The sequence below is a fragment of the Paraburkholderia agricolaris genome (assembly GCF_009455635.1).
Lineage (GTDB): Bacteria > Pseudomonadota > Gammaproteobacteria > Burkholderiales > Burkholderiaceae > Paraburkholderia > Paraburkholderia agricolaris.
Genome location: NZ_QPER01000002.1, coordinates 3,673,837 through 3,731,507, shown reverse-complemented (window position 1 = coordinate 3,731,507; position 57,671 = coordinate 3,673,837). Strand labels below are relative to the sequence as shown.

Annotated in this window: 49 protein-coding genes and 1 pseudogene (2 of these 50 only partly in view); 22 read left to right on the top strand and 28 right to left on the bottom strand. The window is 62.9% G+C overall.

Translation table 11 applies throughout. From position 1 onward, the window contains the following. The 9 genes from trpB to GH665_RS37860 all read left to right on the top strand — a co-directional run. Nucleotides 1-1,071 carry the 3' portion of a tryptophan synthase subunit beta gene (gene trpB, locus GH665_RS37900; RefSeq protein WP_153142107.1) on the top strand. Its footprint begins 123 nt before the window's first position, so 1,071 of the gene's 1,194 nt are visible here — the last part of the coding sequence; the start codon falls outside the window, past its left edge; the stop codon is at nucleotides 1,069-1,071. Between the two features lie 11 nt (nucleotides 1,072-1,082). Further along, complete coding sequence (locus GH665_RS37895) at nucleotides 1,083-2,003, top strand: DNA-methyltransferase (RefSeq protein WP_153142106.1); 921 nt, start codon at nucleotides 1,083-1,085, stop codon at nucleotides 2,001-2,003. Nucleotides 2,004-2,036: 33 nt separating this feature from the next. Then, the gene (gene trpA, locus GH665_RS37890; RefSeq protein ID WP_153142105.1) at nucleotides 2,037-2,849 is read left to right on the top strand and encodes a tryptophan synthase subunit alpha; all 813 of its coding nucleotides are present in this window, start codon (nucleotides 2,037-2,039) and stop codon (nucleotides 2,847-2,849) included. An 80-nt stretch (nucleotides 2,850-2,929) separates the two neighbouring features. Then, nucleotides 2,930-3,802: an acetyl-CoA carboxylase, carboxyltransferase subunit beta gene (gene accD, locus GH665_RS37885; protein ID WP_153142104.1), complete on the top strand. Its 873-nt coding sequence runs from the start codon at nucleotides 2,930-2,932 to the stop codon at nucleotides 3,800-3,802. 147 nt (nucleotides 3,803-3,949) lie between these two features. Next, nucleotides 3,950-5,260, top strand: coding sequence for a bifunctional tetrahydrofolate synthase/dihydrofolate synthase (folC, locus tag GH665_RS37880; protein ID WP_153142103.1), 1,311 nt, complete (start codon nucleotides 3,950-3,952; stop codon nucleotides 5,258-5,260). 29 nt (nucleotides 5,261-5,289) lie between these two features. Continuing rightward, a complete protein-coding gene (locus GH665_RS37875; protein WP_153142102.1) occupies nucleotides 5,290-6,189 on the top strand; it encodes an SPOR domain-containing protein in 900 nt (299 codons plus the stop codon). A 7-nt stretch (nucleotides 6,190-6,196) separates the two neighbouring features. Continuing rightward, the gene (locus GH665_RS37870; protein ID WP_028196127.1) at nucleotides 6,197-6,691 is read left to right on the top strand and encodes a CvpA family protein; all 495 of its coding nucleotides are present in this window, start codon (nucleotides 6,197-6,199) and stop codon (nucleotides 6,689-6,691) included. A gap of 136 nt (nucleotides 6,692-6,827) precedes the next feature. Beyond that, a complete protein-coding gene (gene purF, locus GH665_RS37865) occupies nucleotides 6,828-8,375 on the top strand; it encodes an amidophosphoribosyltransferase (protein ID WP_153142101.1) in 1,548 nt (515 codons plus the stop codon). Nucleotides 8,376-8,668: 293 nt separating this feature from the next. After that, nucleotides 8,669-9,859, top strand: coding sequence for an O-succinylhomoserine sulfhydrylase (locus GH665_RS37860; protein ID WP_153142100.1), 1,191 nt, complete (start codon nucleotides 8,669-8,671; stop codon nucleotides 9,857-9,859). A gap of 94 nt (nucleotides 9,860-9,953) precedes the next feature. Here the strand turns inward: GH665_RS37860 and GH665_RS37855 are convergent, their stop codons facing one another. Beyond that, a complete protein-coding gene (locus tag GH665_RS37855) occupies nucleotides 9,954-10,733 on the bottom strand; it encodes an AraC family transcriptional regulator (RefSeq protein WP_153142099.1) in 780 nt (259 codons plus the stop codon). A gap of 34 nt (nucleotides 10,734-10,767) precedes the next feature. Further along, nucleotides 10,768-11,109 carry an FKBP-type peptidyl-prolyl cis-trans isomerase gene (locus tag GH665_RS37850; RefSeq protein ID WP_006047612.1) on the bottom strand — a complete coding sequence of 114 codons (342 nt, stop codon included), beginning with the start codon at nucleotides 11,107-11,109 and terminating at the stop codon, nucleotides 10,768-10,770. A gap of 188 nt (nucleotides 11,110-11,297) precedes the next feature. Here GH665_RS37850 and GH665_RS37845 point away from each other — a divergent pair, with 188 nt between their 5' ends. The 3 genes and pseudogenes from GH665_RS37845 to GH665_RS37835 all read left to right on the top strand — a co-directional run bounded on the left by GH665_RS37845 (nucleotide 11,298) and on the right by GH665_RS37835 (nucleotide 14,045). Then, nucleotides 11,298-12,104, top strand: coding sequence for a sensor histidine kinase (locus GH665_RS37845; RefSeq protein WP_153142098.1), 807 nt, complete (start codon nucleotides 11,298-11,300; stop codon nucleotides 12,102-12,104). A 95-nt stretch (nucleotides 12,105-12,199) separates the two neighbouring features. Then, nucleotides 12,200-13,543: a hemolysin family protein gene (locus GH665_RS37840; protein WP_153142097.1), complete on the top strand. Its 1,344-nt coding sequence runs from the start codon at nucleotides 12,200-12,202 to the stop codon at nucleotides 13,541-13,543. A gap of 89 nt (nucleotides 13,544-13,632) precedes the next feature. Continuing rightward, nucleotides 13,633-14,045, top strand: a pseudogene (locus tag GH665_RS37835) (TSUP family transporter). 38 nt (nucleotides 14,046-14,083) lie between these two features. Here the strand turns inward: GH665_RS37835 and GH665_RS37830 are convergent. After that, nucleotides 14,084-15,571 carry a dipeptidase gene (locus tag GH665_RS37830; protein WP_153142096.1) on the bottom strand — a complete coding sequence of 496 codons (1,488 nt, stop codon included), beginning with the start codon at nucleotides 15,569-15,571 and terminating at the stop codon, nucleotides 14,084-14,086. A gap of 22 nt (nucleotides 15,572-15,593) precedes the next feature. Next, entirely contained in the window at nucleotides 15,594-16,253 is a 660-nt protein-coding gene (locus GH665_RS37825) for a TetR/AcrR family transcriptional regulator (protein WP_153142095.1), read from the bottom strand. Nucleotides 16,254-16,383: 130 nt separating this feature from the next. Here GH665_RS37825 and GH665_RS37820 point away from each other — a divergent pair, with 130 nt between their 5' ends. Continuing rightward, nucleotides 16,384-16,833: a nuclear transport factor 2 family protein gene (locus tag GH665_RS37820; protein ID WP_153142094.1), complete on the top strand. Its 450-nt coding sequence runs from the start codon at nucleotides 16,384-16,386 to the stop codon at nucleotides 16,831-16,833. Nucleotides 16,834-16,947: 114 nt separating this feature from the next. Here GH665_RS37820 and treY read toward each other — a convergent pair whose 3' ends face one another. From treY to GH665_RS37780, 8 genes are all read right to left on the bottom strand, one after another. Further along, nucleotides 16,948-19,830, bottom strand: coding sequence for a malto-oligosyltrehalose synthase (gene treY / locus GH665_RS37815; RefSeq protein WP_153142093.1), 2,883 nt, complete (start codon nucleotides 19,828-19,830; stop codon nucleotides 16,948-16,950). Further along, nucleotides 19,827-22,043: a 4-alpha-glucanotransferase gene (gene malQ / locus GH665_RS37810; protein ID WP_153142092.1), complete on the bottom strand. Its 2,217-nt coding sequence runs from the start codon at nucleotides 22,041-22,043 to the stop codon at nucleotides 19,827-19,829. Before malQ ends, treY begins: the two co-directional genes overlap by 4 nt. Beyond that, nucleotides 22,040-23,959 (bottom strand): malto-oligosyltrehalose trehalohydrolase, encoded by a 1,920-nt coding sequence (treZ, locus tag GH665_RS37805; RefSeq protein ID WP_153142091.1) that lies wholly within the window; start codon nucleotides 23,957-23,959, stop codon nucleotides 22,040-22,042. The genes malQ and treZ overlap by 4 nt, the downstream gene beginning before the upstream one ends. 30 nt (nucleotides 23,960-23,989) lie before the next feature. Then, a complete protein-coding gene (gene glgX, locus GH665_RS37800) occupies nucleotides 23,990-26,209 on the bottom strand; it encodes a glycogen debranching protein GlgX (RefSeq protein ID WP_153142090.1) in 2,220 nt (739 codons plus the stop codon). 98 nt (nucleotides 26,210-26,307) lie between these two features. Further along, nucleotides 26,308-28,518: a 1,4-alpha-glucan branching protein GlgB gene (gene glgB / locus GH665_RS37795; RefSeq protein WP_153142089.1), complete on the bottom strand. Its 2,211-nt coding sequence runs from the start codon at nucleotides 28,516-28,518 to the stop codon at nucleotides 26,308-26,310. Then, complete coding sequence (gene treS, locus GH665_RS37790; RefSeq protein ID WP_153142088.1) at nucleotides 28,511-31,969, bottom strand: maltose alpha-D-glucosyltransferase; 3,459 nt, start codon at nucleotides 31,967-31,969, stop codon at nucleotides 28,511-28,513. Before treS ends, glgB begins: the two co-directional genes overlap by 8 nt. Then, nucleotides 31,966-35,409 carry a maltotransferase domain-containing protein gene (locus tag GH665_RS37785; RefSeq protein ID WP_153142087.1) on the bottom strand — a complete coding sequence of 1,148 codons (3,444 nt, stop codon included), beginning with the start codon at nucleotides 35,407-35,409 and terminating at the stop codon, nucleotides 31,966-31,968. The genes treS and GH665_RS37785 overlap by 4 nt, the downstream gene beginning before the upstream one ends. Before the next feature lie 382 nt (nucleotides 35,410-35,791). Further along, on the bottom strand, nucleotides 35,792-36,457 hold the full coding sequence (locus GH665_RS37780; protein ID WP_153142086.1) for a DUF1345 domain-containing protein: 666 nt from the start codon (nucleotides 36,455-36,457) through the stop codon (nucleotides 35,792-35,794). 375 nt (nucleotides 36,458-36,832) lie between these two features. Here GH665_RS37780 and GH665_RS37775 point away from each other — a divergent pair, with 375 nt between their 5' ends. The 4 genes from GH665_RS37775 (at nucleotide 36,833) to GH665_RS37760 (ending at nucleotide 41,524) form a co-directional block, all read left to right on the top strand. Next, nucleotides 36,833-37,465 carry a sugar dehydrogenase complex small subunit gene (locus GH665_RS37775; protein ID WP_153142085.1) on the top strand — a complete coding sequence of 211 codons (633 nt, stop codon included), beginning with the start codon at nucleotides 36,833-36,835 and terminating at the stop codon, nucleotides 37,463-37,465. Between the two features lie 124 nt (nucleotides 37,466-37,589). Then, nucleotides 37,590-39,191: a GMC family oxidoreductase gene (locus GH665_RS37770; RefSeq protein WP_153142084.1), complete on the top strand. Its 1,602-nt coding sequence runs from the start codon at nucleotides 37,590-37,592 to the stop codon at nucleotides 39,189-39,191. Nucleotides 39,192-39,210: 19 nt separating this feature from the next. Next, nucleotides 39,211-40,638: a cytochrome c gene (locus GH665_RS37765; RefSeq protein WP_153142083.1), complete on the top strand. Its 1,428-nt coding sequence runs from the start codon at nucleotides 39,211-39,213 to the stop codon at nucleotides 40,636-40,638. Between the two features lie 148 nt (nucleotides 40,639-40,786). Beyond that, nucleotides 40,787-41,524 carry a metallophosphoesterase gene (locus GH665_RS37760; protein WP_343038789.1) on the top strand — a complete coding sequence of 246 codons (738 nt, stop codon included), beginning with the start codon at nucleotides 40,787-40,789 and terminating at the stop codon, nucleotides 41,522-41,524. A 9-nt stretch (nucleotides 41,525-41,533) separates the two neighbouring features. Here GH665_RS37760 and GH665_RS37755 read toward each other — a convergent pair whose 3' ends face one another. After that, entirely contained in the window at nucleotides 41,534-42,235 is a 702-nt protein-coding gene (locus GH665_RS37755) for an RES family NAD+ phosphorylase (protein ID WP_153142081.1), read from the bottom strand. Then, nucleotides 42,232-42,669, bottom strand: a complete 438-nt coding sequence (locus tag GH665_RS37750) for an MbcA/ParS/Xre antitoxin family protein (protein ID WP_153142080.1) — start codon at nucleotides 42,667-42,669, stop codon at nucleotides 42,232-42,234. Before GH665_RS37750 ends, GH665_RS37755 begins: the two co-directional genes overlap by 4 nt. A 112-nt stretch (nucleotides 42,670-42,781) precedes the next feature. On the opposite strand from GH665_RS37750, the gene GH665_RS37745 reads away from it, so the two are divergent. After that, nucleotides 42,782-43,399: a hypothetical protein gene (locus tag GH665_RS37745; protein WP_153142079.1), complete on the top strand. Its 618-nt coding sequence runs from the start codon at nucleotides 42,782-42,784 to the stop codon at nucleotides 43,397-43,399. Between the two features lie 12 nt (nucleotides 43,400-43,411). Here the strand turns inward: GH665_RS37745 and GH665_RS37740 are convergent, their stop codons facing one another. The 4 genes from GH665_RS37740 to GH665_RS37725 are packed head-to-tail and all read right to left on the bottom strand — an operon-like array spanning nucleotide 43,412 to nucleotide 45,918. Beyond that, nucleotides 43,412-44,335, bottom strand: coding sequence for an HTH-type transcriptional regulator ArgP (locus GH665_RS37740; RefSeq protein ID WP_028196148.1), 924 nt, complete (start codon nucleotides 44,333-44,335; stop codon nucleotides 43,412-43,414). Between the two features lie 34 nt (nucleotides 44,336-44,369). Further along, complete coding sequence (locus GH665_RS37735; protein ID WP_167531065.1) at nucleotides 44,370-44,771, bottom strand: DUF2442 domain-containing protein; 402 nt, start codon at nucleotides 44,769-44,771, stop codon at nucleotides 44,370-44,372. Beyond that, nucleotides 44,768-45,010: a DUF4160 domain-containing protein gene (locus tag GH665_RS39760; protein WP_153142077.1), complete on the bottom strand. Its 243-nt coding sequence runs from the start codon at nucleotides 45,008-45,010 to the stop codon at nucleotides 44,768-44,770. Before GH665_RS39760 ends, GH665_RS37735 begins: the two co-directional genes overlap by 4 nt. Nucleotides 45,011-45,066: 56 nt before the next feature. Continuing rightward, the gene (locus GH665_RS37725) at nucleotides 45,067-45,918 is read right to left on the bottom strand and encodes a LysR substrate-binding domain-containing protein (RefSeq protein WP_153142076.1); all 852 of its coding nucleotides are present in this window, start codon (nucleotides 45,916-45,918) and stop codon (nucleotides 45,067-45,069) included. 100 nt (nucleotides 45,919-46,018) lie between these two features. Here GH665_RS37725 and GH665_RS37720 point away from each other — a divergent pair, with 100 nt between their 5' ends. Next, nucleotides 46,019-46,402, top strand: a complete 384-nt coding sequence (locus GH665_RS37720; RefSeq protein WP_153142075.1) for a tautomerase family protein — start codon at nucleotides 46,019-46,021, stop codon at nucleotides 46,400-46,402. Nucleotides 46,403-46,513: 111 nt separating this feature from the next. Continuing rightward, entirely contained in the window at nucleotides 46,514-47,350 is an 837-nt protein-coding gene (locus GH665_RS37715; protein WP_153142074.1) for a TOBE domain-containing protein, read from the top strand. 35 nt (nucleotides 47,351-47,385) lie between these two features. Here the strand turns inward: GH665_RS37715 and GH665_RS37710 are convergent, their stop codons facing one another. From GH665_RS37710 to GH665_RS37695, 4 genes are all read right to left on the bottom strand, one after another. Then, nucleotides 47,386-48,087: a sulfate/molybdate ABC transporter ATP-binding protein gene (locus GH665_RS37710; protein WP_153142073.1), complete on the bottom strand. Its 702-nt coding sequence runs from the start codon at nucleotides 48,085-48,087 to the stop codon at nucleotides 47,386-47,388. Between the two features lies 1 nt (nucleotide 48,088). Then, a complete protein-coding gene (gene modB / locus GH665_RS37705) occupies nucleotides 48,089-48,763 on the bottom strand; it encodes a molybdate ABC transporter permease subunit (protein ID WP_153142072.1) in 675 nt (224 codons plus the stop codon). 16 nt (nucleotides 48,764-48,779) lie between these two features. Further along, entirely contained in the window at nucleotides 48,780-49,553 is a 774-nt protein-coding gene (modA, locus tag GH665_RS37700) for a molybdate ABC transporter substrate-binding protein (protein ID WP_153142071.1), read from the bottom strand. A 170-nt stretch (nucleotides 49,554-49,723) separates the two neighbouring features. Beyond that, nucleotides 49,724-50,425: a phosphatase PAP2 family protein gene (locus GH665_RS37695; protein WP_153142070.1), complete on the bottom strand. Its 702-nt coding sequence runs from the start codon at nucleotides 50,423-50,425 to the stop codon at nucleotides 49,724-49,726. A 359-nt stretch (nucleotides 50,426-50,784) separates the two neighbouring features. Between GH665_RS37695 and GH665_RS37690 the strand changes: the two genes are divergently transcribed. Continuing rightward, nucleotides 50,785-51,981 (top strand): extracellular catalytic domain type 1 short-chain-length polyhydroxyalkanoate depolymerase, encoded by a 1,197-nt coding sequence (locus GH665_RS37690; protein ID WP_153142069.1) that lies wholly within the window; start codon nucleotides 50,785-50,787, stop codon nucleotides 51,979-51,981. A 107-nt stretch (nucleotides 51,982-52,088) separates the two neighbouring features. Beyond that, complete coding sequence (locus GH665_RS37685; RefSeq protein ID WP_081833034.1) at nucleotides 52,089-52,265, top strand: DUF3563 family protein; 177 nt, start codon at nucleotides 52,089-52,091, stop codon at nucleotides 52,263-52,265. A 153-nt stretch (nucleotides 52,266-52,418) separates the two neighbouring features. On the opposite strand, the gene GH665_RS37680 is transcribed toward GH665_RS37685, so the two are convergent. From GH665_RS37680 to GH665_RS37655, 6 genes are all read right to left on the bottom strand, one after another. Continuing rightward, complete coding sequence (locus GH665_RS37680) at nucleotides 52,419-53,918, bottom strand: cryptochrome/photolyase family protein (protein ID WP_153142068.1); 1,500 nt, start codon at nucleotides 53,916-53,918, stop codon at nucleotides 52,419-52,421. Nucleotides 53,919-54,186: 268 nt separating this feature from the next. Beyond that, nucleotides 54,187-54,606 carry an organic hydroperoxide resistance protein gene (locus tag GH665_RS37675; protein ID WP_153142067.1) on the bottom strand — a complete coding sequence of 140 codons (420 nt, stop codon included), beginning with the start codon at nucleotides 54,604-54,606 and terminating at the stop codon, nucleotides 54,187-54,189. Between the two features lie 173 nt (nucleotides 54,607-54,779). After that, entirely contained in the window at nucleotides 54,780-55,232 is a 453-nt protein-coding gene (locus GH665_RS37670; RefSeq protein WP_153142066.1) for a MarR family winged helix-turn-helix transcriptional regulator, read from the bottom strand. Between the two features lie 171 nt (nucleotides 55,233-55,403). After that, the gene (locus GH665_RS37665) at nucleotides 55,404-56,210 is read right to left on the bottom strand and encodes a BPSS1780 family membrane protein (RefSeq protein ID WP_153142065.1); all 807 of its coding nucleotides are present in this window, start codon (nucleotides 56,208-56,210) and stop codon (nucleotides 55,404-55,406) included. Further along, a complete protein-coding gene (locus tag GH665_RS37660) occupies nucleotides 56,201-57,196 on the bottom strand; it encodes a homoserine kinase (protein WP_153142064.1) in 996 nt (331 codons plus the stop codon). The genes GH665_RS37665 and GH665_RS37660 overlap by 10 nt, the downstream gene beginning before the upstream one ends. Nucleotides 57,197-57,357: 161 nt before the next feature. Beyond that, nucleotides 57,358-57,671, bottom strand: the 3' portion of a protein-coding gene (locus GH665_RS37655) for a hypothetical protein (RefSeq protein WP_028196163.1). The gene runs 82 nt beyond the window's last position; the window shows 314 of its 396 coding nt (coding positions 83-396); its start codon lies off the right edge, out of view; the stop codon is at nucleotides 57,358-57,360.

The following is a 57,671-nucleotide window of genomic DNA, read 5'->3' as shown; positions in this document are numbered from 1 at the left end:
GAATTCGTCGCCGAATACCAGCGCGAACTGAAGCATTTCGTGGGTCGTCCGTCCCCGATTTATCACGCACAGCGCTGGAGCGAAATGCTCGGCGGCGCGCAGATCTTCCTTAAGCGTGAAGACCTGAATCACACCGGCGCGCACAAGATCAATAACGTGATCGGCCAGGCGCTGCTCGCAAAGCGCATGGGCAAACCGCGCGTGATCGCGGAAACCGGCGCGGGCCAGCACGGCGTAGCGACCGCGACCATCGCGGCGCGCTTCGGCATGGAATGCGTGGTCTACATGGGCGAGGAGGACGTGCGCCGCCAGGCCGCCAACGTGTACCGGATGAAGCTGCTCGGCGCGACCGTCGTTCCCGTGCAGTCAGGCTCGCGCACGCTGAAGGATGCGCTCAATGAAGCGATGCGCGACTGGGTGACCAACGTCGAAAACACCTTCTACATCATCGGCACAGTGGCGGGACCGCACCCGTATCCGATGATGGTGCGCGACTTCCAGCGCGTGATCGGCGATGAGTGCAAAGTGCAGATGCCCGAATTGGTGGGCCGTCAGCCGGATGCCGTGATTGCGTGCGTTGGCGGTGGTTCGAATGCAATGGGTATCTTTTACCCGTACATTGACGACACTTTGGTGCAGCTGATTGGCGTTGAGCCGGCGGGCGACGGGATCGAAACCGGCCGGCACGCGTCTTCGCTGATCGGCGGCAGTCCGGGTGTGCTGCATGGCAATCGCACTTATCTTCTGCAAGACGAGAACGGGCAGATCATCGAGACGCATTCGATCTCGGCCGGTCTGGATTATCCGGGCGTCGGTCCTGAGCATGCATGGCTAAAAGACAGCAAGCGCGCGCAATATGTCAGCATCACCGACGAAGAAGCGCTTAAGGGATTCCACGATTGCTGCCGCATCGAAGGCATTATTCCGGCATTGGAATCCAGCCACGCGCTGGCCTATGCCGCGAAGCTCGCGCCGACCCTGCCGAAGGACAAGGTCCTTCTGGTCAATCTGTCGGGCCGTGGCGACAAGGACATGCACACGGTCGCTGAGCGATCGGGCATTCAGTTCTGAGCGCCGCGACGATGCGCGACGAGTTCGACGAGCCGCAACCGGCACTTGAAACCACGACCCCGGTCGCCGAGGTCGTGGCGGCCGAGGCGCCTGCACCCTTGTTGCCGCAGGTGCCCGCCGGTATCCGGCTGTTGAACCGCGATTTTTTGTCCGATGTGTCGAACATTCCTGACGGGTCGATCGACCTGATCCTGTGCGATCCGCCTTATGGGCTCGGCAAGGACTATGGCAACGACTCCGACATGCGTTCCGGCGAGGATTTTCTCGCCTGGACGCGTGGCTGGCTCGAGCTGGCTATTCCGAAGCTCAAGCCGTCGGGTTCGCTCTATATTTTCTGCACATGGCAGTACGCGCCGGAAATCTTCAGCTTCCTGAAGACAAAACTCACGATGATCAACGAAATCATCTGGGACCGGCGTGTGCCGAGCATGGGCGGAACGGTGCGCCGTTTCACCTCGGTGCACGACAACATCGGCTTTTTCGCGGTGTCGAAAGATTACTTTTTCGATCTCGATCCCGTCCGCATCCCGTACGATGCCGTCACGAAGAAGGCGCGTTCGCGTAAATTGTTCGAAGGCAGCAAGTGGCTGGAGCTTGGCTATAATCCCAAGGATGTCTGGTCGGTATCGCGGCTGCATCGGCAACATGCCGAGCGCGTCGATCACCCGACCCAGAAGCCTCTGGAAATTGTCGAGCGGATGGTGCTGGCAAGTTGTCCGAAGGGCGGGCGCGTGCTCGACCCGTTCATGGGCAGCGGCACCACCGCAGTCGCTTGCACCCGGCAGCAGCGCGAATTCGTCGGCTATGAGATCAATGAAAGTTACTGCGCAATAGCGCGCGAACGCGTTAGCGCGGCCGCGTCGGCGCCCACTGCCGCCCGCAAAACCCGCAAGAATGCGGCCAAGGCCGAGCGGCAAACCGAGGCGCAATAAGCGCGCAGTAGCTTAAAAATCCGAGAATATTCCATGTCCCGTATTAAGAACACGTTTGCTGCGTTGTCCGCCCAGGGTAAGAAAGGCCTGATTCCGTTCATGACGGCCGGTGATCCGGATCCGGCTCGCACGGTCGAATTCATGCATGCGCTCGCTGCCGGCGGCGCCGATGTGATCGAACTTGGCGTGCCGTTTTCCGACCCGATGGCCGACGGGCCGGTGATCCAGCAGTCGTCCGAACGCGCGCTGGCGCATGGCGTGTCGCTGCGCCACGTACTGGCCGACGTGAAGCGCTTCCGCGAAACCGACGACAAGACGCCGGTGGTGCTGATGGGCTACGCCAATCCGATCGAACGCATGGGAGCCGAGGTCTTCGCCAGGGCGGCGAAAGAAGCCGGGGTGGATGGCGTGCTAGTTGTCGATTACCCACCTGAAGAATGCGTTAACTTCGCTGAACAGATGCGATCTGCTGGCATCGATCCGATCTTTTTGCTTGCGCCCACGTCCACGGACGAGCGCATCGCGGAAGTCGGCAAAATTGCCAGTGGTTACGTCTATTATGTGTCGTTGAAGGGCGTGACCGGCGCGGCAAATCTGGACGTTTCCAGCATCGCGAGTAAAATCCCGGCCATCAAGTCGCGCGTCCCCCTGCCGGTGGGCGTCGGTTTCGGCATCCGTGACGCGCAAACAGCGCGTCTGGTGGCCGAAGTGTCCGATGCCGTCGTGATCGGCAGCCGTATCGTGCAGTTGCTCGAACAAGCGGCCCCTGAAGCTGCCGCCGAGACACTCACGCGCTTCGTCGCCGAAGTGCGCGAGGCGATCGACAGCGTCGCGACTGCCCGATAACAGTTATTTTTGTCGTCTGTAGTGTGAACGGCGGGTTCGTCCCGCCGTTCGCGCAACCGCTGACCCCAGAAGGATTCAATATGAGCTGGCTCGATAAACTGCTGCCGCCGAAAATCAAACAAACCGACCCGAAGAGCCGCAAGGGGATTCCGGAGGGCCTGTGGATCAAGTGCCCGTCGTGCGAAGCCGTGCTGTACCGCAACGACGTCGAGGCCAATCTGCACGTTTGCCCGAAGTGCGACCATCACATGCGCATCGGCGCGCGTGAGCGGCTCGACGGCCTGCTCGATCCGGAAGGCCGTTACGAAATCGGCCAGGAAATCGTGCCGGTCGACGCGCTCAAGTTCAAAGATAGCCGCAAGTACCCGGACCGCCTGAAAGAGGCGATGGACGACACCGACGAGACCGATGCGATGGTCGTGATGGGCGGTGCCATCCACACCCTGCCGGTGGTGGTCGCATGCTTCGAGTTCTCGTTTATGGGCGGCTCGATGGGTTCGGTAGTTGGCGAGCGCTTCGTGCGCGGCGCCCAGAACGCGCTTGAACAGAAAGTGCCGTTTATCTGCTTCACCGCTTCGGGCGGCGCGCGGATGCAGGAAAGCCTGCTTTCGCTGATGCAAATGGCGAAGACCACGGCGATGCTGACCAAGCTCGCCGAAGCCAAGCTGCCGTTCATTTCCGTGCTGACCGATCCGACCATGGGCGGCGTGTCGGCGAGTTTCGCGTTCCTGGGCGACGTGGTGATTGCCGAGCCGAAGGCGCTGATCGGCTTCGCCGGCCCGCGCGTGATCGAGCAAACGGTGCGCGAAAAGCTGCCGGAAGGCTTCCAGCGTGCCGAGTTCCTGCTGACGAAGGGCGCGGTCGACATGATCGTCGACCGTCGCAAGCTGCGCGAAGAAATCGCGCAATTGATGGCGCTGTTGAGCCATCAGCCGGCTGACGCGGTCGCGTAACCTTCGCATCAATGCCGCGCCGTGTGCTTTCAGGCGCGGCTGCCGTCGGAAAAGCAGTAAAAAAATAGCGCGCCGCGAGAGTCATCAAGCGGCGCGTTGTCATTTCCGGGATAATCACGGTCTCGCAACGCAGCACAGATTCACTCGATGACCACATTCCCCACCCTCGACGCGTGGCTCACGCACCTTGAATCCGCGCATCCTGTCGGCATCGACATGGGATTGGGCCGTATCACGCAGGTACGCGACGCGATGAAGTTGTCGTTTGAGTGCCCGATCATCACGGTCGGCGGCACCAACGGCAAGGGCTCGACCTGCGCGATTCTCGAATCGATTTTGCTGCGCGCGGGTTTCACGGTCGGCTGCCACACGTCGCCGCATTTGCTGTCATTCAACGAGCGGGCGCGCGTGAATGGTGAAATGGCGAGCGACGCAGACCTGCTGCCGCATTTCGAAGCCGTCGAAGCCGCACGCCTGAGCCTCGCCGAACCGGTCACGCTGACCTACTTCGAATTCACGACGCTGGCGATCATGAGTCTGTTTGCCTCGCGTGGATTGGATGCGGTCATTTTCGAAGTCGGCCTGGGTGGCCGCCTCGACGCGGTCAATATCCTCGACGCGGATTGCGCGATCGTTACCAGCATCGATATCGACCACACCGAATATCTCGGCGACACGCGCGAGAAGATCGCCTTCGAAAAAGCCGGTATTTTCCGTCCGGGCAAGCCGGCGATCTGCGCCGATCCGGTGCCGCCGCAAACCCTGATCGATCATGCCGAGAAGATTGGCGCCGAACTGTGGCTATTTGGCCGCGATTTCCGCTACGAAGGGCAGGCGGGCAGCGAACGCCAGCAATGGAGCTACGTAGGACCGACTATGCGCCGTTCGGCGCTCGCCTACCCGGCGTTGCGCGGCGCGAATCAGCTAATCAACACATCGGCTGCGCTGGCCGCTCTTGAAGCGCTGCGCGACCGTTTGCCGGTGTCGGCGCAGGACATCCGGCTCGGCCTCGCCAACGTCGAATTGCCGGGGCGCTTCCAGGTCCTGCCCGGCAAACCCGCCGTGGTGCTCGACGTGGGCCACAATCCTCACGCTGCGGCGGTTTTGGCGCAGAACCTCGGCAATATGGGCTTTTTTCCGTACACCTACGCCGTGTTCGGCGCGATGCGCGATAAGGACATTGCCGGCGTACTGACACATCTGAAAGGCGAAATCGACCACTGGTGCGTGACCGATTTGCCGACCCCGCGTGCGGCTTCGGCGGAAGAACTCGAAGCGGCTTTGCGCGAGCAGGGCGCGAGCGACGGCAACGACAGCAGCGTGACGCGCTACGCAACACCGGCGGAGGCATTCCAAGACGCGCTAAAACGAGCGTCAGAGAATGATAGAATCGTGGTTTTCGGCAGTTTCTATACGGTAGCAGGCGTTATGGCCTACCGTAAATCGCAGCAACACTGAACGGGCGCCAGGCTCGAACCAAGCGATTCATGGGAATTTTCTCGTTCGGCAAGAAAGACGACGCGCCCACCCGGCGCGGCGCAAATACCAGTTCCACTCGGGCCGCTCGTGGCGAGCGCGTGGAGCGGCGAACCCGCCGCACGGAGCGCGCCGTGGATGCCGATGCGATGCTGCTCGACCCCACGTTGCCGGAAAAGCAGCGTGCGCGGCGCAGGCTCGTCGGCGCGATCGCACTGGTCGTCGCGGCGGTGGTAATCCTGCCGATGGTGCTGGACTCGCATCCGAAGCCCGTTACGGACGACATCTCCATCGACATTCCAAGCCGTCCTGCGCCGAAGGTCGCCAAGACCGACGAAGATACGCAGGCCGGCGTAGCCCCGGACAACCCGGCGCCTGATACGGCACTTGCCGCTTCCAGCCTGGCGCCGACAACGGCAGCCACGCAAGGCCAGTCCGGCGCGGCGAAACAGCAGAGCGCAGCTACCAGCGCCGCGCCTGCCGCCAAGCCGGCTGCGAAAACGCAGGCACCGGCCGTCGCCGCCAACGCGGCGCCCGCCAAGCCGGCTAAATCGACCAACACGCCCGCCGTGCAAAGCGTGGCGAACGCGCCAGCACCGGGCGCGGACAGCACGAATACCGCCGCCGCAAGCGCCGACGCCAATTCCGGCACGCCGGCCTCGCCGCCAGGCAGCCGTTTTGCCGTCCAGCTCGGCGCGTTTGCGAACGACGCTAACGCGCGTAGCTGGGCCGCCAAGTTGAAAGCGGCCGGCGTGCCCGCATATACCGAACATCGGAAACAGGCCGACGGCTCGACACTCACGCTATTGCGCGCCGGTCCGTTCGCCGATCGTGCAGCGGCTTCCGCTGCGATTGCGAAGGTTCGCGAGGCCGGCCTGACGTCGGGCGCGAACAGCGGCGCCGCACAGTAAGCGAGCGATGTTCACCGCCTTCGACTACGCTGTAATGGCGGTGATCGGTTTGTCAGCCTTGCGCGGCACCTGGCGCGGGTTTTTGTCCGAGATATTTGGGCTGATCGGCTGGATCGCGGCGTTTTTCATTGCGTGCCGCTTCGTCGGGTACGTCGTGCCGTTTATCCCTGCCACGTGGCCGGGGGGCGCGCTGACCCAGTGGCTTCTGGCGTTCGCGCTGGTGGTGATCGGCGTGGTGCTGGTGGCAAGCGTGCTGAACGCGTTGCTGAGCCGCATTGTGCAGGCAACCGGCTTGAGTGGCGTGGACCGCTCGCTCGGTTTGATGTTCGGCCTCGTGCGCGGGGTCATTCTGGTGCTGATTCTGGTCGCCCTGGCAGGCTTGACCGAACTGCCCCAACAGGAATTCTGGCGCAACGCCTTGCTTCGGCCCTATGCGGTCGAGGGCGTGCACATAATGAAACCGCTGCTTCCCGAGACGCTCGCTGCCTACGTCCACGTGTGACGATCAGGCGGGTGGCCACGGGAAGCTTGCAGGACTCCGGCGCAATCCGGTTGCCTGTACGCACCGTCGCGTACCCACGCGCAGCATTGCAGGCACCGGCCGCCGTTACGAATTTCGTACCTTTGAAGGACATGCCATGTGCGGCATCGTAGGCGTAGTTTCCCATTCTCCGGTCAATCAGCTGATCTATGACAGCCTGCTGCTTCTGCAGCACCGCGGTCAGGACGCCGCCGGCATCGCAACCGCGAACGGCAGCAATTTCCACATGCACAAGGCCAACGGCATGGTGCGCGACGTGTTCCGCACGCGCAACATGCGCAGCCTGCCCGGCACCACCGGGATCGGCCAGGTCCGTTACCCGACCGCCGGTTCTGCATCGAGCGAAGAAGAAGCCCAGCCGTTCTACGTGAACGCGCCGTTCGGCATCATCCTCGCGCACAACGGCAATCTGACCAACTGGCAGCAGCTGAAAGATGAGATGTTCCGCATCGATCGCCGCCATATCAACACCAACTCCGATACGGAAGTGATGCTCAACGTGCTCGCGCACGAATTGCAGCTTTCCAGTTCGAGCCTGCAACTCGATCCGGCCGCGCTGTTCAAGGCCGTGTCGGGCGTGCATCGCCGGGTGCGGGGTTCGTACGCGATCGTGTCGCTGATTGCCGGCTACGGCCTGCTCGGCTTCCGCGACCCGTTCGGGATTCGCCCGCTGTGCCTCGGCAAGCAGGAAACGCCGGAAGGCGTCGAGTGGATCCTGGCGTCGGAATCGGTCGCGATCGAAGGTATCGGTTTCGAATTCGTGCGTGATATTGCGCCGGGTGAAGCCATTTTCATCGACCTCGAGGGCAACCTGCACTCGCAGCAGTGCGCGACGAATCCGAGCCTGAACCCGTGCATTTTCGAACTCGTGTACCTCGCGCGTCCGGACTCGGTGCTCGACGGTGTGCCGGTCTACAACGTGCGTTTGCGCATGGGCGACTACCTCGCCGAGAAGATCAAGCGTGAATTGCCCGACGTCGCGATCGACGTGGTGATGCCGATTCCCGATTCGTCCCGTCCGGCCGCGATGCAGGTCGCCAAGAAGCTGGGCGTCGAGTACCGCGAAGGCTTCTTCAAGAACCGCTACGTGGGCCGCACCTTCATCATGCCGGGCCAGGCGATGCGCAAGAAGTCGGTGCGCCAGAAGCTCAACGCCATGGGCATCGAGTTCAAGGGCAAGAACGTGCTGATCGTCGACGATTCGATCGTGCGTGGCACCACCTCGCACGAAATCGTGCAGATGGCGCGCGATGCCGGCGCGAACAAGGTGATCTTCGCTTCGGCGGCGCCGCCGGTGAAGTACCCGAACGTCTACGGTATCGACATGCCCACGCGCGGCGAACTCGTCGCACATGGCCGCACGGACGACGAAGTCGCGCGCATGATCGGCGCGGACTACCTCGTTTATCAGGACGTCGACGCCCTGAAGCAGGCAGTGCGCGATATCAACCCGGCGCTGAAGGAATTCGAGGCCTCGTGCTTCGACGGCAATTACGTGACCGGCGATGTCACGACCGAGTACCTCGACCGCATCGAAACCGCGCGTCTCGCGCCGTCCTCGCAATCGGATCGCGACGCCGCAAGCGAAGCGGCCGAGGGCGGCCCGTCGCGTTCGCAACTGCATCTGCAATTGTCGGTCGGTTGAGTGATAACGCTTACGGTGTGGCTCGCTGCACGCCACGCCGCGAGCGTGTTAGCATGACGGCTTGCGTCGATTTGATCTCAGCTTGCGGACGCGGGGCAACCCAAAACAGCTAAAGCGAATGGTGGAAAAGCCGCAATCATCCGCCTCCGCTCCAGCTTTCCCCGCACATGAAGCCCGCTTATGCCGACGCAAAAGCGGGCTTTTTTGTTGCTGCCGTTTGGCGTTGTTGAACTCGTTTAACGCGAGCGGCAGACGCTGAACCCAGCCATGGAACATTGGAAACCAGAACTAACATGGACGACTCCCTGAACTTCGACACGCTGGCGATCCGCTCGGGCACAGCGCGCAGCGACTTCAACGAACATTCGGAAGCGATTTTCCTGACGTCGAGCTTCGTCTTCGCGAGTGCCGCGGACGCCGCCGAAAAATTCAAGAATTCCGAAGACAACTACACCTACTCGCGCTTCACGAACCCGACGGTCTCGATGTTCCAGGACCGTCTGGCCGCGCTCGAAGGTGGTGAAGCGTGCATGGCCACGGCTTCGGGGATGGCGGCGATCATGTCGGTGGTGATGTCCACGCTGCAGGCCGGCGACCATCTGGTCAGCTCGCAGGCGCTGTTCGGCTCAACGCTCGGCATGTTCTCGCAGATCTTCAGCAAGTTCGGTATCACGACAACCTTTGTCGATCCGACTAATCTGGATGCATGGAGAAACGCCGTGCGCCCGGAAACGAAGATGTTCTTCCTCGAAACGCCGTCGAACCCGCTGACCGAAGTCGCGGACATCGAAGCAATCAGCAAGATCGCGAAGGCGGCCAATGCGGTTTTCGTGGTCGACAATTGTTTCTGCAGCCCGGCATTGCAGCAGCCGTTGAAATTAGGCGCCGATGTCGTCATGCATTCGGCCACCAAGTTCCTTGATGGCCAGGGGCGTGTGCTCGGCGGCGCGCTGGTGGGCTCGAAGAAGTTCATCATGGAAAAGGTGTTTCCGTTCGTGCGGAGTGCCGGGCCGACTCTGTCCGCATTCAATGCATGGGTGCTGCTCAAGGGCATGGAAACGCTGTCGCTGCGGGTCGACAAGCAGTCGGCGAATGCGCTCGAAATCGCGCGCTGGCTGGAAACGCATCCCGCCGTGAACCGGGTGTTCTATCCGGGGCTCGAGTCGCACCCGCAGCACGCGCTGGCCATGCGTCAGCAAAAGTCGGGCGGCGCAATTCTGTCGTTCGAATTGAAGGGCGATACGCCTGAGCAGATGCGCGCGAATGCCTGGCGCGTGATCGACAGCACGAAGATCTGCTCGATCACCGGCAATCTCGGCGACACGCGTACCACCATCACGCATCCGGCAACGACCACGCACGGTCGCGTAACGCCGGAAGCGCGTGCCGCGGCGGGGATCAGCGAAGGTCTGATCCGTCTTGCAGTAGGTCTGGAAAACGCCGGCGATATCCGCGGCGATCTGGAACGCGGTCTGGCGGGTTAATCGCTCAGCGTGCGGGGCAGCGGTAGCAAGCAGCGGTAGCAAGAAATGCGAGCCGCCTTTTTCAGGTGGCTCGCGGATCACCCAAGCGCAATCATCAATGACGCAGCGAGCGCCATTGACCGGGCGCCAGCCCGAAGCGCCGCGTGAATGCGTGGGTGTAGGCGCTCTGATCGCCAAAGCCGATTTCCAGCGTGATATCGCTCAGCGACAAGCGTGGATCGGACAGCAAACCCAGTGACGTATCGAGCCGCAGACGCTGCAAATAGCGATGCGGCGTTTCGCCGAAGGCTTCGATAAAAAGCTGATGGAAGCGCCGCATGCCGAAGCCGCAATGCGCGGCAAGGTCGGCGATACGCAGCGGTTCCGAGAGATGGGCGCGCAGCCAGCGGTCGATGCGCGCGAAGTCGAGGCCGGCGCCGTATGCCTGCGCTCCGGCCATGGTGCCGGTATCGGCCACCAACGCAGCGCCCAATCGTGCGGCTGCATCCCATTGAAAACGCCGGGCGTCCAGATCGTTGGTCTGAGCGCCGCCTGTGGCGTGCCCCGCAATCCGATGCACGAGCTGCGTGAGCGAGGCATCCACTGTGACCGCCCGCGCGCGGTCGAACAGACGCTCCGGCACGGCCAGCGAGGCGGCCGGCAGATCCAGCACCAATTGCCGGTTCTCGCCGATGCCCGCGTAGTCGTGCCGCGCGCCGGCCGGAATAAGCCAGGCGGAACCGGCGTCGATCTGTTGCGCGACGCCGTCTACCGCCATCACCATCGCGCCGTCGAGCCCGAGCACGACCTGGTGAAAATCGTGCACGTCCGACGCTTCGACCGTGCCGTAACGGCGCAGCGAAACGCTAGGTGCGGTGATGGCGGCGTGACCCATTGGCTTAATGGCGCAATTACAAAACAGTGAAAACTTAGACGTCGAGCAGTTCGACTTCGAACACGAGCGTGGCATTCGGCGGAATCACGCCGCCCGCGCCACGTACGCCGTAGCCGAGTTGCGGCGGAATCGTCAGCTTGCGCGTGCCGCCGACCTTCATGCCTTGCACGCCTTCATCCCAGCCCTTGATGACCATGCCGCCGCCCAGCACGAACGCGAACGGGTCGTTGCGGTCCTTGCTCGAGTCGAACTTCTGACCGTCGGTCAGCCAGCCCGTGTAGTGCACGCTGACGGTTTTGCCGGCAACCGCTTCGGCGCCGGTGCCTTCAACGATGTCTTCATATTTCAGGCCGGATTCGGTAGTCACAGTCGACATATGTCGCTCCTTAGGTCAAAAACGTAAAACCGACATTGTAGGCGTGTTGAGGTCGTATCGCCGAGGATTGGCAGGTGGCATGCGGTTTGCGTCCACGTTAGCCGTCCGGCCAAGCTGGTTGCCCAGGACGGCATGCCTATAATGGGGTTTCGTTCAATATTCCATGTACTGCCTGAGAGGGCTCGATCGTGACAACGTCTTCCACCGGGACCACCGGCGCCAAGCCGGCTTCTTCCGGCCTCGTCGTCTCCGAACGCACCGCGCGTCTGCGCGCGGAGACTGCGCTGTTCATGCGCGATCACGTGCTGTCGCTTGTGTCACACGACCTGCGCGGTCCGCTGAACGCCATCCATAGCTGGGCGTACGTGCTCGAGCGCAAGCTCGATGCAAACGATCCCAATTCGCAGCGCGCCGTCACCGGAATTCGTAATGGCGTGGACCAGCAGGTGAAGCTGCTGGAGACGATTGTCGATGCCACGCGCGCTGAGACCCGATCACTGGCACTTGCTTTGGCGCCGTTTCCGCTGCATCCGCTACTCGATGAAACCGTGGAGGAAGTCCGCTCGGGGTTGGCTCGAGCGCGTGGCGTCGAGCTCACGGTCGAGTCGCAACTCGCTACCGAGCAGCTCAACGGCGACCGCGAGCGTCTCGCCGCCGCGCTGTGGGTGATGCTCACGTTTGCCGTCGAAGCGAGCCCAAAGGGTGCCGCAGTCACGCTGGCCGCGCGCGCGGACGCCTCCCGGTGGTACGCCACGGTCGCTTTCAATCAGAGCGCCGCCGCACTGGAGGATGCTTCGGTGCCCCATGTGCTTGAAGCTTTTGCCCTCAAACAGGCGCGTGAACCGCGCGAGGCCAAACGGATCGCGTGGGTGTTCGCGCTGTGTAAGCGCGTCGCGGAAGCACACGGCGGCAGTTTCGAGCAAAGCGACGCACCTGAGGGCGAAACTGTTACGCTCGCGCTGCATGTGCCACTGAGTGCATCGACCTCCACGTGAGCGGCGGGTAATCGGCACACTTCCCGGTGCACGATTAACTTTCATCTTGCTTTCACGTTTTATACTGACAACTTTTGTTGCCGGAGCCCCTCGCTTTGATCCAGGTTGTCGCCCTTATCGGTGCATTGTTTCTCGTCGCCCTCAACGGTTTCTTTGTCGCCGCCGAATTTGGCCTGGTGAAGCTGCGGCAGACGCGCGTGCAGAGCCTCGCGGCCAAACACGGCATGCGGGGGCGTTTGCTGGCGAAGGTGCATGGCCGGCTCGACGCCTATCTGTCGGCCTGTCAGCTCGGTATTACGCTGGCGTCGCTCGGGCTCGGCTGGATCGGCGAGCCGGCGTTCGCGGAACTGCTCACGCCGGTCTTTAGCCTGCTTGGCGTGGAGTCGGAAAAGCTGATTCACGGCATCTCGCTGTTCTTCGCGTTCTCGTGCATATCGTTCCTGCATATCGTGGTGGGCGAACTGGCGCCGAAATCGCTGGCCATTCGTGAAGCGGAAAAGGTTTCGCTGTGGGCCGCCACGCCGCTGTACGGTTTCTACTGGGCGATGTATCCGGCGATCTGGGTGCTCAACTCCAGTGCCAACGCGGTGTTGAAACTTGCGGGCCTCAACGGAGAGCACGGCCACGATTCGCATTACTCGACCGACGAACTCAAGCTGATCCTGCGTGGCCGCCGCGCCAACGTCGCGACTGAACTCGGTTCACCGGATGGCGCCTACAGCCAGGACGAATGGAACACGATCGCGCATTCGCTGGATTTTTCTCGCATGACGGTGTCGGATCTGATGCGTCCGTCCTATGAAATGGTCGGCCTGCGGCGCGATTTGCCGTTGCGCGAAAACATGCAGGTGGTGGCGCGGCATCGTTTCAGCCGCTATCCGTTGTTCGAAGACGCGTCCGGCGAGCGCGTGGCCGGCATGATCCATTTGAAGGACTTGCTGCTGGCGCGGCACGCGGGCAGCACGCTCGACGACCTGTCCAAATACGCGCGCCCCGTGCAGTACGTCAAACCGGACATGCCGGCGCTCGAACTGTTTCGCCGCTTCCGCAAGGGTGCGCCGCATTTCGCGCTGGTGGGCCATAAGAACTCGAAGCCGATCGGCTTTCTCACGCTGGACAATCTGCTCGGCGCGCTGGTTGGGCAGATCCACGATGAATTCCGCCAGGGCGACGCCGACTGGACGCGCATGGACGACGGCACCTTGATGGGCAAGGGCAGCTTGCCGGTGGTCTCACTGGAACGTGCGCTTGGAATCGACATCGACGAAGGCCGGGCTGAATCGGTCGGCGGCCTTGTGATTCAGGCGCTCAACGATCTGCCTACCGAAGGGCAGCGGATCGAATTCGATCGCTTCGACGTGGTGATCAAGAAGATGAAGGGACCGCGCATCGTGCTGGTGCGCGTTTATCCGAAAACGTTCGACGATGAAGGCGGCTAGCCGGCTTTAATCGGTTTCGGCGCTGCGCCCGTCGTAAGTCAACTGCAGCATTGCTCAAGTAAAATCGCCGTCCATACCACGGGGGCGACATGGGATATTTGCTGGTGCTATGCGTCGGTTTGCTGGCCGGCACGTTGAGCGGCGTGATCGGCACTGGTTCGTCGATGATGCTGATGCCCGTTCTCGTCATGCTGTTCGGTCCACAGCAGGCCGTGCCGATCATGGCGATCGCCGCGATCATGGGCAACTTCGGCAAGATCATTGCGTGGTGGCGTGAGATCGACTGGCTGTCTACGGCACCAAAGTCGCGGTGTTCAATCATTTCGGTGCATTGCCCTTGCATGTGGTGATCGACGGTTTGATCACCGGCTCGGCGCTCATGATCGGGTCCTTTTCCGCGCGGCTGATTGTGGTGCGGATGAGTCCCGCGGCTTTTAAACTGGTGGTTGACGGGTTGATGTTGTCGTCAGGGATTTCATTGCTGTGGGCGGCAGGGCGCTAGCTCGACGCCAAGGTCCCGCTCGCGAACGGCATGCAAGCTCACCCCACCGACACCTCGAATACCCGCCGGTAATTGCCACCCAGAATCGCCCCAACTTCCGCTTGCGAGAATCCGGCCAGCAACAGCGCACTGGCCAGATCGGGCAACTGCCTGTAGCTCGTGAATACCGGGGGTGAAATAAACCCGAGCATGTCGGTCCCCAAGCCGACGTGTTCCACGCCCACCACATCCGCCATGCGCCTGACGCCTTCGGCCATCGCATGCAAATCGTGAAACGTGCCTGAGCTCGGCCACACGCCAATTACGCCACCCGTGCCGGCGATTACTCGCGCATGGTCGGGCGTGATAAGCCGGCTTCGCGCACCCGGGTGCGTGGCCAGGGCCGAATGCGACAGCACCAGCGGTTTGGTCGATGTATCCGCCGCGCGCTTCACCAGATCGTAGGTGCCGTGTGCAACGTCGACCACGATCCCCAACGCGTTGCAACGCCGTATCACCTGGACGCCGGTATCCGTCAAGCCACCATGCACCGGAGGCTCGGTCTGGATATCACCCAGTTCATTCACGCGATAGTGCGTCAGTTGCAGATGCCGTAGCTGATGCTTCGTGTACGCCTCGTCGACACGATCCACCTGGCCTTCGAGAAAGTCCGCGCCTTCGGCCGAGATGATCGCGCAGGGGCCGAGCGGACCTTGGGCAGATAGCGATGCAGTGTCGGTCACCACCCGCAATTGCTGGCGTTCGATCAATTGATGCGCACGCTGGAATTCGGCCTGGCCGAGCGCATAGAGTTCGCCTGGCTGAGGCTCGCGCCACGCCTCGAAACGCTTGCGGTTGTCCGCTACGCGCGTGACCGTCGTATCGGTGACGATTGCAAGGCAGATGACGTTCATGCCGCCGGCGCGCATCGGCGCGGCCAACGGGAGGAATGGGCGGTTCGCACCGATCGCCGGATCGCGCGAGACGGTCACACGGCCGGCGTGGCTGTGCATGTCGATAGTGAGCGCGCCGGGAGGTACCTGCCATGCTGGAGCGGCGTCGGATTGCGCGGCTTGCGCCGGTGGCGGTGTCTGCGCCTGTTGTGTTGCCGGTGTCGTTTCGGCGTGCGCTTCCGTATAACCGGCAAAGGGCCCGGGCGCACAAGCGGTCAACCCCAGCGCCGCACCCGATGCCAGAAACGCGCGTCGACTAAATCGACGCGGTGGCGCTGCCGGACGCTCAACCGGCAACGCATCGACCAGGCGATAGCGCCAACCCGCAGGATCGTCGACCAGACGCATCAGGCGGCCACGCAGCGCCAGCGCGTCGGCTTGCGGCGCGAGTGGCACGGCCATCTGCACTTCGATCGATGTCAACGGATTGCGTGGCACGCAGCCCCCGCAACACGGTTCGTCGGCGCTCAGCAGGAAGTAATCAACCGTGTCCGCTTGCGGGTCCAGTGGAATCATCCAGCCCGATATGTCGACACGCGTGCCGTGCAAGGTATCGGCTTTTCCACTTTGGATGCCCGGCCAGTCGATCTGCATCGGTGTTCCTCTCGAGGACGGCTTACTTGCGGGTTGCTGTAACGCGGTTCTTGTCGGCCGTCAGCGCGCCGGCCATGCTTTCAACGAGCTTCAACGCGTCCGCTTTCATGGCGACGGGGTCGTCCGCGCCATCGAGTAATTGTGCCGCTTCGCACACCATGCTGCCGATCATGCGCGCAGCGAGATACGCCTTGGCTTTTTCCTTGCCGGAGGCCTGGTTCGTCAGCGCGCCGATCAGCAGACCATACACGTGCGCTTCTTCGATCTTGCGGCACCGTGCCGGACCGAGCACGGCGGGCGCGGTTTCAATGACGAGTTGCCGGTAGGCGGGCTCGATGCAGATCTCCAGGAATTCGCGAATGCCCGCGCTCATCCGTTTTGCCTGGGGAGCAGCCTCGGCGGCGGATTTGACTCTGGATGCAGCGTCCGCCTGCAGAGCCTCGACTAGGGCGTCGAACAGCTCGGCCTTGTCTGCAAAGTGATGATAGAAGGCGCCACGGGTCACGCGTGCGCTGCGCGCGATGGCTTCGATCCCGACTTGCTGATACCCCTGTGACGTGAATAGCTCGCCCGCGGCGGTGATGAGCGCTTGCCGGGTCGCGTCCGCATATTCCTCGCGACGGGATTTGGGGGTTGGACCTGCACTTGGCATGGGCTTCGTTTTTATCCCTTGATTTTTCACATTCTGATTGTAGTATACATACACGGTGTATGTGAAAATCTAGTTGTATGTTAAATCAGCCTTCTGGCTGCGGCCTGAACACCCGGGCAACAACACCGTAGGTAAGCAACCCATTCAGGAGCAAACCCACATGACGTCAGCAGAAAAATACCTTCCCCCGAGCGCGGAGCAGTTAGCCAACGCCAGGACCGCTGTGCAACGCTTCGCTTCGGAGTGGCAGCACCCCGTCGCCGATAATCTTGAAGCGCTCATGCACGAAGACACACAAAACCTGATCCCACCCATGACGGAGCCGGCCGACCGGAAAGGCGTCATCGAACATTTCCGTCAGGTCCTGACGCAACTGCCGGACTTGAAAGTCGACGTCCTTCAATGGGCGCCCACCGGCGACGCCGTCATGATCGAATGGCGGGCATCGGCCACGGTAGCCGGACAGGCGCTCAACTGGCAGGGTGTCGACCGCTTCAACCTGCGCGGCGACCGGATGTACAAAGGGCAGGTGTACTGGGACACAAGGCGCGTGGCGGAACAGGTGGCCGAAGCCGTCAAACGCGCGCAGCAAGGTGGTTCGTCGGCATGACGCATTGCGCTGAGCGCGCCAGTAAGTGAGTCAATGCGTGAGCCAACAGCCAGCAAAAAGGCGGTTAAAGCATGTCTGCTTTAACCGCCCCTGCACGCTTCCAGAAAACGCGCATCAACTGCGTGGCACACCGTCCTCCACCAACACCGCGATAGGCATTGCGCCTAACGCATCGCGCAGATACAGCAAGCCGTTTTCATCGACCTTGGGCGCCGCCGGGCTCAACCAGTCGAATAGCGCTCGTGCGGCCAGATCCGTTGGCATCTCGATGGCGGTATCGCCCCATTTACCCGGATCGACCATCGGCAGATCATCGGGTTCGCTCGTGTCGCCGAGCAATCCGGCAGCAAGCCGGCTTGCCACCACCACGGCCCACGCATTCCCATGACGCCGTGCAAACGCAATCACATTCGCCGCATGCGGACCGCGTACCTCCAGCGGCAGATACGTGCTTTGACTCAGCAACTCCGGCAAGTGAGCGCGCAAGGCCAGCACGCGTTGCACCACGGCGAGCTTCACCCGTCCATCGGGCCAGTCCGCGAGGAAATCCGAAGGGGGTGTCTGCGCCAGCAACGCTTCACGTTTGGCAAAATCGACGGGCCGGCGATTGTCCGGATCGACCAGGCTGAAGTCCCACAACTCCGTGCCCTGATAAAGGTCGGGAATCCCAGGCGACGCCAGCCGCAACACGGTTTGCTGCAAACTATTGAGCGCACCCGCGCGGCTGATCCGCGTGACGAACGTGGACAATTCGCGCAGGAATCCATCGCGCCGCTGCGGCGCCAGAATGTCGAACAGGAAAGCGCGGCAGCCGGCTTCAAAGGCTTCGTCGGGGGCGAGCCAGTTGGTCTGCAGCTTTGCTTCCCGGAGCGCCTTCAACTGCCATTGCGCGACCCGCTCGGCGAGTTCCTTGATGCCCGCTTCATCGTTCGCTTGCAAGCCGGGAGGCCAGCAACCCACCAGGGTTTGATACAGCATCGCTTCAGCGGCCGGCCCGGGTGCCCAGTCGTAGCTGATATCGTGGCTGACGCTACTGATCGGCGTACCGTCCAGAGCACGGCGATGTGGTGCGTTTAGCGTCGACCACGCGCGCAACTTCGCGCTCCATTCGTCGGCGATTTCGCTCAACACCGCAAGGCGCGCGCGCACGTCTTCGCCACGCTTGTGGTCGTGCGTTGCCGTGGCGAGCATCGCGTGAGGAAAGCGCTGCGAGCGCTCGAGATTCGCCGCATGAAACTGCTCGACCGACAACGCGAACTCGCCCGGGTCGGAACCCACTTCATTGCGCGACAGCAAACGGCCATAGCGATAACACGCGGTATCTTCAATCGCCTTTGCGGCGACCGGTGCGGTCAATTGCGCGAACAGCGTTTGCGCGGTGCGCCGTGCCGAACCTGCGTGACTCGGCGGCGCGCCACCTGGACCCTGCTGCTGCGATTGTGCATTGCCGCGTGCATTCGGATTCGGATTCGATACTTCTTCGGCGCTCTCGCCAAGCCACGCGTTCACACGGTCGAGCACTTCATGATCCGCGCGCGAAAGCGTCTGTTTCGCGCCTGCCAGCGCCTGATCGAAATACACGTTATCGGCGGCGCTGCGCAGCCCGTTTTGCGAATAGATCCGATACACCGGAAAATGCACGACCAGTTCGGTCAGCACGCGCCGCAACGCGGTGAAGGTGAAATCGCGGGTTGTCAGCGAGTCGCGGGCAATCCGATGCAACGCGCGCGCCGCGCGGTCCAGTTCGGCGGAGAGATTCTCCGCGAGAATCTTGCGGCGGGCGGGCAACGCTTCGTCGGCGAAGCGCGGGCTGCGGGCGGTGAGTTCGGTCCACGTCTGCGCGAGCGGCTCGGCGCCGGCCGGATCGTGCAAGAGGGCGCCCACGTCGTTCATGAAATCGTAGCCGGTCGTGCCGTCCACGGGCCAGTCGTCGCGCAACGGCTCGTCGCGGCCGAGAATTTTTTCGACGACCACATACGGCGCGGTGTCGCGCAATTCGGTGAGGCGCTGCCGCAGACGCTGACAGTACTCGCGCGGTTCAGCCAGACCGTCCACGTGATCGATCCGCAAACCGTCCACCACGCCTTCCTGATACAGACGGAAAACCAGCGCATGCACCGCCTCGAACACTTCGGGCCGCTCCACGCGCACGCCGGCCAATGTCGAGATGTCGAAGAAACGCCGCCAGTTCACTTCGTCTGAAGCGGTACGCCACCAGGCAAGACGGAAGTGTTGCCGTTCGATCAATCGATGCAAGCGGTCACGCGTCACCGGATCCGCGGGCGAATACGCTTCCAGCACCAGTTCGATCGCCGAGGCACCGTTTTGCGCGACGAACTCGCGCAGCATGTCGCGTCCTTCGGCGGCGCGCGGCTGATCGGTCGGCTGCGTCGTCAGGCCCTGGAAACGTTCGGCCAGCGCGTTGAGATCGGCGCGGTCGGCGCTTTGCAGCATCGCTGCGTAGTCGGTTGGGCACACGGGAAATACATGCGGGCCGTAGCCGATATAGAAGCGTCCACTATCGGCCGCGAAATGCAGTGCAATCCGGGCCGCGGCGAGTTCGTCGCCGTACGGTGCGCCGAGTGTCGGCGCCAACACCTTGCCGCGCAGGGCCGGATCGGGCGAATGCCAGTCGACGTCGAAATGGCGTGCGTACGCACTATGCCGGCCCCATTCGAGGATATCGAGCCACCACGCATTGCTCGAACCGCCGACGCCCATATGGTTCGGCACCACGTCGACGATCAGCCCCATGTTGTGCGCGCGCAGTTTTTCGACGAGGCGTTTCAAGCCCGCTTCGCCGCCATATTCGGCGTTGACCTGGGTGTAGTCGACGGTATCGTAGCCGTGCATCGAGCCCGGTTCGGCGGTGGTAATGGGCGACGCGTACAGGTGGCTGATGCCGAGCGCGGCGAAGTAGTCGATGTGCTTCGCGGCATCGTCGAAGGTGAAGCCTCGATGGAACTGGAGGCGAAGCGTGGAGCGCGGGACGGTCATGGCGTATCAGGCTCCGAAGAAACGTTGGTAGAGGCGGGAACGGTTGCGCCGCGGCGCGCGCGGTCGACGGCCAGCAGGCGATCGCTGAAGGCGTCGTCCTCGAACAATGCGTCGATGGGCAGGCTCACGCGGCGGCGCCAGTTCGGATGCTCGTCGATCGAGCCGGGCAGGTTCGGCTGCTCGACGAGGGCGAGCAAATCCTCGAGCGGGAATGTCACGAGCGGCCCGGGCGTGGCGGCGACGAAGGCGAGCGCCTCATCCAGGGGCGCTTCGTCGGGCGGCGGCGCTGCCACGTCCGGCGCGGCGACGCCGGCCTGCTGGAACGCGTGCCACAGCAGCGCGCGATCGGCGGCGCGTTCTTCCAGCGCCACCTGCTCCGCATCGCGGCCATCGGCGCGCGCCATGGTCTGACCGATCCGGTTGCGCCACGTGATGTCGCTGCCGCGCCACCAGCCCGCCACGGTCGGCAGGTCGTGGGTCGTGGTGGTGCCGACGGCATTGCGATCCCACGCGTGCGGCGGTTTGAAGCCCTTGCCGCCTTCCGCGCCTTCGAACCACAGCACGCGAATGCCGGCGAGTCCATGCTCTTCGAGCCGTTCGCGAAAACCGTGCGGCACGGTGCCGAGATCTTCGCCAATCACGATCGCGCGATGCCGCCACGATTCGAGCGCGATCAGCCGCAGCAGGTCTTCGAGCGGATAGCGCAGATAGGCGCCGTTGCGCGCGCTCTCGCCTTCGGGTACGAGCCACAGGCGCCGCAAACCGAGAATATGATCGATGCGGATGCCACCCGCATGCGCGAACGCCGCACGCAGCATGTCGATGAAGGCAGAGAAGCCCTGCGTGCGCATCGCGCGCGGCGAGAAGGTGGTGAGCCCCCAAGCCTGCCCGGCCTGGTTGAACAGATCGGGCGGTGCGCCCACTGAGATTCCTTGCAGCATGTCGTCGCGATACGACCATGCATGGCTGCCGGCACTATCGCAGCCAACGGCCAGATCGGCGATCAGGCCGACGGCCATCCCGGCGTCGGTCGCGGCCTGCTGCGCGTGCGACAGACCCTTGGTGGCGAGCCATTGCAGAAACAGATGAAAATCGACTTCATGCCGATGCGCTTCGGCAAAGGCTTCGACTTCCGCGCTGCGCGGATCGCGCAACGTTTCGGGCCAGTCGCGCCAGTGACCCTTACCGTCTCCTTGAGCCAACTGCACGGCCTGCAGCGCCTCGAAGCGCGCATGATCTTCAAGGGCGCGGCCGGCACGTTCACAGAAACCATGAAATTCGAGCGCGCGCGGCGTGTCGTGCGCGCGTTCCTGAGTGCAGAAGTTCTCGTACAGCGCGCGCAGAACCTTCAGCTTCAGCACCACCGCGTTCGGCCAATCGATCAGCGGCAAGTCTTCGAGCGCCGACCATGCGCCGGTGGCCTGCGCGGCCTCGAGCGCGGCGCGCGCGGCAGCCTCGCCGAACACCGCGGCAGGGTCGATATGCGTGACGTTCAGCCACAAACGCGACGACGGCGAATACGGGCTGAAACGATCCGGCTCGGCACTGAACATCGCGTGCGTGGGGCTGACGGCGAGCGCATGTGCGCCGCGCTTCGCGCTCTCAGTGGCCATTTGCGCGAGGGCCGTATAGTCGCCGATGCCGCCATCGCCCGTGCGGCGCAAACCATATAACTGCGCGGCAATGCCCCACAGCGGCGGCGTTTGTGCCGGTTGCGCTGTTTGCGCGGCGGTGCCGCCATGCAGCGTGCGCCATGCATCCGCGACGGTATAGCAGCGCGACGGCGCCACGGCCAACGTCACGCGTTGATCGTTAATCACCAGCGTGTGATAGCCAGGTTCGTCGATGGGCGTGAGCAACGCTTCCTCGCCCTTAGGCGCCGTGAAACGGCCGTCGATGATCGACCCGCTTTCGAGTTCGATCCGGTAGTGACTGGCGGATCTGATCGCCGCAGCCGGCAGCGCGATGCCGCGGTCGACCTCCGCAGTCATCAACGGCGGCAGTTTGCGGCCGGACAACTCGGCGTCGAGCGTGGCCGCGCTGTGCCGGATCTGCGTGGCGTTGGCGCACGGCAAGCCCATCCGGTCGAGCAGCACGGCGAGCGTGCTCTCCGGCACATGCTGCGTCGTATGGTGCGCATCGCGCCACTCGACCTCGAAGCCGGCGCGCATGGCAAGGGTAGTGATCGTATCGGTCGGGCGTCGGGTGCTCACGCGTGGCGCTCCTGTTGGCTCGCGATGCGCGCATCGTGGCCGATGGCGTAATCGCTGACGTCGCCGGTTACCCACGCGACAAACGCGTATGACGGCAACACCTTGGCGTCGACCTGCTCGCGCACGCGCGGCGGCGTTTCGAAAATTACCTTGCCGGCTGGCGGATCGGGAAACGCCACGTTTTCTTTCGAGAGATTCAACGCGATCGACAAGGTCTCGCCGTCGCCGAGTTTCCAGCGGGCGATCAGCGCATTGGCATCGCCGCCGTTTGCAGCGGTGAGCACGGTCGCGCCGAGCGCTTTCGAATGTTTCAGACGCGGCGTAATCAGCTTCGCCCGCACGGCGAGCGCGGATTTGTAGAAGTGCATCCAGTCGAGCCGGTCTTTCGCGGTGTTGTCCGCGGTCGGGCTTTGAACAGGTTCAGGCGGCGACGAGGCCGCGAAGGTTTCCACGTCGTTCGGATCGGGAATCTGCGCGCGACGCTTTTCGTCGCTGAATGCCGAAAAGCGTGCGAATTCGCGACGCCGTCCTTCACGTACGGCGTCGGCGAGTTCACCGGTGTAGTCGGTGAAAAACAGGAAGGGCCGGGTCGAGCCGTATTCCTCGTCCATGAACAGCAGAGGAATTTGCGGCGACAACAGCAGCAAACCGGTGGCCGCCCGCAAGGCATCGTCCGACGTCAGTTTGCGCAGGCGTTCGCCGAATGCGCGATTGCCGATCTGGTCGTGATTCTGCAAAAACATCACGAATGAAGTAGTCGGCAGATGCCCGCTCGATTCGCCGCGTGGCGTGCCGTCGTGAATGGGTGACGGTTCACCCTGATACGCGAAGCCTTCCGACAGCACGCGTGCAAGGCGGCGGATGGGCTGATCTTCATAGGCGTGGTAATAGCCTTCGGTTTCGCCCGTCAGCAAAACATGCAGCGTGTTGTGTGCGTCGTCGTTCCATTGCGCGTCGAAATGCGTTTCCAGCAGGCTCGCACTATTGCGTTCGTTTTCCAGCACCAGATGCACATGCCGCCCGTGCTGCACTTTCGCGCGGATATGGTCGGACAAATCGCGCAGCCATGCAGGATTGTCGATGGCATGCACCGCATCGAAACGCAGTCCGTCGATGCGATATTCGTTGATCCAGTAGACGGCGTTGTCGGTGAAGAAATCGCTCACTTCACAGCGCTCGAAATCGATCGCGGAGCCCCACGGCGTGTGCGTGTCCTCGCGGAAGAACGAGCGGGCGTATTCGTGCAGATAATTGCCGTCCGGGCCGAAGTGGTTGTACACCACGTCGAGAAACACCATCAGGCCGAGGCCGTGCGCGGCGTCGATCAGCGCTTTCAGTTCTTCGGGGCGGCCGTACGCGGAATCGGGCGCATACGGCAACACGCCGTCGTAGCCCCAATTGTGCTGGCCGGGAAAGTCGTTCAACGGCATCAATTCAATTGCTGTGACGCCGAGCGCGACCAGCGCGGGCAAACGCTTCATCACGCCGGCATAACCGCCCATCGCGCCGACGTGCAATTCGTACAGCACCGTTTCTTCCCACGGACGGCCATGCCAGTTCGTATGCTCCCAACGGTACGCGCGCGGATCGATCACTTCGCTCGGTCCGTGCACGTCTTGCGGCTGGAAGCGCGACGCGGGATCGGGCACCGTCTGCCCGCTATCGAGCCGGAAGCGATACAGCGTGCCCGCGCCGCTGTCGACGATCGTTTCGAACCAGCCGTTGCCCGTGGAGGCCATGTCGTGCGTGCCTTGGGCCGGTCCGTTTTCGATTTCCACCTGCACCGTCTTGCACGAAGGCGCCCAGAAACGGAACCGGGTACGCGGCTTCGCGCCCGTTGCGCCCAGCAACTGCGCGCTGAACGGCAGGCAATGCGCGTGATGGTGCGCGTGCGGATCAATCGGACTTTCGGACATGATTCATCACCATTCGGTTTTGCTTCCCGCCTACGTGGACGGCGACGTATCGCTGCCCGGCGTATGCGCACCCGGATCGGGCGGCAGGGCGGTCAATAAGCGCGGCCCGTGCTGCGCGCCGGCCTTCCAGCCCGTCTGCCAATCCGCTTCGCCGACCGGTTGCGCCGCCAGCATCACGAGACCATGTGCGGCCACTTCGACCTCGGGCAACGCCAGTGGGTGCGGCGCGCTTTCCGGCTCAGCCGTGTCTAACAGCACGTGCCATTCCAGGTGTGGCGCGGGCGGCACGAAACGCAAGGTGTCCGCCGAAGCGTTGAGCATCATCAACAATACTTCCGTTTCGCCATTCAAGCCTGGACCCGCGCGACGCAGCGTGAACGCGCGGCCTTCGGGGTCTTGCCAGGCTTCGATAGTGAGCGGGTCGCCGTGTTCATCGAACCAGCCGACGTCGAACAGGCCCGGCAACACTTCGCGATCGCCGAACAGAAAGCGCGTTTCGCGCAGCAGCGGGTGCGTTTTACGCAGCGCGATCACGCGCGCGACGAACGCGGTCGTCTGGCGTCCTTCGAGCGACTCCATACGATCCCAGTCGAGCCATGATAGTTCGTTATCCTGGCAATACGCATTGTTGTTGCCGTTCTGCGTGCGCAGCGATTCGTCGCCGGCCAGCACCATAGGTGTGCCGAGCGCCATCAGCAGTGTGGCGATCAGCGAGCGGGCCACGCGCTTGCGCGTTTCGAGTATCGCCGGATCGTCGCTCGGACCTTCCACACCCCAATTGCGACTGCAGTTTTCATTGTGACCGTCGTTGTTGTCTTCGCGATTCGCTTCGTTATGCTTGTGCTCGTACGCGGTGACGTCGGCGAGCGTAAAACCGTCGTGCGACGTGACGAAGTTTATCGAAGCCCACGGTTTCCTGAAGCGCCGGTTGAACAGATCGGCGGAACCGGTCAGCCGCGCGGCGAGATCGGGGCGCAAGCCGGCGTCACCGCGCCAGAAGCGGCGCACCGTGTCGCGGAAACGGTCGTTCCATTCGGCGAATCCCGGCGGATGATTGCCGAGCTGATAGCCGCCCGGGCCAATGTCCCACGGCTCGGAAATCAGCTTACGTTGCGACAGGATCGGGTCCTGGCGCAACGCGTCGAAGAAACCGGAACCGGGATCGAAACCGTGCTGCTCGCGGCCGAGTGTCACGCCGAGGTCGAAACGGAAGCCGTCGATATTGAACTTGGTCGACCAGTAGCGCAGCGAATCCATCACCATCTGCAGGACACGCGGGTGCGCCAGGTTGACGGTATTGCCGCAGCCGGTGTCGTTGATATCGTGGCGTTCGTCGCCGGGAACCAGGCGGTAGTAGCTCGCATTGTCGAGGCCGCGCCATGAGATAGTCGGCCCCGCCTCGTTGCCTTCGCAGGTGTGGTTGTAGACCACGTCGAGAATCACTTCGATGCCGGCTGCGTGTAACTGGCGCACGGCAATGCGCATTTCGTCGAGCCGGTGCGTACTCAGATACGACGGCTCCGGTGCAAAAAAGGCCGCGGTGTTATAGCCCCAGTAATTGCGCAGGCCGCGCTCCACCAGAAAGCGGTCGTTCAGAAACGCGTGCACCGGCAGCAATTCGACGGCGGTGACGCCTAGCTTCAGCAAATGCTCGATGAATTCCGGCGCAGCCAGCGCGGCGAACGTGCCGCGTTCGTGCTGGCGCAAATCGGGGCGCAACATCGACACGCCGCGCACATGCGCTTCGTAGATGACGGTTTCGCCCCACGGCACATTCGGGCGCTTGTCGTGCGACCAGTCGAAGGCTTCGTCGATCACGACGCACTTCGGCATGGCCGGCGCCGAATCGCGCCGATCGATCGAGAGGTCGGCACGATTCGAATGCACGCGATAGCCGAACAGCGCGTCGGACCAGCGAAACTGCCCGACCAGTTTGCGTGCATACGGATCGAGCAACAGCTTGTGCGGATTGAAGCGATGCCCATGCTGCGGCTGATACGGCCCGTGCGCGCGAAAACCGTACGCGGTGCCAGGGTGCGCGTTGGGCAGATAGCCGTGCCAGACTTCGTCGGTGCATTCGGGCAGCGTGAAGCGCCTGATCTCTTTGCGACCGGTGGGATCGAACAGGCAAAGCTCGATTTTTTGCGCATTCGCCGAGAACACCGCAAAGTTGACGCCGAGGCCATCCCAGCTGGCGCCGAGCGGATAGGGCGAACCGGGCAGAAGCCGGTCGGGCATTGCATGCGACATGATTCCCCTTCCTTGTTCTGTTTTATGAACGCTCTCGTGGGATTTCATGCGACGAGCGCGCGGCCCGGCGGCCGCGCGCTCGCCTTACTCCACATCCATCAATCCGCGCGCAGAACGATCGTCGCCAAAGGCGGCAGCGTTAGCGCGGCGGAATGCGGCCAGCCATGGCTCGAGGCGTTGTCGGTATGAATCACGCCGCCGTTGCCCATGTTCGACCCGCCATACACGCCGGCGTCCGTGTTCAGCACTTCTGTCCAGCGACCGCCGCGCGGCATGCCGATCCGGTAGCCGAGCCGCGGCACCGGCGTCATGTTGCACACCACGACAAGTTCGCGCCCCTCGCCATCGGTGCGGCGGTAGGCATACACGCTGTTGCCGCTGTCGTCGCCGACCAGCCACTGGAAGCCGCCCGGCTCGTTGTCGAGCCGGTGTAGCGCGGGTTCCTCGTGGTACAGATGGTTCAGATCGCGCACGAGCATCTTTACGCCGTGATGGTTCGGATCGTCGAGCAGATGCCAGTGTGGCGACGTGTCATGGTCGAACTCGGCCATCTGGCCGAATTCGCCGCCCATGAACAGTAGCTTCTTGCCCGGATGCGTCCACATGAAGCCGAAGTACGCGCGCAGATTGGCGAACTTCTGCCACCGGTCGCCGGGCATCTTGCCGAGCAGCGAGCCTTTGCCGTGCACCACTTCGTCGTGCGAGAGCGGCAGCACGAAGCGCTCGGAATACGCGTACACCATGCCGAACGTCATCATATGGTGATGATATTGGCGGTACACCGGGTCTTCTTCCATGTAGTGCAGCGTGTCGTGCATCCAGCCCATGTTCCACTTGAACTGGAAGCCGAGGCCGCCGTCTTCGACGCGCGCCGTCACCCCTGGCCACGCGGTCGATTCTTCGGCAATCGTGATCGCGCCCGGTACGCCGGGCACATAGCCGACTTCATGATTCAGCCGCTTCAGAAATGCAATCGATTCGAGATTTTCGCGGCCGCCGTAGATGTTCGGCACCCACTCTCCTGCATTGCGGGAATAGTCGCGATACAACATCGAGGCGACCGCATCCACGCGCAGGCCGTCGACGTGATAGCGCTTCAACCATGCGAGTCCCGACGCCACCAGGAACGCGCTCACCTCGTTGCGGCCGAGGTTGTAGATCATCGTGTTCCAGTCCTGGTGATAGCCTTCGCGCGGATCGGCGTGCTCGTAGAGCGGCGTGCCGTCGAAGTCGATCAGGCCATGCGCATCGTTCGGAAAGTGCGCCGGCACCCAGTCGAGAATCACGCCGAGACCGGCCGCGTGCGCCTTGTCGACGAACAGCGCGAACTGCTCTGGCTTGCCGAAACGGGCGGACGGCGCGAACTGTCCGAGCGGCTGATAACCCCACGAACCGCCGAACGGATGCTCCGCAATCGGCATGAACTCGACATGCGTGAAACCCATGCCTTTTACGTAAGGAATCAGCCGTTTGGCGAGTTCCTCCCAGGTTAGACCGCGCTGTCCCTCTTCGGCAACGCGCAGCCACGATTCGGCGTGCACTTCGTAGATCGAGATCGGCGCGCGCGGCGTCTGTTTGGCGGCGCGCGATTGAATCCACTCGTGGTCCGTCCATGCAAACTGCTCGATCTCGTCGACATGTGCGACCACCGATGCGGTGCCTGGCGGCTTTTCCGTTTGCATGGCGCACGGATCGGCTTTCAACGGCAGCGGATGGCCGTCCCGGGCGAGCAACTCGTACTTGTAACGCGTGCCCGGGCCGACGCGCGGCACGAACAATTCCCACACGCCGGCCTGGTGACGCAGTCGCATCGGATGGCGGCGCCCGTCCCATGAATTGAAGTCGCCGACCACCGACACGCGCCGCGCATTCGGCGCCCATACGGCGAAGCGCACGCCCGGCACGCCGTCCACTTCCATCGGACGTGAGCCGAGGCACTCGAGTACCGCGTACGGGTCGCCGCTGGCGAGACGCCCTAATGGTTCGTCGCCGAGAATGGGGCCGAACGAATACGTATCCTCGATTTCCTGCACGGTGCCGTGCCAGTCGATACGCAGACGATAGGGCGCCGTTGAGCTCACGCGACCGGCAAACAGTCCGGGCTTGAGTTGCTCGAGTTCGCCGAGCGTCGAACCATCGGCACGCGCGATAACCTTGACCTGCGAAGCGTTCGGCAACAGCGCGCGCACCACCGGACCCGCGTCCGTTTCATGCATGCCGAGCTGTGAGAAAGGATCGGGGTGACGCGCCTCAACGAGCGCGTCGATATCCAATGGTTGGAGGCCTGCGGCCGGATCGTGCTCACTCATAATCGCCCTCGGCCGGGGTAGGCGGTGCGGCGGCGCCTGGCGCCTGGGTTGACGGATCGTGCGGGTTGCCGGTGTCGCCGAGCAGGCGGCTGGTGAGCGCGGCGAGGCCGCGTACCGGCAAACTGAGCCACGTCGGACGATTGGCCGCTTCGTAACGGATTTCGTATGCGGCTTTCTCGATCAGGAACAGATCGAGCAGAGCCTGTTCGGCTTCGGGCGCGACCAGTTGCGTCGGCGAATTAGCGGCTGCGGCGCGGTATTCCTTCAGGAACGTTTCAGTCGCATGCGCGCGGAAACGCTCGAAGAGAGCGCGCTTGCGATCGGCGGTCTGCAGCGGCGCGCTTTCCATCGTGGACTGCGCGGCGGCGCTTGCATAGGACAGTGAACGCATCAAGCCGGCGACGTCGCGTAACGGACTCGATTTCTGGCGCCGCTCCTCCAGGGTACGTGCGGGCTCGCCTTCGAAGTCGATCAGATACGCGTCGCCCTGCGCGACCAGTACCTGGCCCAGATGGAAGTCGCCGTGAATGCGCGTGCGCAACGCGCCGGCATTGTCCGACGCCAGTTTGCTGACGGCGTCGACCAGCGCCGCGCGGCGGTCGATCAGGCTTTGCGCCAACGCTTTGGTGTCCGGATCGCTCATCTGCGCGATGCGCGGCGCAAGCAGATCGAGCGCGCTGGCGAGCATGGATTGCGTGCCGTCGGCCCACGCCTTCACCTGTTCGGCGCTGGCGGGTTCGGGCGCGAACGCCGGGTCGTCGGAAGGCGAGGCGAGCGCCACGTGCAATTCCCCGAGGCGCTTGCCGATGATGCCGGCGAGCGTACTGTAGCCCTCCACGAGAATCGCTTCGTTGTCGCGGTCCGGCGATTGCCCGTCCGTATCGACGGCAATGGCGAGTTCGTCCACCGAGCGGCGCAGGTAGTCGAGCGACCAGTTCCACGCGTCGCCCTGATTGTCGATATAGCCTTGCAAGATCGCGAGTGTATGCGGCACGCCTTCGGGATCGACGCGCACCACCTCACCATACAGCGGCGCGGTGTTCGCGTAGCCGAGCTGGGTCAGATAGCGGCTGATTTCCGCTTCCGGATGAATGCCGCTCACCAGACGCCGCACCAGTTTAAGCACCGCGGCATCGGCGATGATCAGCGAACTGTTGCTTTGTTCGGCCGCCAGCCAGCGGATCTCGGGCTGCTCGCCGAGATCGGCGAGTTCGGAGAAACGCTCGGTCGGGATGAACCTGATCTCACTCTTCTGCACGGTCGGAATAACCGCGCGCTCGCGCAGCTTGCGCAAGACGCCATGCGCGAAGATCGGCAGGGCAAATGCATCGGTCAGATGGCCGACATTGCGGCCGCGGCGAACGCGCGCCAACGCCAACTGAAGGAATAGCGGCGTGGTGGTTTCACCGCCCCACGTGATCGCGATCGGCACGACGTAGCGTTCAGTATGGTCGCCCACGTCGGCTTCGATTTCGGTGAACGCAAAGCCGCCTTGAGGGATCGTGGTGAGCGCGGCGAGACGCACCGCGTGCATCTTCTGATCCTTGGAGGCAAACCAGCGGCGCCGGCTCAGCCAGGACGGCAGCACTTCGGATTCGAGCAGCCGGACGTTTTCCGGCGTCGGGCCGGCTTGGCCCTCGCGGATCACGATCGTGGCGAATTCGGGCAGCGGTTCGGAATGCGCTTGCGCCCAGGTCGGACGTTGGCCGCCCGAGCACAGCATGAACCACAGGAAACCGTACGGCGGGAAAGTTAGCAGATAGGTGAGCTGACCGATCGCGGGGAAGACGGAATCCGCGGTCATTTCAACAGGCACCGCACCGTTGAATTCGGATAGATCCAGTTCGACCGCTTGCGGTGCGCGCGACAGATTCGCCACGCACAGAATGGGCGGCTCGCCGGGTAATTCGCGCAGATAAGCAAGGATCTTGCGGTTTTCCGGCTTCAGGAAACGGATCGTACCGCGTCCGAACGTTTGTTTCGCGCGCCGCGTGGCGAGCATGCGCCGCGTCCAGTTCAACAGCGAATGCGGGTCGCGGCTTTGCGCCTCGACATTGACGGCGTCGAAGCCGTACAACGCGCCCATTACCGGTGGCAGAACCAGTTGCTCGGGATCGGCGCGCGAGAATCCACCGTTGCGATCCGACGACCATTGCATCGGCGTGCGTACGCCGTCGCGGTCGCCGAGGTGAATGTTGTCGCCCATGCCCAGTTCGTCGCCGTAATAGATCACGGGCGTGCCGGGCATCGACAGCAACAGCGAGTTGATCAGCTCGATGCGGCGGCGGTCGCGCTCCATCAGCGGGGCGAGACGGCGGCGAATGCCGAGATTCAGGCGTGCGCGGCGATCGCTCGCATAGGTGTTCCACAGATAATCGCGCTCGGAGTCCGTGACCATTTCGAGCGTCAGTTCGTCGTGATTGCGCAGGAAAATCGCCCATTGGTTGCTGGGCGCGAGGTCTGGCGTCTGCCGCATGATGTCGGTGATCGGGAAGCGGTCTTCGCTTGCAATCGACATATAGATGCGCGGCATCAGCGGGAAGTGGAAAGCCATGTGGCATTCGTCTTCGTCGCCGAAATATTCCTTCACGTCTTCCGGCCACTGGTTCGCTTCGGCAAGCAGCATGCGGTTCGGGTACTCGGCGTCGATGGTCGCGCGAATCTTCTTCAGCACTTCGTGCGTTTCCGGCAGATTCTCGTTGTTGGTGCCTTCACGCTCGACCAGATACGGCACGGCGTCGAGCCGCAGTCCATCGATCCCCATGTCGAGCCAGAAGCGCATGACCTGCAGTACCTCCTTCAGCACGGCCGGATTGTCGAAGTTCAGATCGGGCTGGTGCGAATAGAAGCGGTGCCAGTAGTAAGCGCCGGCAACCGGATCGTGGGTCCAGTTCGATGGCTCCGAATCGATAAAAATGATCCGCGTTTCCTGGTACTTCTGATCGGTATCGGACCACACGTAGTAGTTGCGATGATTCGACCCCGGCTTCGCGCGGCGCGCGCGCTGAAACCATGGGTGCTGATCCGACGTGTGGTTGATCACCAGTTCCGTAATCACGCGGATGCCGCGTGCGTGCGCTTCCTGAATGAAGCGCTTCACGTCGGAAAGCTGGCCGTAGTCCGGATGCACATTGCGATAGTCGGCGATATCGTAGCCGTCGTCGCGGCGCGGCGATGGATAGAACGGCAGCAGCCAGATCGCATTGACACCGAGCTCGGCGATGTAATCGAGCTTCGCGATCAGGCCGGGAAAGTCGCCCACGCCGTCGTTGTTCGCGTCGAAGAACGACTTGATGTGCACCTGATAAATGATCGCGTCTTTGTACCAGAGCGGATCGTCGCTCAAGGCCGCGGGTTTGCCGCGCCGATGCGAGCGTGCTTTCGCGGCGCTGCCGGTGCTTGCGTTCTCAGGGGCCTGCGGCGGAGTTTGGGCGGGGTCGTCACGCTTCATGTCGCACCTTCCGTAAAGGTTGGGTTGCCAGCGTCGTCTGCGTGATAGTCGCTGTCGGCATCATCGGGGCGTTCAGCGGGCAGGCCGCCGAGCGGCGCGATGCGCCAGATCGAAAACGGTTGGTCCGAGCCGAGGCGGATGTGTTGCCAGCGGCCGTGCCATTCGAAGCGCGCGCCGGTCATCTGATCGGTCACTTCCAGCGCGCCATGGTCGTGCAGATTCCAGCGCTGAAAAGTGTTCCACGACAATTCGATATCCGCGCCCTGTTCGTTGAACGGGTCGAGATTGATTGCCACCAGGATGACGTTGTCGCGTGCTTCGGTCGCTTTCTCGAAGAACAGGATGTTGTCGTTGTGCGCGGTGAGGAACGTGAGGCCGAGATGCGTTTGCAGCGCCGGATTCGCACGCCGAATCCGGTTCAACGCACTGATCTCGCCGACGATATTGCCTGGCCGGTTCCAGTCCCATGCACGCAGCTGATACTTTTCGGAGTCGAGATATTCCTCGCTGTTCGGCAGCGCGGCGGCCTCGCACAATTCGAAACCGCTATACACACCCCATAAACCGGCGAGTGTGGACGCGAGCGCCGCGCGAATCAGAAAGCCCGAACGCCCCGACGATTGCAGATGCCGCGGGTTGATGTCCGGCGTGTTGACGAAGAAATTCGGCCGGTAGAAATCGCGCGCGCCGGTTTGCGTGAGTTCGGTCAGGTACTCGATGAAATCGCGCTTCGACTCGCGCCACGTGAAGTACGTGTACGACTGCGAGAAACCGATCTTGCCGAGGCGGTTCATCATGCGTGGCCGCGTGAAGGCTTCGGCGAGGAAGATCGTGTCGGGATAGCGCGAGCGCACGTCGTCGATCACCCATTCCCAGAACGGCAGCGGCTTGGTGTGCGGATTGTCCACCCGGAAAATGTGCACGCCGGCTTCGATCCAGAACAGGAATACGTCGCGCAGCGCCAGCCATAAGGCAGGTTTGGCGTCGTGCGCATAGAAGTCGGGATTGACGATGTCCTGATACTTCTTCGGCGGATTTTCCGCGTAACGCAGCGTGCCGTCCGGCCGCCACGCGAACCACGTCGGATGCTGCCTGAGCCACGGGTGATCCGGCGAGCACTGGATCGCGAAGTCGAGTGCGATTTCGAGGCCGTGCGCGTGCGCGGCGGCCAGCATCTGCTTGAAGTCGTCGAGCGTGCCGAGTTCGGGATGCACGGCGGTATGGCCGCCTTCGGCCGCGCCGATCGCATACGGGCTGCCGACGTCCCCCGGCTGCGCGTTCAGCGTGTTGTTGCGGCCTTTGCGGTTCGCCATGCCGATCGGGTGGATCGGCGGGAAGTACAGCACGTCGAAACCCATGTCGCGGATGCGTGGCAATTTCGTGATGACATCAGCGAAGGTGCCGTGCCGCGATTCGTCGTCGCTCATCGAGCGCGGGAAGATCTCGTACCAGCTGGCGAAACCCGCGGCAGTGCGCTCGGCGTCGATCTTGTAGACGATCGGATCGCGGCTCAGAAACGGCCGGTGGCGTGCGGCGCTCATGGCCTGCGCGGTGGCCGGCTCGAGCAGCAAGGCGAGCTTCGTTGCGGCGTCGGCCTTGGTGAAGCGTTTGACGATTTGCTCGAGCGGCTCGGTCACGGCGCCGTCTACCGTTTCCACTTCGGCGAGCACCAGCGCGAACAGATGCGCGGCTTCTTCGAGTTCGAGCTCAACGGTTTGGCCCGCTTTCAGCTTCTTCTGGATATGCTCGACCAGCGAAGCGAAGTCGTCGCGCCATGCGATGACCGTGAATTCGTGGCGGCCGAGGCGTTCCAGCGGAATGCGCGCGCTCCAGATATCGAGACCCGCCGGTTGTGCCGGGCGCATTGGGGTCTCGTGCCAGGCGGTTTCGTCGGCGGCGCGCCAGATGACGGCGGCGGCGATCTTGTCGTGGCCTTCGGCGAAGATCGCAGCGGTGATTTCGGCGCGCTCGCCCACCGTGCGCTTGGCGGGAAAGCGTCCGTTATCGACCGCGGGCGTCACGCTCTCGATCGCCACGCGCGGCGCGTTGATCGCTTCGAGCACCGTCTTGTGGCCGCTGCGCTTGCCGGTCGCCTTGTCGATCGGCGGCGCGAGGCGGATCGGCTGCTCGGCGACGCCGCGGAACAAGCGCACGGCACCGGCTGCGAGCGTGAATGGTGTTAACGTGGCGGGCGTGGCATGTCCGGGCGCGTCGAGCGGCACGAAGCGCGTGAAGTTGCCCGGTACGCCCGCCAGGAAGCGCGCGGGATCGACGCGCACAGGCGCACCGAGTTCAGGATTGATGGCGATCAGGATTGCTTCGCCGGCGTCGCGCAGATCGGCTGTGTCGGCGCGCAGCAACACGGCTGCCGGCGCGCCGGGCCCGCTTAGCGGACGCAATTCGCCGTTGCTGTGCAACGTTTTCGTCTTGCTCACCAGCTGGTTCGCATGGCTGATCCGCTCGGAGAGATCGAATCGCTTCGACCGGCTGGCAAGAGCGAACTGCGCCGCGTCGCCGCGTGTTTGAGACATCGGTTCGGCGATGCCGTACTCGAAGCCCATCGGCATCATCCAGCCGGTGCCGGTGGCGGCCGAAGCGAATAGCGCGCGCCGGTAAGCCCGCTCAACGATGACAGCGTCGTGCGCCTCGCCGAGGTCGGCCGCAAGGCGGGTGTCATAAGGCGCTTCGGGAAAGGCGATCGGGGCGGCGATGCGGGCGAGGGCGGCATGTTCTTCCACCATCCAGCTGGCGCGGAAGTCCCACCAGCGGACTGACGAAAACACGCTGTCGAAGCCCGCGTCTGCGAGGCCGAGCAGATCGCCACGGGCGAGACCCGGCGTCGCGGCGAGGAAGCGCACTTCAGGGTGCTTTGCGCGAACCGCGTCGCCGAGTTGCCGCCAGACGGCGGCCGGTACACGGTGCGGCGAATCGAAGCGAAAGCCGCTCACTCCCGCGTCGGCGAGCGCCAGCAGTTGCTGGGTCCACCAGCCGACTAGCGCCGCACGGCTGGCGCCGTCGTTGAAGTTGGCATACGCGACGTTGTCCTCGTGATGCACGTGGCGCGGATCGAGCCGCGCCTCTTCAGACTCGAATGGGTGGAACCAGCCGGCATGTTCTGCGTACAGCGCGCCATCGGCGGCCATCCGGTCGATCACCAGATCGACCAGCAAGGCCAGGCCATTCTGGCGAGCGGCCTGTGCCAGCGTGCGGATCGCTGCCGTGGCAGATTGCTGGGTCTCGAACACAGGATGCAGCCGGCTGTGGTTGCCGACCACCTGCCCATGTCCGCCCCGCCCCGGCTCGAAGACGCTGCCAATCAGCGCGTGATCGAAGCCCAGCCCGGCTGCGTGAGCGAACTGTGCGGGCCATGCATCGAGCGGCCCGACGAGAAGTGAATGAAAAAAGTAAATCCGCGGCGCGTACCCGTTTGGGGATTCCATCGGTCGTTTCCAGATTCGTCCTGCTGCGGTGTGGATGCAATTGACATGCGATCACAGCGCTCATTGGGCTTCCAGAGCCGGATACCGCGCGATGCGCAAAGCGAGGGCGCGTACTGGTCAATGTAGTGCAAAGATCGTCACGCCGCTGGCCAGTAACAGGTGCTTTGACGCCAGACATCGAGGGCGCGGGACCGGCCAGAACTATTCGCAAGACGCAGCAAACGTTGTGCCAGTGCGTTTTTAGACCGGATGGACTGAAGCGAAACGGTGGGGGATGCGCGCCCGGCAGGAGGGGGCGCGGAAGGGCCCCCGGGGCGAAGTTGCCCGCAGGCGCGGACGGCCCGCGTGTAAAACGGGCGGGCGTCGTCCGGGTTTTACACGGCTAGGAACCGAGCAGGCCCGCTGCGATGTTCACGCACAAGCCGAGCACGGCGACATTGAAGTAGAACGACAGGATCGACTGCGCGAGTGCCGCGCGGCGGATCGATCGCGAGCGCAGCACGACATCCGAGGTTTGCGAGGCGACCGCGATGGTGAACGAGAAGTACAGGAAGTCCCAATAGTTCGGCTGGAGCTTGTGGTCGGGAAACAGCAGCGCGGTTTCCGTTGTATCCGGGTCGTAGTACAGCCGCGCGTAGTGCATGGTGAAAATGGTCGGAATCAGGAACCATGCACCGAACATCGTGAGGCCGGTCAGCAGGTAGTGCCATAGCGTCGAGGAGCCGGCCGTGCCCTTCGCCGAGGCCAGTTCGAGCACGATCGCAACAATACTGGCGATCGTCGCGACGCAGATCACGACCAGCACCACACCGGCGTTTTCATCATCGCGCCGTGCGAACTCGCGGACCCGGCCTTCGTCGGCCATGGCCATGTGTATCCAGATCAGCACGAGATAGCTCCACACCGCGGCATCCCAGCCGGCCAGAATGCGCACCATGGGGTGTGCGTGTGCGGGGAGCACCAGCAGCGCGACCACGAGGCCGACGGCGAGGCCGGCCAGCATGCGTGGTCGATTGCGAAGAACCTGCGGATAGTATTTTATGAGCATGTGATCAAGGGAAGGCCGACTGTGTCGCGAATTCTACTCGCGCTTCGAGCGCCATTTGTCGAATCGGTGAATCACAGGCTATAGTCTTTTGCAGCGGTCCTGCGTCCGGGGTCTAGTTGAAAGGCGATTGGCAGGCGGCACGCCTGTCGCCTTGCATACCGTGCGCCCAGGCCGGTCACGAGGCTTTCATCAACACAACGTAATGCGCGTCGCATCGGCATCATGCAGTCGCACAAGACCGCTTAAGCGGCGCCAGGCCAGATTTTTGGGGTAGAGAAATCGAGGTAACGCGCGGGCGCTTATCGCGTCATGCCGCATTACGGCTGCGTTGCCCGTTGAGAATGACTCACGATCGACTCACCATCTGGAGTCCCCATGACAGATGCTCCCGAGAACAAAGATGCGCACCACGAAGTGACGCATTTGGCCCGGTTCCCGTCGTCAACTTCACCGCCTTCGCAGTCGCCTTCGCTTCAGATTTCGCGTTCGTTTTCGGCCTCGCGCCGGGCATGGGTGCTGGGCGCATGTGCCGCTGCCGCGGCGCTCGCGTTTGCCGGCGTGGGCCGCTCGTTCTCGTGGATTGCCCCGGCGTTTGCCGATGCGCCCGCCGGCGGTGGACTCGATGCCTTCCTCGCGCTCTCGCAGCGTCTCACTGGCCACACCGGCTTCGACGCCGTGCTCGGCAAGCGAGTCTATGACGCGCTCGCCAAATCCGACAGTCAGTTCCCGCAGAACGTCGCCGCGCTCAATACGTGGCTGCAAGGCCATGGCGGGGTGCCGTCCGATACCGTCACGCAGGCATTGGAGGCCGATCAGCCCGCGCTCGCCAGGTCCGTCAACGCGATCATGCGTGCGTGGTATCTCGGTCTCGTGGGTGACATGCCGCACGTGGACGTGGTTGCTTATGAAAAAGCGCTGATGTTCGAACCGGTCAAGGACGTGCTGACGATTCCGTCCTATTGCCGCGACGTGCCGTTCTATTGGACGCAGAAACCGGTCAGCACCTGAACGACGTTCCTCTCGCGCGTGCCGCATTGATTGTCGTAGCGTCGGATCGCCTGACTGAGCCGTTCGACGAAACGCCGGCACGTGGGATCAGCAAGCAACGATAAGCCAGGATAAGAGGGCAACAATGGCAAACTCAAATTCCGCCGACATCGTCGTAGTCGGGTCGGGCGTGGCAGGTGGGCTGGTTGCACATCAGATGGCGTTGGCCGGTGCATCGGTGATTCTGCTCGAAGCCGGGCCGCGAATTCCGCGCTGGCAGATCGTCGAGAACTTCCGCAACTCGCCGGCCAAGTCCGACTTCGCAACCCCCTATCCCTCCACACCGTACGCGCCGCATCCCGAGTACTCGCCTGCCAACAATTACCTGATCCAGAAGGGCGACTATCCGTACAACTCACAGTATGTGCGGCTGGTCGGGGGCACGACGTGGCACTGGGCGGCCGCTGCCTGGAGGCTGTTGCCGTCGGACTTCAGATTGCACACGCTGTATGGCGTGGGACGTGACTGGCCTTATCCGTATGAAACCCTGGAGCCGTGGTATCTGGCGGCCGAAGTGCAACTGGGTGTCTCCGGCCCGGACAGCACGATCGATCTCGGTTCACCGCGCTCGCAACCCTATCCGATGAGGCAACTGCCGCTGTCGTACATGGATCAGCACTTTAGCGACGTGCTCAACGCGCAGGGCTTCAAGGTGGTGCCCGAGCCGGTCGCGCGCAATAGCCGTCCCTACGATGCGCGGCCCACTTGCTGCGGCAACAACAACTGCATGCCGATCTGTCCGATCGCGGCGATGTACAACGGTGTGGTACATGCCGAGAAGGCTGAACAGGCAGGCGCGAAGCTGATTGCCGAGGCAGTTGTGTACCGCGTCGAAGCGGACAACAAAGGGCTCATTACGGCTGTCCACTACAAGGACCCGAATGGCAACAGCACACGTGTGACCGGCAAGCTGTTCGTGCTCGCCGCAAATGGCATCGAAACGCCGAAGCTGATGCTGATGTCGACCTCCGACAAATTCCCGCACGGTATCGGCAACAGCTCCGACCAGGTGGGCCGTAACCTGATGGATCATCCGGGCACGGGCGTCACCTTCCTCGCCAACGAACCGCTGTGGCCAGGGCGCGGGCCGATGGAAATGACCTCGATCGTCAACTTCCGCGACGGTGCGTTCCGCTCCGATTACGCGGCGAAGAAGCTGCACCTGTCGAATGGTGTGCCGACCATGGGTGTGACCGCCGATCTGCTGAAAAAGGGTGTGACGGGCGCCGAGCTCGACCGCCAGATTCGCGATCGCGCGGCTCGCACGCTGAACATCAACAGCTTTCACGAACATCTCGCGGAGCCGCAGAACCGCGTGGTGCCTTCGGCGGATCACAAGGATGCGCTGGGCATTCCGCAACCCGAGATCTACTACTCGATTAACGACTACGTGAAGAAGAGCGCGGCGAACACGCATGAGCTTTACGCGCAGATCGCCACGCTGTTCGGCGGCGCCGAGGTCTCGTTCGACGATACGTTCGCGCCGAACAATCACATCATGGGTACCACCATCATGGGCAGCGATCCTGGGGATTCAGTCGTCGACGTGGATTGCCGCACGCACGATCACTCGAATCTGTTCATTGCCAGCAGCGGCGTGATGCCGACTGCGGCCTCCGTGAATTGCACGCTGACGATCGCGGCCTTGTCGCTGAAACTGGCGGACAAGCTCAAGCGTGAAATCTGAGCCTGAACGGAGAGCCAAAATGATGAAGAACACCTCTCGCGTGCAGCCGGCCGATCTGCCTGTTCAGAGCACGCGTCGTCGCCGTTTTCGGTTGGCGACGCTGGCGGCCATTTTTGCGCTATTCGCGCTTTACGTTGCGTGGCACGAAGCGCATGGGCCTGGCGAGCGGCATAACGATGAACTGCCGATCACGCAGGCTCACGCGGACGATGCCTCGCAACCGTCCAATGCTGCGGGTACGCCAGCGGCGGTGGCCGGCAGCGATCTCGTGAAGCGCGGTGAGTACCTTGCGCGCGTCGGCGATTGCGTCGCCTGCCACACGGCGGATAAATCACGCCCGTTCGCGGGTGGCCTGCCGATCAACACGCCGGTCGGCACGATCGTGACACCGAATATCACGCCGGATCCGGACACCGGTATCGGCCAATGGAGCGACGCCGATTTTCTGCGCGCGATGCACGAAGGTATTGGCAAGAGCGGCGAGCGGCTGTATCCGGCGTTTCCGTACGTGGAGTACACCAAGGTCACCGATCAGGACGTGATGGCGATTCGCGCATATCTGAAGACGCTGACGCCGATCCACTACGCGCCGCCGAGCAATACCCTGAAATTCCCCTTCAACCAGCGCTGGCTGATGGTGTTCTGGAATCTGTTCAATTTCGATGAAGGCCGCTTTGTTCCCGATCCGAAGCAAAGCCCCGAGTGGAATCGCGGCGCGTATCTGGTCCAGGGGCTCGCGCATTGCGAGGAGTGCCATACGCCGCGCAATTTCATGCAGGGTTTGAAGACGAGTTCGCGTTTCTCCGGCGCGGTCCAGGCCGGCTGGCATGCGTACAACATCACACCGGACAAGAACAGCGGCGTGGGCAACTGGAGCGATGATGAACTGGCCGCGTATCTGTCGACCGGGGCGGCGCCGGGTCGCGCCAATGCGGCCGGCCCGATGGCCGAAGTGGTGACCGACAGCACGCAGTACCTGACGCAAGAGGACGTCGGCTCGATCGTCAAGTATCTGCGTTCGCTGCCGCCGATCAACGGCGGGGAATCCCGTCCGCGCGACCAGTGGGGCAATCCCGCCGCTGACGACGTCACCGCGTTGCGCGGCACCACGATCAATGCGGTGAACGGCGCGCAGCTATTCATCGCCAATTGCGCGACGTGCCATAACTGGACGGGTCAGGGCGTCGGCGCAAGCGCGCCGGGGGCGTACCCCTCGTTGATTCACAACTCGGCGGTCGGCGCGAGCGATGCCAACAATCTGGCGATGGTGATTCTGCACGGTGTAACTCGTACGACGAAACAGGCCGATGTGCTGATGCCCGCGTTCGGCACCGAGCTCACCGACGATCAGGTGGCGGCTATCACCAATTACGTGACCAAACAGTTCGGCAATCCGCAGTCCACAGTGACGGTGGATCAGGTGACCAGGTTGCGCACTCAGCAATAACGACCGCGTCAATGGCGCGTTTCCCGGTAAGTTATGCCGGAGACGCGCCATTTTTGCGTCGTTTCTACGTGATTCCGGTGCTTTGGCACGTCAGGAAAAGATAGGGAGCGCGCATACGCATTTGCGCATGCCGATCTATCATGAACGCATGGCTTCCGTACTCGTCAACCCTGTCCAGCATCATCCGGCCAATCCGAGCGGCCGCGACTTTGTCGTCGGCGATTTGCATGGCTGCGTCGATGCATTGCGCTATCTGCTGCGTGACATCGCGTTCGACCCGGCGCGTGACCGGCTGTTTTCGGTCGGCGACCTGGTGGACCGTGGCGAACATTCCGAGCAGGCGCTGGCCCTGCTCGACAAGCCGTGGTTTTACGCAGTGCTCGGCAATCACGAAGACACCTTGTGCGCGGTCGTCGATGGGCGAATGCGGCGCCAGTGGTGGTATGGAATCGGCGGGACGTGGGCCGCGAATGTGCCCGACGAACGCTTGCAGCAATATGCCGAACGTCTGCGGACGCTGCCACTCGTGCGTGTGGTGGGCAGCGGTAAGGAGCGCTTCAATATTCTGCATGCCGAATTCTTCGGCACGGACGCTGAACTCGACGCCGGGAATTATTCCGACGAAACGCGCCAGCAATTGCTGTGGGGGCGCGATCTGGCCGTGGGCAATGGCGATCCGCAGCGCCAGCGTGGCCTTTCGCTGACCTATTGCGGCCATACGCCTGTACGCGACATTCAGCAGATCGGCTCGCAGGTGTTTATCGACACAGGCGCCTTCGGGCCCGGCGGCAAACTGACGATTGTGGAGCCGCTGGCGTTACGGCGCTGGTCGATCTCGGTCGATGCAGCACGGGAGAGCGGGGCGGCGGCATTGGCTTTGCCCTGATGGTTGCGCTCAACCCACCTGATTGAGTTCGAACACGATATCGATGGTGGTGCCGTTCCAGTTGTATTCCAGATACGCCGCGTGATGGCAGTCGCGCAGCAGCGTGGTTCTGAACGCGGCGAGGCATTCGCCGTCGTCATCCCGCACCGACGGATACACAATGCCCGGCGCACCGGCCTCGCGTACGACGCGGCCTAGCGATTGCCCGGCGACGTAATCGTCGGGCGACAGCACCGCCAGATCGAGCGACGCGTCGCCGCGGATATCGACCACGTTGCCTTGCGCCACCACGGTATAGAGGCGCATCTGCTGGCGCATGGGCGGCTCCGCGGTTGCCTCCAGAAACTTGCCTGTGTGATAGCGCGTCTCGGCGATTGCCGTGGCCCGTGAGCGGGCACAGTAGAACACGCCATACGTGCCGTCCGAGAAGCGGCTGCCGAGTGGATTCAGGTGCGTCAACGCGGCCATGATCGGGCCGTATCCCGGGCCGAAACGGCGCTCTTCGCGGGGCACGAGATCGAGTTCGCCGACTTCGGTGCGCAAGCGGTCGTTGGTCATTGCTTCGAGCGCATAGAGCGCGTCAAAGTCTTCGGGCGATGCGACCCGGTCGAACAGATTGACGGCCGGAAAGCGCGTGGGAATCACGCGATACGCGGGCGACCAGTCGAGCGGCGCGCTGCGCCAGCGGTCCTGCCAAAGCGATTTTGTCACGCCCAGCCGCCTCGCATTGCGTCGAGATACTGGCGTACGGCCACGAGATCGCTGATGTTGCCGGCCAGCATGCGATCGAGCGCGCGGCGGCCGCCGAACGGTGGAGCACTGTTGGGGCGTTTGATCCAGGTATCGGCAACGCCAGCTTGCGGCAGCAGGATTTGTAGCGACTTATAGATGCCTAGCAGCAGCGACAGGCGTTCCAGCGTATCGCGCCCCAGACGTGCCGTTTGCGGGGCGGATTTCCATTTGAAATAGGTGGAGCGGCCCGGCGAGCCTAGCAATACGATCTGCTCTTCGGCGTTCAAGTCCCAGTCTCGCGCGATGTTGAAGAACGCGCGCAAGCCTGCCGCCGACATTTCGGTAAGCGTGGGTTCCGAAACCGGCCGAGGGATCGGCGGTTCGGGTTGAGTGGCGCGGGCAACGTGAGCCATGACTGAATGAGTCCTTATCTGTACTTAATATTGATTTTAGTCTAAAAATGGATTTTTGCAAGAGAATATAATCCCGGCTCGTTATGAAGCCGAAGATCAGGAGAAGCAGGAGATGTGGGTTCGTGCAGTAGCAACGGCAGTTGCAGTGTGGTGTGTGTCAGGTGCGGCAATGGCCGCTGGTTATGCGGAAGTGTGGAACCCGCCCGAGGCGGCCGGGCACGCGGCGAAGCACGCAAAGAAAGCGACAGGTGCCACCAAGGTCAAGCCGGCCGCTGGCGCAAAGACGGGTTTGACGCACGCGGCGAGCGCTCAGCATGGCGCGCAACGGGCTGCGTCAGCGTCGAAGAGCAGCATGCATGGCGACGTAAAAAAGGTCGCCGGCAAGAATGTTGGCCACGGCGGCGCGCTCAAGGGCGCGGGCAAGCCTAAGTCGAAAACAGCCGTGATGGCGCAGGGTAAAAAGCCGCACGCAAAAATCGCTCAGGGGAAAGCGGGGAAATCGGGCCAAGGCAGGGTCATGCGCGCCAACCTGATTCAAGGCCATACAGCACGTCCTCACGCGGTCAAGGTGACGGCGAAAACCGGTGCCTCCGCCCCAATGAGCGCGCCGGCCAAGGCCGCAAACGGAGCGCCGAGCCCCGTTGCCGCGAACGTCACGGCAAGCCCCGCAGGCTCAAACACTAATCCTGCGACCGCCAGCAGCGGTTCGTTGCCACCGATCCTTCACTAACTAATCGCCGGTTCAGGCGGCGCGTTTGCGTTTGGTCTTTGCCCCCGGCGGCCCCAGCGCGGCGCGGCCGAGCTCGACGATGCGCGCCGAGAGTGTTTCGAGCCGTGGCGACTGGACCTTCCACGCATGCCAGTACAACTCGACGTCGGTGGGTTGCTTCGGCGCAAGGTCGACCAGTTCGCCGCGCTCCACCGCGTCGCCGAATTCCAGTTCGGGCACCATGCCGTACGCCAGGCCACGCTGGATTGCCATGTAGCGTGGCACCGGTGCGGGCACGTAATGGCACGGATAAGCCTCCGGCGGCAGACCGAAGCGTGTCTCGAGAAAGCGCGCCTGCAACGCGTCCTTGCGTGAGGACAGGATGACCGGCGCGCGCCGCGCGCTTTCACGCGTCAAGCCATTCGGAAACCAGCGCTCGACGAACGCAGGCGACGCCACCAGCCGGTAGCGCATCGCCCCGAGCCGTTCCGCGAAACAACCGCGCATTGGCGCCGGTTCGGTCGTAATGCAGCCGATCGCGAGACCTGAGGCGAGCAGCGCGTAGGTGTGATCCTGATCGTCGACGGTCAGATCCAGCAGGACGTTTTCGCGCAGAAGGATCTCGGCGAGCGCGGGGAAAAACCACGTGGAGAGCGTATCCGCGTTGACGGCCGCGGCGACGTTCAGCAGCGCTTCATTGGCGCCCGCCAGATCGCTGGCAAAGTCGTCTTCGAGCAGGGCGGCGCGCCGCAAATACTGCAATAGACGCTGGCCCATCTGCGTCGCGCGGCACGGGCGGGTGCGCACGATCAGCGGACTGCCCAGCCGCGTTTCGAGCGCCCGCACACGCTGCGATACCGCCGACGACGTGATGTTCAGACGCGCGGCGGCTTGCTCGAAGCTGCCGGTTTCGATGACCGCGCGCACGGCGGTGGTTTGTCGGGGGTCGAGGTCCACTAAGTGCCTTTGGGGTGATAAGCGGTGATAACCCTCATGCAGCCTTTCGCGGACGGCCGCCTTTCTTGCCGTTCTCGCGCGCAGCCGCCGATTTCGCCTCGGATTTCACGCTGCCGCCGCTGCGGCCAATATCGCGCATCCATGCTTTCGAGCCGAACACACCGTCGATCAGACCATGCACCGACACGACCACATCAAGCGCCGGGAAAACGAGCGCCGAGCCGAGACCGAAAATTTCGATCAAGCGCAAATCTACTGCCGACGCATTGTGCAGCCCCTCAATATAGGCGACGGGCACTAACAGCGAAATGTCGTTGGTCAGCGTGATTTCGAGCCGTTTCGTGCGCGGTTTATAAGATGCGCTGCGCGCGGCGGGACGCCTGGCGGTTTCAGCGCCGCGCTCCCGCGCAAGCCGCCATTCTTCGCTGCGATTCATGAGTGGATTCCTTTCCATGCGGAGCACAGGAACGGCACCATTTCGGTAATGTGTTTTGCCAGCCGGCGCGCTTCGCGTTCTGAATACCCTCGGGCCTCGCGGATGGAAACCGGGCCGTTGGGACAATTCAAGATAAAGATAATCTCACCATCCGGACCGAGAACATGAACATGAGGCGGAGCGTGATCGTGAGGGTAGATAACTACGATCAGCCCGTCGATCCGGGCAATGATGAGCATGGCAACGATTATATACCGTAGCCGCTTGGGTTTTTATGAAGACGCGTCCGAATGCCTCAACCGCTGGCCAGGCCATTCGTCACCAACCGCAACGTCTCCATCGACCGCTGGTCCCGCACCCGCGAATGCAGCGTCACGCGCGATTCCGGCAACTGAGGCAAACCCAGCCGGATACCCACATCGACCAGGCCTCGCGGCGCGACTCTGCGCGCCAGTGGCGACACGGCGAGACCGGCTGAGAGCGCGGCGCCGACCGCCGCCACACCGCCGCCGACGAACACTTCCTGCCATACCAGCCCCGCCTTGTTCAGCGTGTGCAGCGCGACTTCGCGCACGTTACACGGCGGGCTCAGCAGCGCTAACGCCAACGGCTCGCCGACTCGCGGCAGCCATTCAGGCGTAGCAAGCCAGCCCAGCGGCTCGCTGAACAGCACCTGCGCATCGTCACGCGGAGGCTCATCGGCGCCATAGCGAACGATCACCGCGTCGAGGCGGCGCTCATCGAATTGCGCGAGCAGCGCCGCCGATGTACCCAGGTGCAGCTCGACCACCAGACCCGGATCGTGCGCGTTGAGCCGCGCCAGCAACTGCGGCAAATTCGGTCCCGCGACATGCTCGCTCAGCCCCAGCGTGAGCCGCCGGCGCTCCACCGACAAGGAACCGAGCGCCCGCTCATGCGCGCTCAGCAGATCGCGAGCCGCGCCAAGGAACGCGTTGCCGTCTGTGGAGAGACGCACCACGCGCGGCGTGCGCGCGAGCAACTGCTTGCCGAGGTGGGCCTCCAGCCGCTTGAGCTTCAGGCTGACGGCCGATTGCGTGGTGTCGAGCGCGTCGGCGGCTCGCGTGAAGCTATGCAGATCGGCAACCAGCACGAAGGCACGCACCGCATCGAGATCGAGGACTTTCATTTCATTTGAATATAGATGAAATAGCTAATGATGTCTGTTTATTATGAATGAGCGCGCCTAAGCTGTGTTTACCCCATCACAGCAAGCAAGGAGTTTCACCATGCCGCTCACACGAATCGCATTGCGCGCCGGCAAGCCGGCGCAATACCGGAAGGCGCTGACGGACAGCATTCAGCGTTCGCTGGTCGACACCTTCAATGTGCCGAAAGACGACATCTTCATGCTGATCACCGAGCACGAAGACAGCAATTTTGTGTACGACAAGCAGTATCTGAACGTCGAACGCAGCGACGATCTTGTGATCATTCAGATTACGTTGAACAACACGCGCACGCTCGAACAAAAGAAGGCGCTGTACAAACGCATGGCGGATGAACTGGCGGAGTCGCCGGGGCTGCGACGAGAGGATGTGTTCATCAATCTCGTCGAAGTGCTGAAGGAAAACTGGTCGTTCGGAAATGGGATTGCGCAATACGCGGTTTGAGTGAGCGTCGGGCGCGACAGGCGGCGTCGCGCACCTGATGCGCCGCCGCCGGAGGGTACTGCGTCGCTATAATGGTTCGCTATCCTTTCCTCGCACAACGAACCCGCCGCCATGACATCCGACCGCATCGATCCGCCTCACGAATCCCTTGAACTTGGTGGCTCCATCTGGTTTCAGGCCGGCGCGCAAACGCTCGGCGGCGCGTCGCGAATCGCGCTGCTTGCGGCGATCGGCGAGACCGGTTCGATCACCAGTGCGGCGAAAGCCATCGGCATGAGCTACAAAGGCGCGTGGGATGCCATCGACACGATGAACAACCTCGCTGGCGAGCCACTCGTCGTGCGCTCCACCGGCGGGAAGGGCGGCGGCGGTACGACGCTCACGCCGCGCGCGGTGAAGCTGATCGACACGTTTCGCGCGGTCGAGCGCGAGCATCGGCGTTTTCTCGAAAGAGCGGGCGCGGCCATTGAAGGCTTTGCGACCGAGTGGGATCTGATCGGCCGCATCGGCGTGAAAACGAGCGCGCGTAATCAGCTCTATGGAACGGTGTCGGCGATTACGCGCGGAACGGTCAACGACGAAGTGTCGCTGGCGCTGCCAGGCGGGCACACAATTGTTGCCGTGCTCACGCACGAAAGTACCGAGACGCTGGGTCTCGTGAAGGGCGCGGCGGCGTTCGCGTTGATCAAGGCATCGTGGGTCGTGCTGCTGGTGGAGAACGACAACGGCGCGCCGCTGCAACTGTCCGCGCGCAATCAGTTGCGCGGCACCGTGCAGAGCGTGAAGCGCGGGGCGATCAACGCGGAGGTGTCGTTGGTGCTGAACGGCGGCACGGTGATTACCGCGGTCGTCACGAACGAAAGCGTCGATACGCTCAGGCTTGTGGAAGGCGGGATCGCGGTTGCGGCATTCAAGGCGTCGAGTGTGATTCTGGGCGTGAAAGACTGAGTGAGCCAAGGGCGCAGGAAAGGCGCGCCCTGTGCTCAAGACTCACTGCGTACGTAGCCCGCGAACGTCTGATTCTCGCGCACGCAACCGTCGCTGACCTGCACGACCTGATCGCCGAAGGCGGCGACATCGTCGGGATCGTGTGTGATCAACACCATCGGGATATCGAGCCGCGTTTGCAGATCCGACAACTCGCTGCGCATGCGCTGACGCAGAGCGCTATCGAGCGCGGAAAACGGCTCGTCCAGCAGCAGCAACTGAGGCTGCGCGACCAGTGCCCGCGCCAGCGCCACGCGCTGCTTCTGCCCACCCGAAAGCTGCGCCGGATGATTGCCCGCCACGCTTTTCAATTCGAGCGCATCGAGCCAGTAGTCGACTTGCGGATGCGAGAGTCGCGCACGCGGATTGAGCCAACCCTGCTGCAGGCCGAAGCCGATGTTTTGGCGCACGTTCAGATGCGGGAATAGCGCGTAGTCCTGAAACAGATACGCAATCTTGCGCGCCTGCGGTTTTTGATCGACGCCGCGCGCGCTGTCAAATAGCGCGTTGCCATGCAGTGTGATCGACCCTTCGTCGGGACGCAGCAAGCCGGCGATAGCCTGTAGCGTCAGGCTCTTTCCCGCCCCGGACGGCCCGAACAGCACGACACGCTGTGTGGTTGTCCTGAATGCGACATCGAGCGTGAAACGGCGCTCGGCGCTCTGGAAGGTCTTGCGGATGTCGACAGCGAGCGGCATATCAGCGGGACGTCAAAAGCGTGTGCTGCGGCACCAGACGGCCCGCGAGCAACAGGATCACGACACACGTCACCGAAGTCACGAGCACGAGGAAATTGGCGGTGCTGTCGTCGCCGGCCTGCACGGCTGAATAGACCGCCACCGAAAGTGTCTGCGTGCGCCCTGGCAAGTTGCCCGCGATCATCAGCGTCGCGCCGAATTCGCCGAGCGCGCGCGCAAACGCCAGCAATCCGCCGGCGAGAATGCCGCGCGCGGCGAGCGGCAGCGTCACGCGAAAAAAGAGCGCGGTCTCGCTGACGCCGAGTGTGCGCGCGGCCCGTTCGAGTTGCGGATCGACCGCTTCGAAGGCGGCCCGGGCCGACTTCAGCACGAGCGGAAACGCCACCACTGTCGATGCGATGACCGCACCCTGCCAGGTGAACACCAACTGGATATCGAAACGGTCGAGCCAAGCGCCGATCACGCCGCGCCGGCCGAGCACCACGAGCAGGTAGTAGCCGAGCACGGTGGGCGGCATCACGAGCGGCAGCATGAGCAACGAGTCGATCACGTCGCGCGCACCCGAGCGCCAGCGCGACAAACCGAAACCGGCCGCGACGCCGAACACCAGATTGAGCGCGGTGGCCCAGCCCGCCACTTTCAGGGACAGCAGGAGCGGAATCCAGGCCTGTTGCATGAGTGCGGTACCTGAGTTAGTGCGCGGGTTTGAAGCCGTACTTTGCGAGCACGGCCTGGCCGGCCGGCGAGAGCACGAAGTTCATGAAGGCCTGCGCGTCGGCTGCATGACGGCTGCCTTCGACTTGCGCGATCGGATAGGTGATCGGCGTTTGCGTCGGCACGTTCAGCGCGACCTTGACTTTGTCCGGCATGACCGCGGCGTCGGTACTGAACACGAAGCCGGCGTCGACTTCACCACGCGACACATAATCCAGGCTCTGGCGTACGTTCGATGCCAGCACGGCCTTCGCGCTGACTGCGTCCCACACGCCCGCGGCCTGTAGCGCGCCTTGCGTATAACGGCCAACCGGCACCGAAGCCGGATCGCCATAAGCCACACGCTTCACATTTGCCGACGTCAGCTCGTTCAGGGAGGCCGGCGCGAAATGGCTATCGGTCGGCACGATCAGGACCAGCGAATTGGCAGCGAAGTCCTTGCGCGTGGCCGGAACGATCACTTTTTCTGCGGCGGCTTTATCCATCGCTTTCTGGTCGGCGGAGGCGAACACGTCGGCGGGTGCGCCCTTGACGATTTGCTGCATCAGGACGTCGGACGCGCCGAAGTTCAGCAGGACCTTGGTGCCGGGATGCTGCTGTTCGAAAACCTCGCTCACTGCTTTGAACGCGTTGGTCAGGCTCGCGGCGGCCGAGACCACCAGTTCGTCTGCACGTGCGTTGGCGCTGACGGCAACGGAGACGGCGCTGGCGATGAACAGCGCTTGTTTCACAAGGCGGCGGGACAGTGTCATGAATGTTTGGATGTCCGGCGCAGGCCGGAGCGATGGGTTAAAACGCTATCGTAATATATGTAAGGTTATAACGGTACCCATGATGATTATTCAATTGTGCGCATGAAGTGGCCGAGCGGATCGTCGCGCGTGGACTTCAGTTGCCGGACGAGCGCCCGGCTGAGTGTGCTTCAGACGTCGGGCGAGTGCGGCGGCGTAAGCGTGTTGAGCGTTTGCGACAGCGGCGCCGTGGCCGGGCGTACGTCGCGCACGGCCCGCCATTTGGCGCGGATGAACGGCCGGTCGTGACCGGACACCTTCAGCGCGATGTGCGTGACCCAGCGCTGTGTCGGCACGTGCACGCCGTGCATCAGTACCGCGAGGACCATCAGGCTCGCGGTGACGGGCCACGCCGACAACCGGCCCGGCTCGAGATTCCACGCCATGCGCACAAAGACCAGCGCCGCCAGCGCGCCGACCAGGCAGCCGGTGACCGCTTCAGACGGCGAGTGGGCGCTCAGCACGACGCGCGACAAGCCGACCGCGATGCCGGCGGCCAGGCCGAACACGACGCCAAGCAGACGAATGGCCGGCCGCGCCGGCAGCAGCATCAGGAATAGCGCGACCGGATAGACGGCGGTAGACAGCATGGCATGACCGCTGACGCCGGTGAAATCCAGTTCGCGTATGCCGACACCCCAACCGAGAAAGGCCAGCTTGGTCACGGTCACAACGCCGATGGCCGCGCCAAGCAGCAGCAACCAGCCGGCAGCCATGCGCCACGTGTAGCCGATTGCCAGCCAAAGCGCGATGGCGAACGCGAGCGGCAGCGTCATGCCGGCGCCGCCGAGACTGGTGATCGAGTACCACAGGTGGACAGGTAAATCGGGCATGGCAAAGAGAGCGACCAAGGCCGCGTAGAATCGGGTTGGTAATGGATTTAACGCGCGAACGGCATGAATCGCCGACGCCGCGAAGGCGTGTTCCGAAATTATTTACCTGCCAGTATAGACGGGTGCTTCGGAGCAGACTTGCTACGCGTCAGGCTTTTTGTCACGGGACGTTAGCTGGCGAACAAGCCCTGCACAGGTTTGACGATGTTGTTGCAGCAAGGTTCGCCGGGCGGAAAAATCGGTGCTCGACAGCGGTTCTGACCGCCAGCATCGCATGAGGATTGGTGTTATTGTGCATTGCACAACAAAGCGTCGTTCTATCGAACGGCACCTGTCCCTTTTTGCGAGGTTACCCGCCGATGGCAAAAAGTCTATCGAAAATCTGGCTGCGCGGTCTCAAGCGGCTGCTCGCTATTCAAACCGAGCACGCCCACGCAACGACCAAGCGCGCTACCGCACGGCCAACCCGCGCCGCCACCAGCAAGCCATCCGCTAAGGTTCGTCCTGCCAAGCCGGTGGCTGCGCTGCGTGCATCCGCGAAACGCGAAGCGCCGCGCACCGCCCCGCGGGAGTCGCGGGTTCGCCCGCGTGCTTCGGCATGGGCGAGCGGCGCGTGGACGCGCTCGTTTCATTCGGCGCCCGCCGCGCCTGGGCGGCTCGTCAACCATCTTCAGTACGGTTTGTATATCCCGTCCGGCCATGCGCACGAGTCCATGCCGCTGGTCGTGATGCTGCACGGCTGCACCCAGTCGATCGACGAATTCGCGGAAGGCACGCGGATGAACGTGCTGGCGGACCGCTTCGGCTTTGCCGTGGTTTATCCGGAACAGTCGAAGCACGTGCATGCGCATCGCTGCTGGCATTGGTACGACGCCGGCGATAGCGCCGGCGGTGCCGAGGCGCGTGCGGTCGTCTCGCTGGTGGATTCGCTGGTTGCCCAGCATGGCTTCGATAGCGAGCGCGTGTATGTTGCCGGGATCTCCGCGGGCGCCGGCCTGGCAGCGCTTCTGGCCGTCAATTATCCGGAGCATTTCGCTGCGGTCGCGCTGCATTCCGGCCCCGCTTTCGGGGAGGCGCGCTCGGGTATTTCGGCGATGGACGTGATGCGGCGCGGCGCGCGCCGTGAGCCGGCCGAACTGGTCGACGAACTCGTCAATGTCGCTGAGTATCCCGGCATGCCGGCCATCATTCTCCACGGCGACACCGACCATGTAGTCGCACCAGTCAATGCGGAGCAACTGGCGGTGCAGTTTCTTCGTCTGAACCGGATCGTCGACGAGAAAGGCGCGCGCAAAGCCGGCGAAGTCAAGGAAGAGCGCAAAGGGGGCGTGGTGATGCGCGACTATTTGCGCGGCGGTCGGCGTGTGGTACGGCTGTGCCGTGTGCAAGGGCTCGCGCACGCATGGAGCGGTGGCGACGATGCCGTACCGTTCCATTCCGCCAAAGGTCCGGACGCGAGCGCCATGGTGTGGGAATTCTTCAGGCATCAGCGTCGCACAGGGACTGGCCGTATCGCTGAAAGCACCGCCACAGAAGCTTCGGCCGACGCGCGGTGAGGTTTGAGCAACACTTCGAAATGAGTATTGGCGCGTTCCTAGGGTTTTCCCTATAATACGGGTTATCCCTTAGGCGTTAACGCCTAAATTCATTGTCGAGGTTGACCATGTATCTGCTTAGCCGCCTGTTTCTGTTTCTGACCAAATCGCCCGATCAACTCGCGAAAGAACGCGCTGACGCCTTCCTCGCAGAAGCAACCGATCTGTACGATCTGGAATTCCGTATGCGCAAGCTGGACCGTGAGGCGACCACCCGTCATCCGTCGTGGATGAGCCAGCACTAAGCTGCGCGGGTTTGAGCATCGGTGTGTAGTGAAGAACGCCGGTGTTTGGGGGCAGGCGCCCCAACTGTCGAGTCGTTAGAAGCGTAGCGACAGCAAAAACGCCTCGCTCAGTCTCCTCCAGACATTTCCGGGCAAACCAATGTGAGCGGGCACTTACTTGCCGAAACGGGCAAGTGTACGTTGCCGCGCCTCAGCATGATCGACGATCGGTGCAGGATAATCCTTGCCCAATATCACGCCGAACTCCGCTAGCCGTTCCGCACCTGCCAGCCACGGCGCGTGAATCCATTTGGCCGGGAGTTTCGCGAGCTGGGGCAAGTAGCGCTTGATAAAGCGGCCATCCGTGTCGAATTTTTCGGACTGCGTGATCGGGTTGAAAATCCGGAAATACGGTTGCGCATCGCATCCCGTCGATGCCGCCCATTGCCAGCCGCCGTTGTTCGCTGCGAAATCGAAGTCGTTCAATTGTTCGGCGAAATAGCGCTCGCCGAGTCGCCAGTCGACGCCCAGATCCTTTACTAGAAAACTCGCCGTCACCATTCGCAGGCGGTTGTGCATGTACCCCGTGCGGTTCAGTTGCAGCATCGCGGCGTCGACTAACGGATAGCCGGTACGGCCGTCGCACCATGCGGCATACGCTTCGTCCGCTGCCGGGCCTTGCTCCCAGCGCAGCCGCTCGTACTCTTCCTTGAACGATGCGCCAGCCGCCAGCTTCGGATGATGCGCGAGGATCATGAAGTAAAAATCCCGCCAGATCAGTTCCGAAAGCCATGTGGCTGAGCCTTGCCCGTCGGGCTGCAGTGAGCTTTCGTGCGCGAAACGCGCGAGCGTGCGGATCGAGACCGTACCGAAACGCAGAGGCATCGACAGGTAGCTTGGTCCTTTGACGGCGGGAAAGTCGCGCCGGTCCTGATAGCTGTCGATGCGGGTCATGAAGTCGTCGAGCAGACGTTGCGCGCCGCTCATCCCGGTGGGCAAGCTGAGTTCCGCGAGATTGCTCGGTGCAAAGCCGAGTTGATCGAGCGTCGGCAACGCGCGGTCCAGCCTCGGCGGTAGCGCGGCCAGATGGTTCGAGTAGCTTTCCACCGGATACGGCTTCAAATCGAAGGCCGTCAGTTGCTTGAGCCATGCGTTCTTGTACGGTGTGAACACCGTGAACGGTCTGTTCTGGCCCGTTAGCACCTCCTCACGCTCAAAAATCACCTGATCCTTGAACGTCAGCCATTGCCGTCCAGCTTCGGCGAGCCGCCCCCGCACCGTTTCATCACGCTCGATCGCGACCGGTTCGTAATCGTGATTCGCGAATACCGCGTCGACCTCGAGTTCGCCGGCAAGCCTGGGCACGAGATCGGCCGGATCGCCGTACAGCACAATGAGGCCGCCGCCCTTGGCGCGCAGCGCGTCGTCCAGTTCGCCCAATGCAGCAAGGATGAACTCGATGCGGCGGTCCTGCGCTTGCGCGCCCGCATGACGGGTTTGCCAGGCGTCGATCAGCGGTTGCAGGATTGTCGTGTCGAATACGAACACGCACCACACGCGCTCGCAATGCTTGAGCGCGTAGTAGAGCGCGGCGTTGTCCGTGTTGCGCAGGTCACGGCGAAACCAGACCAGACCGGTATCGAAGGTATTGCTCAGATGTCGGACGCGTGTCATCGGAATGGTGGACAGGGTGAATGGCTGGGGATCGAGTATCGGCATGCGCAATGACGAATTGCCAGGCGGCGATATTACGGACCCGGGCAATTATCCATAGGATCGGCGATGGTAAGTGATCGCCAACTCCCATAACGCACTTTACGTGCCGCATCCATAAGACGGCGCAGCGCCCGGCCCCGTTTTACCGGGTGCGGGCGCTGTTCAGCGTGGCGCGCTTTCGCCGTGCGCTGTCAACTACTCATCAACGAGCCGTTCAGGCCGCGGCTTACGCGACTTGCAGGCGCACGGCCACGTTGTTGCGCGTGGCATTCGAGTACGGGCAGACTTGATGCGCTGCGTCGACCAGTTCCTTGGCCGCGTCAGCAGCGAGGCCCGGCAACGAGACGCGCAGATCGATGTCAAGCGCGAAACCGCCTTTGTCGTTCGGGCCGATTCCCACTTCTGCCGTAACTTGCGTGTCAGCCGGCAAAGCCTGCTTGCGCTGGCCGGCAACGAATTTCATCGCGCTCAGGAAACATGCCGAATAGCCGGCTGCAAAGAGTTGTTCCGGGTTGGTGCCCGCGGCGCCCGTGCCGCCCAGTTCACGCGGTGCCGCCAGTTTCACGTCCAACGCATTGTCCGACGACACTGCACGGCCATCACGTCCACCGGTGCTCGTTGCGCTTGCCTTGTACAGGATGTTCATGGTGCTGCTCCTCAATCTGGGTTGTCAGGGTCTGCTTGCTTGCCGCTGTGTGCTTGCCAGCCGTTCTGGCGGAGTGCTATCGAAGCGGCATGTGATAAAGATAGTACACAAATCATTTGCGTGCAAATTAATTTTTGCATCGTAGCGATAGCATGCTTTTTCCAGCAGGCCGGCTAGTGGTCCATGTAATCGTTGAGCGTAGTGCGCAAACGTGTCAGATCGTCGCGCAGGCGGAGCAGGAATTCCGGTGACTGCTGGGTCGCGCAGAAGATTTCCGCCGGCACTTCGCGTGCCTGACGCTTCAGTGCGGTGCCCGTTTTGGTGAGCCGGATATAGACGAGCCGCTCATCCTCGACTCCGCGCACCCGTTCCAGGTAGCCCTGGGCTTCGAGACGTTTCAGCAGCGGTGTGACCGTTGCCGAGTCGAGATTCAATCGGGCGGCGAGGTCCTTGACCGTAACGTCGTCGGCTTCCCAGAGCGCCAGCATTGCCAGATATTGCGGATAGGTGAGGCTGAGCTTGTCGAGCAGCGGCTTGTACGCTTTCGTCATTGCCAGCGAGGTTGAATAGAGAGCGAAACAGAGTTGCTCGTCTAGCGTGAAGGGCAAGGCAGGGCGCTGGGTCATGTTGCATCTCGCATGAAAAGAGCGTGCAAATCGATTGCGCGCAAACTATTGTGCCGCAAATCGACGCAAGTTGACGAGTACGGCGGGGATTCAGTGGAGCGGCGGGCGGCGCGCTTGAGGACAGGAGGACGAGGGAGGGCGTCGGAAAAACGCCCGCCCCTCAAAAGGCAATCAAGCCGCCGGAGTGGTCGGCAGGTCTGGTGCTTCGGGCGTTTGCACACCAAAGCAGCCGCGATAGGTCGCGTAGAACGAGCAGTACAGCATGGTCGTGACGATCATCGTAGCGGGCATCAGGATCGCGAACGCGAAGTCGCCTGCGCCTAGCGCCTGCATCAACGCGGTCAGGCCGAACGAGACCGTGGTTGCTACGGCGAACCACAGTGCGCCGAACACAATGAACGCACCACGATTGCGCCAGCAACTGACAACGCTGAAGAACATCGCCTTGACGGGTGGTACGTCGTGCCACGCGGTAAGAATCGGTGAGAACCAGAAAATCATCGCTACGGGTACGTAGAACGCGAACGCAGTGAGCACCGCCAGTGGAATATTGCTGTTGGCGACCACGTCCTGATCCACCGTGGCCATGCCGAGCATGACCTTCAGCAGCATGCCGCCGTCGGCAAGTGCCGAGCCGGCCAGCACCAGCGCCATTGCGACGACGTACAGCACGCCCAGCAGCAGCAGGCGCTTGGCGACCCCCGGGCCATACGAGTGAAAACCGTCCACCAGAATGGTCGGGAACACCGGCTTGCCCGCGATGGTGTTGCGGCACGCCGCCATGAAGCCGACCGCGACGCCCGGAATGAAGACGAGCGGCAATACGCCGCCGATCACCGGAATCTGCGCGGCGAGCGTCATGACCAGCAGATAGGTGAAGAACAGCGTCAGAAACGCGAGCGGGTTCTTGCGGAACAGCCAGATACCCTGCCGGAACCAGACATAGCCGGTTTTCGCGGGGACTTCGATCAGTTGCATGAGGTATGAATGCCTGGAAGAGCAGCGCCGGTCAGGCGTTCGCGCAGGATGCGCTCGAAATGGCCGGGGTCGTGCGGTTTGAGCATCTCGGCCGCGCGCGGCAAATGAAAATCATACAGGCGCGAGACCCAGAAGCGGTAGGCGCCCGCGCGCAGCATATCGCCCCAATGGCGGTTTTCTTCGGCGGTGAACGGGCGCACGGTTTGGTAAGCGCGCAGCAGGGCCTCGGTGCGCGCCTCGTCGAGCTTGCCGGTGGCGAGGTCGACGCACCAGTCGTTGACCGTGACCGCGACGTCGAACAGCCACTTGTCGCAGCCGGCGAAATAGAAGTCGAAGAAGCCGCCCAGGCGCACCTCGTGGCCGCTTTCCGGCGCCGCATGCGCGAACAGCGCGTTATCGCGGAACAGGTCGGCGTGACAGGGACCTTCGGGCAAGCTGGCGTAATCCGCCGACGCGAAGAACGCCTCCTGATGCGCCAGTTCGGACGACAGCAAGTCGCGCTGCGCGCCCTCGAGGAACGGCAGGATGGTCGGCACGGTTTCCTGCCACCACGGCAGGCTGCGCAGATTCGGCTGATAGCGTGCGTAATCGCGTCCCGCCAGGTGCATGCGTGCAAGCATTTGCCCGACTTCGACGCAGTGTTCGACTTGCGGCGCCATCTCCGGCGCGCCTTCGAGTTTGGTCACGATGGCTGCGGGCTTGCCATGCAATGTGCCGAACAGCGCGCCATCTTCGCGCGGCATGGGGTCCGGCACCGGCACGCGGTGCGCGGCCAGATGCCGCATCAGATCGAGATAGAACGGCAGTTGCCCGGCCGTCAGCTTCTCGAAAATGGTGAGGACGTATTCGCCGCGCGTCGTAGTCAGAAAGAAGTTGCTGTTCTCAATACCGGACGGGATGCCGCGAAACTCGACGACTTCGCCGAGATCGTAGTGACGCATCCATTCTGCTAGTTGGGGTTCGGTGACAGCGGTGAAGACAGCCATGCGGGAAACGTCGAGTCAGGTTAGTCGGGCTGGCGCGATGCGGCCAGTGCGAGGTGTGAGGTGCTGAAAATCGGCAAGCAGGCTGAAAGCCCGGGGCGACGCCCGCGGGCCGCACAGATCCAGGGGGGCGGCTTACGCCGGGCCGCCCACCCGGGCAACTATCAATAAGTCAGGTTCACCGACGGCAAGCGCGTGCTGGCGCGGCCGTTGTCGCGCACGGTAGGCGACGAGTCGAGCGGCGCGCTCATCTGATAGCGCGTGCCGAGATTCGAATGCACGTTGATTTCGACGGGTTTGCCCTTGTCGCGGTATTCGGTGATTTCGGTGCCGTTAGCGCTGCGTTCGTAGAAGCTCGGCGTGCGCGGGACGTTGATTTCGACCTTCGAGCTGACCTCGGCGGCCGGACGATTGATCTTCGCCAGGTCAGGCAGACCGGCCCGTTCATTGGCGGACTGGGGCGTACCGGGAGGCGGAG

Bases quoted from the DNA above. Each gene is read 5' to 3' on its own strand.
- GH665_RS37780 (WP_153142086.1), bottom strand. From the start codon at position 36,457: ATGCTCATAAAATACTATCCGCAGGTTCTTCGCAATCGACCACGCATG.
- GH665_RS37785 (WP_153142087.1), bottom strand. From the start codon at position 35,409: ATGGAATCCCCAAACGGGTACGCGCCGCGGATTTACTTTTTTCATTCA.
- GH665_RS37850 (WP_006047612.1), bottom strand. From the start codon at position 11,109: ATGTCGACTGTGACTACCGAATCCGGCCTGAAATATGAAGACATCGTT.
- GH665_RS37875 (WP_153142102.1), top strand. From the start codon at position 5,290: ATGGGAATTTTCTCGTTCGGCAAGAAAGACGACGCGCCCACCCGGCGC.
- GH665_RS37895 (WP_153142106.1), top strand. From the start codon at position 1,083: ATGCGCGACGAGTTCGACGAGCCGCAACCGGCACTTGAAACCACGACC.
- GH665_RS37820 (WP_153142094.1), top strand. From the start codon at position 16,384: ATGACGTCAGCAGAAAAATACCTTCCCCCGAGCGCGGAGCAGTTAGCC.
- modB (WP_153142072.1), bottom strand. From the start codon at position 48,763: ATGCAACAGGCCTGGATTCCGCTCCTGCTGTCCCTGAAAGTGGCGGGC.
- GH665_RS37775 (WP_153142085.1), top strand. From the start codon at position 36,833: ATGACAGATGCTCCCGAGAACAAAGATGCGCACCACGAAGTGACGCAT.
- treS (WP_153142088.1), bottom strand. From the start codon at position 31,969: ATGAAGCGTGACGACCCCGCCCAAACTCCGCCGCAGGCCCCTGAGAAC.
- GH665_RS37720 (WP_153142075.1), top strand. From the start codon at position 46,019: ATGCCGCTCACACGAATCGCATTGCGCGCCGGCAAGCCGGCGCAATAC.
- GH665_RS37750 (WP_153142080.1), bottom strand. From the start codon at position 42,669: ATGGCTCACGTTGCCCGCGCCACTCAACCCGAACCGCCGATCCCTCGG.
- treZ (WP_153142091.1), bottom strand. From the start codon at position 23,959: ATGTCCGAAAGTCCGATTGATCCGCACGCGCACCATCACGCGCATTGC.
- GH665_RS37860 (WP_153142100.1), top strand. From the start codon at position 8,669: ATGGACGACTCCCTGAACTTCGACACGCTGGCGATCCGCTCGGGCACA.
- GH665_RS37710 (WP_153142073.1), bottom strand. From the start codon at position 48,087: ATGCCGCTCGCTGTCGACATCCGCAAGACCTTCCAGAGCGCCGAGCGC.
- GH665_RS37830 (WP_153142096.1), bottom strand. From the start codon at position 15,571: ATGCAGATCGACTGGCCGGGCATCCAAAGTGGAAAAGCCGATACCTTG.
- GH665_RS37665 (WP_153142065.1), bottom strand. From the start codon at position 56,210: ATGCAACTGATCGAAGTCCCCGCGAAAACCGGCTATGTCTGGTTCCGG.
- GH665_RS37855 (WP_153142099.1), bottom strand. From the start codon at position 10,733: ATGGGTCACGCCGCCATCACCGCACCTAGCGTTTCGCTGCGCCGTTAC.
- accD (WP_153142104.1), top strand. From the start codon at position 2,930: ATGAGCTGGCTCGATAAACTGCTGCCGCCGAAAATCAAACAAACCGAC.
- folC (WP_153142103.1), top strand. From the start codon at position 3,950: ATGACCACATTCCCCACCCTCGACGCGTGGCTCACGCACCTTGAATCC.
- GH665_RS37725 (WP_153142076.1), bottom strand. From the start codon at position 45,918: ATGAAAGTCCTCGATCTCGATGCGGTGCGTGCCTTCGTGCTGGTTGCC.
- modA (WP_153142071.1), bottom strand. From the start codon at position 49,553: ATGACACTGTCCCGCCGCCTTGTGAAACAAGCGCTGTTCATCGCCAGC.
- GH665_RS37695 (WP_153142070.1), bottom strand. From the start codon at position 50,425: ATGCCCGATTTACCTGTCCACCTGTGGTACTCGATCACCAGTCTCGGC.
- GH665_RS37735 (WP_167531065.1), bottom strand. From the start codon at position 44,771: ATGAATCGCAGCGAAGAATGGCGGCTTGCGCGGGAGCGCGGCGCTGAA.
- GH665_RS37685 (WP_081833034.1), top strand. From the start codon at position 52,089: ATGTATCTGCTTAGCCGCCTGTTTCTGTTTCTGACCAAATCGCCCGAT.
- purF (WP_153142101.1), top strand. From the start codon at position 6,828: ATGTGCGGCATCGTAGGCGTAGTTTCCCATTCTCCGGTCAATCAGCTG.
- GH665_RS37675 (WP_153142067.1), bottom strand. From the start codon at position 54,606: ATGAACATCCTGTACAAGGCAAGCGCAACGAGCACCGGTGGACGTGAT.
- GH665_RS37745 (WP_153142079.1), top strand. From the start codon at position 42,782: ATGTGGGTTCGTGCAGTAGCAACGGCAGTTGCAGTGTGGTGTGTGTCA.
- GH665_RS37870 (WP_028196127.1), top strand. From the start codon at position 6,197: ATGTTCACCGCCTTCGACTACGCTGTAATGGCGGTGATCGGTTTGTCA.
- GH665_RS37715 (WP_153142074.1), top strand. From the start codon at position 46,514: ATGACATCCGACCGCATCGATCCGCCTCACGAATCCCTTGAACTTGGT.
- glgB (WP_153142089.1), bottom strand. From the start codon at position 28,518: ATGAGTGAGCACGATCCGGCCGCAGGCCTCCAACCATTGGATATCGAC.
- GH665_RS37660 (WP_153142064.1), bottom strand. From the start codon at position 57,196: ATGGCTGTCTTCACCGCTGTCACCGAACCCCAACTAGCAGAATGGATG.
- GH665_RS37765 (WP_153142083.1), top strand. From the start codon at position 39,211: ATGATGAAGAACACCTCTCGCGTGCAGCCGGCCGATCTGCCTGTTCAG.
- GH665_RS39760 (WP_153142077.1), bottom strand. From the start codon at position 45,010: ATGCTCATCATTGCCCGGATCGACGGGCTGATCGTAGTTATCTACCCT.
- GH665_RS37690 (WP_153142069.1), top strand. From the start codon at position 50,785: ATGGCAAAAAGTCTATCGAAAATCTGGCTGCGCGGTCTCAAGCGGCTG.
- GH665_RS37670 (WP_153142066.1), bottom strand. From the start codon at position 55,232: ATGACCCAGCGCCCTGCCTTGCCCTTCACGCTAGACGAGCAACTCTGT.
- GH665_RS37770 (WP_153142084.1), top strand. From the start codon at position 37,590: ATGGCAAACTCAAATTCCGCCGACATCGTCGTAGTCGGGTCGGGCGTG.
- GH665_RS37680 (WP_153142068.1), bottom strand. From the start codon at position 53,918: ATGACACGCGTCCGACATCTGAGCAATACCTTCGATACCGGTCTGGTC.
- GH665_RS37760 (WP_343038789.1), top strand. From the start codon at position 40,787: ATGGCTTCCGTACTCGTCAACCCTGTCCAGCATCATCCGGCCAATCCG.
- glgX (WP_153142090.1), bottom strand. From the start codon at position 26,209: ATGTCGCATGCAATGCCCGACCGGCTTCTGCCCGGTTCGCCCTATCCG.
- treY (WP_153142093.1), bottom strand. From the start codon at position 19,830: ATGACCGTCCCGCGCTCCACGCTTCGCCTCCAGTTCCATCGAGGCTTC.
- trpA (WP_153142105.1), top strand. From the start codon at position 2,037: ATGTCCCGTATTAAGAACACGTTTGCTGCGTTGTCCGCCCAGGGTAAG.